Annotated in this window: 40 protein-coding genes, 1 tRNA gene and 1 pseudogene (1 of these 42 cut by a window edge); 26 read left to right on the forward strand and 16 right to left on the reverse strand. The window is 71.2% G+C overall.

Annotated features, from left to right (window positions below; all coding sequences use genetic code 11):
• The 15 genes in view from LJ657_RS29030 to LJ657_RS29100 are tightly spaced (at most 54 nt apart) and all read left to right on the forward strand, a layout consistent with a single transcriptional unit that may run on beyond the window.
• Window positions 1-395: the 3' portion of an ATP-binding protein gene (locus LJ657_RS29030; RefSeq protein WP_372487983.1), read on the forward strand. 1,669 nt of this gene lie to the left of the window's left edge; 395 of the gene's 2,064 nt are visible here — the last part of the coding sequence; the start codon falls outside the window, past its left edge; it ends in the stop codon at window positions 393-395.
• Window positions 386-718: a hypothetical protein gene (locus LJ657_RS29035; protein WP_232651789.1), complete on the forward strand. Its 333-nt coding sequence runs from the start codon at window positions 386-388 to the stop codon at window positions 716-718. Before LJ657_RS29030 ends, LJ657_RS29035 begins: the two co-directional genes overlap by 10 nt.
• On the forward strand, window positions 715-7,380 hold the full coding sequence (locus LJ657_RS29040) for an eCIS core domain-containing protein (RefSeq protein WP_232651790.1): 6,666 nt from the start codon (window positions 715-717) through the stop codon (window positions 7,378-7,380). The genes LJ657_RS29035 and LJ657_RS29040 overlap by 4 nt, the downstream gene beginning before the upstream one ends.
• The gene (locus LJ657_RS29045) at window positions 7,377-8,105 is read left to right on the forward strand and encodes a hypothetical protein (protein ID WP_232651791.1); all 729 of its coding nucleotides are present in this window, start codon (window positions 7,377-7,379) and stop codon (window positions 8,103-8,105) included. Before LJ657_RS29040 ends, LJ657_RS29045 begins: the two co-directional genes overlap by 4 nt.
• Window positions 8,102-8,788, forward strand: coding sequence for a hypothetical protein (locus LJ657_RS29050; RefSeq protein ID WP_232651792.1), 687 nt, complete (start codon window positions 8,102-8,104; stop codon window positions 8,786-8,788). Before LJ657_RS29045 ends, LJ657_RS29050 begins: the two co-directional genes overlap by 4 nt.
• A 10-nt stretch (window positions 8,789-8,798) precedes the next feature.
• Window positions 8,799-9,152 carry a LysM peptidoglycan-binding domain-containing protein gene (locus tag LJ657_RS29055; protein ID WP_232651793.1) on the forward strand — a complete coding sequence of 118 codons (354 nt, stop codon included), beginning with the start codon at window positions 8,799-8,801 and terminating at the stop codon, window positions 9,150-9,152.
• Window positions 9,153-9,192: 40 nt separating this feature from the next.
• Complete coding sequence (locus LJ657_RS29060; RefSeq protein WP_269787077.1) at window positions 9,193-10,284, forward strand: hypothetical protein; 1,092 nt, start codon at window positions 9,193-9,195, stop codon at window positions 10,282-10,284.
• Between the two features lie 27 nt (window positions 10,285-10,311).
• Window positions 10,312-10,851 carry a phage baseplate assembly protein V gene (locus LJ657_RS29065; RefSeq protein WP_232651795.1) on the forward strand — a complete coding sequence of 180 codons (540 nt, stop codon included), beginning with the start codon at window positions 10,312-10,314 and terminating at the stop codon, window positions 10,849-10,851.
• A 21-nt stretch (window positions 10,852-10,872) separates the two neighbouring features.
• On the forward strand, window positions 10,873-11,208 hold the full coding sequence (locus LJ657_RS29070; RefSeq protein ID WP_232651796.1) for a hypothetical protein: 336 nt from the start codon (window positions 10,873-10,875) through the stop codon (window positions 11,206-11,208).
• Complete coding sequence (locus LJ657_RS29075; RefSeq protein WP_232651797.1) at window positions 11,205-11,594, forward strand: GPW/gp25 family protein; 390 nt, start codon at window positions 11,205-11,207, stop codon at window positions 11,592-11,594. Before LJ657_RS29070 ends, LJ657_RS29075 begins: the two co-directional genes overlap by 4 nt.
• A complete protein-coding gene (locus LJ657_RS29080; RefSeq protein ID WP_232651798.1) occupies window positions 11,591-14,701 on the forward strand; it encodes a putative baseplate assembly protein in 3,111 nt (1,036 codons plus the stop codon). The genes LJ657_RS29075 and LJ657_RS29080 overlap by 4 nt, the downstream gene beginning before the upstream one ends.
• Window positions 14,698-18,519 carry a putative baseplate assembly protein gene (locus tag LJ657_RS29085; RefSeq protein WP_232651799.1) on the forward strand — a complete coding sequence of 1,274 codons (3,822 nt, stop codon included), beginning with the start codon at window positions 14,698-14,700 and terminating at the stop codon, window positions 18,517-18,519. The genes LJ657_RS29080 and LJ657_RS29085 overlap by 4 nt, the downstream gene beginning before the upstream one ends.
• Window positions 18,519-20,666, forward strand: a complete 2,148-nt coding sequence (locus LJ657_RS29090) for a hypothetical protein (RefSeq protein ID WP_232651800.1) — start codon at window positions 18,519-18,521, stop codon at window positions 20,664-20,666. Before LJ657_RS29085 ends, LJ657_RS29090 begins: the two co-directional genes overlap by 1 nt.
• A 54-nt stretch (window positions 20,667-20,720) precedes the next feature.
• Entirely contained in the window at window positions 20,721-22,277 is a 1,557-nt protein-coding gene (locus LJ657_RS29095) for a DUF6519 domain-containing protein (RefSeq protein WP_232651801.1), read from the forward strand.
• Window positions 22,277-23,170 (forward strand): peptidoglycan-binding protein, encoded by an 894-nt coding sequence (locus LJ657_RS29100; RefSeq protein ID WP_232651802.1) that lies wholly within the window; start codon window positions 22,277-22,279, stop codon window positions 23,168-23,170. The genes LJ657_RS29095 and LJ657_RS29100 overlap by 1 nt, the downstream gene beginning before the upstream one ends.
• Before the next feature lie 34 nt (window positions 23,171-23,204).
• On the opposite strand, the gene LJ657_RS29105 is transcribed toward LJ657_RS29100, so the two are convergent.
• The 3 genes from LJ657_RS29105 to LJ657_RS29115 form a co-directional block, all read right to left on the reverse strand.
• Complete coding sequence (locus LJ657_RS29105) at window positions 23,205-24,575, reverse strand: M1 family metallopeptidase (RefSeq protein WP_232651803.1); 1,371 nt, start codon at window positions 24,573-24,575, stop codon at window positions 23,205-23,207.
• A gap of 74 nt (window positions 24,576-24,649) precedes the next feature.
• On the reverse strand, window positions 24,650-28,516 hold the full coding sequence (locus LJ657_RS29110) for a Pls/PosA family non-ribosomal peptide synthetase (protein ID WP_232651804.1): 3,867 nt from the start codon (window positions 28,514-28,516) through the stop codon (window positions 24,650-24,652).
• 300 nt (window positions 28,517-28,816) lie between these two features.
• Window positions 28,817-28,904 (reverse strand) — tRNA-Leu (locus LJ657_RS29115).
• Between the two features lie 187 nt (window positions 28,905-29,091).
• Between LJ657_RS29115 and LJ657_RS29120 the strand changes: the two genes are divergently transcribed.
• The 3 genes from LJ657_RS29120 (at window position 29,092) to LJ657_RS29130 (ending at window position 31,704) form a co-directional block, all read left to right on the forward strand.
• Window positions 29,092-30,417, forward strand: coding sequence for a M20/M25/M40 family metallo-hydrolase (locus LJ657_RS29120; protein ID WP_232651805.1), 1,326 nt, complete (start codon window positions 29,092-29,094; stop codon window positions 30,415-30,417).
• Between the two features lie 138 nt (window positions 30,418-30,555).
• The gene (gene chpH, locus LJ657_RS29125) at window positions 30,556-30,789 is read left to right on the forward strand and encodes a chaplin ChpH (protein ID WP_232651806.1); all 234 of its coding nucleotides are present in this window, start codon (window positions 30,556-30,558) and stop codon (window positions 30,787-30,789) included.
• Between the two features lie 141 nt (window positions 30,790-30,930).
• Entirely contained in the window at window positions 30,931-31,704 is a 774-nt protein-coding gene (locus tag LJ657_RS29130) for a chaplin (protein ID WP_232651807.1), read from the forward strand.
• Between the two features lie 114 nt (window positions 31,705-31,818).
• Here LJ657_RS29130 and LJ657_RS29135 read toward each other — a convergent pair whose 3' ends face one another.
• The gene (locus LJ657_RS29135) at window positions 31,819-32,007 is read right to left on the reverse strand and encodes a DUF5703 family protein (RefSeq protein ID WP_005485166.1); all 189 of its coding nucleotides are present in this window, start codon (window positions 32,005-32,007) and stop codon (window positions 31,819-31,821) included.
• 47 nt (window positions 32,008-32,054) lie between these two features.
• Here LJ657_RS29135 and LJ657_RS29140 point away from each other — a divergent pair, with 47 nt between their 5' ends.
• A complete protein-coding gene (locus tag LJ657_RS29140; protein ID WP_232651808.1) occupies window positions 32,055-32,765 on the forward strand; it encodes a hypothetical protein in 711 nt (236 codons plus the stop codon).
• A gap of 168 nt (window positions 32,766-32,933) precedes the next feature.
• Here the strand turns inward: LJ657_RS29140 and LJ657_RS29145 are convergent, their stop codons facing one another.
• Both LJ657_RS29145 and LJ657_RS29150 read right to left on the reverse strand, forming a co-directional pair.
• Window positions 32,934-35,285 (reverse strand): helix-hairpin-helix domain-containing protein, encoded by a 2,352-nt coding sequence (locus LJ657_RS29145; RefSeq protein ID WP_232651809.1) that lies wholly within the window; start codon window positions 35,283-35,285, stop codon window positions 32,934-32,936.
• Window positions 35,282-36,268 carry an aldo/keto reductase gene (locus LJ657_RS29150; RefSeq protein WP_232651810.1) on the reverse strand — a complete coding sequence of 329 codons (987 nt, stop codon included), beginning with the start codon at window positions 36,266-36,268 and terminating at the stop codon, window positions 35,282-35,284. The genes LJ657_RS29145 and LJ657_RS29150 overlap by 4 nt, the downstream gene beginning before the upstream one ends.
• A gap of 112 nt (window positions 36,269-36,380) precedes the next feature.
• Between LJ657_RS29150 and LJ657_RS29155 the strand changes: the two genes are divergently transcribed.
• Window positions 36,381-37,436 (forward strand): LLM class F420-dependent oxidoreductase, encoded by a 1,056-nt coding sequence (locus tag LJ657_RS29155; RefSeq protein ID WP_232651811.1) that lies wholly within the window; start codon window positions 36,381-36,383, stop codon window positions 37,434-37,436.
• A 263-nt stretch (window positions 37,437-37,699) separates the two neighbouring features.
• The gene (locus LJ657_RS29160; protein ID WP_232651812.1) at window positions 37,700-38,488 is read left to right on the forward strand and encodes a ferritin-like domain-containing protein; all 789 of its coding nucleotides are present in this window, start codon (window positions 37,700-37,702) and stop codon (window positions 38,486-38,488) included.
• Between the two features lie 13 nt (window positions 38,489-38,501).
• On the opposite strand, the gene corA is transcribed toward LJ657_RS29160, so the two are convergent.
• Window positions 38,502-39,500, reverse strand: coding sequence for a magnesium/cobalt transporter CorA (corA, locus tag LJ657_RS29165; RefSeq protein WP_232651813.1), 999 nt, complete (start codon window positions 39,498-39,500; stop codon window positions 38,502-38,504).
• A 62-nt stretch (window positions 39,501-39,562) separates the two neighbouring features.
• Here corA and LJ657_RS29170 point away from each other — a divergent pair, with 62 nt between their 5' ends.
• The 4 genes from LJ657_RS29170 to mshC all read left to right on the forward strand — a co-directional run bounded on the left by LJ657_RS29170 (window position 39,563) and on the right by mshC (window position 43,171).
• Window positions 39,563-40,249, forward strand: a complete 687-nt coding sequence (locus LJ657_RS29170; protein ID WP_232651814.1) for a histidine phosphatase family protein — start codon at window positions 39,563-39,565, stop codon at window positions 40,247-40,249.
• A 110-nt stretch (window positions 40,250-40,359) separates the two neighbouring features.
• Window positions 40,360-40,950 (forward strand): DUF3090 domain-containing protein, encoded by a 591-nt coding sequence (locus LJ657_RS29175; protein WP_232651815.1) that lies wholly within the window; start codon window positions 40,360-40,362, stop codon window positions 40,948-40,950.
• Window positions 40,914-41,744 (forward strand): SCO1664 family protein, encoded by an 831-nt coding sequence (locus tag LJ657_RS29180; protein ID WP_232651816.1) that lies wholly within the window; start codon window positions 40,914-40,916, stop codon window positions 41,742-41,744. The genes LJ657_RS29175 and LJ657_RS29180 overlap by 37 nt, the downstream gene beginning before the upstream one ends.
• 197 nt (window positions 41,745-41,941) lie before the next feature.
• Window positions 41,942-43,171, forward strand: a complete 1,230-nt coding sequence (gene mshC, locus LJ657_RS29185; RefSeq protein ID WP_232651817.1) for a cysteine--1-D-myo-inosityl 2-amino-2-deoxy-alpha-D-glucopyranoside ligase — start codon at window positions 41,942-41,944, stop codon at window positions 43,169-43,171.
• An 84-nt stretch (window positions 43,172-43,255) separates the two neighbouring features.
• On the opposite strand, the gene LJ657_RS29190 is transcribed toward mshC, so the two are convergent.
• From LJ657_RS29190 to LJ657_RS29230, 9 genes and pseudogenes are all read right to left on the reverse strand, one after another.
• On the reverse strand, window positions 43,256-43,855 hold the full coding sequence (locus tag LJ657_RS29190; RefSeq protein ID WP_232651818.1) for a hypothetical protein: 600 nt from the start codon (window positions 43,853-43,855) through the stop codon (window positions 43,256-43,258).
• Between the two features lie 34 nt (window positions 43,856-43,889).
• On the reverse strand, window positions 43,890-45,611 hold the full coding sequence (locus LJ657_RS29195) for a S8 family peptidase (RefSeq protein ID WP_232651819.1): 1,722 nt from the start codon (window positions 45,609-45,611) through the stop codon (window positions 43,890-43,892).
• Window positions 45,612-45,867: 256 nt separating this feature from the next.
• On the reverse strand, window positions 45,868-46,848 hold the full coding sequence (locus LJ657_RS29200; protein ID WP_232651820.1) for a PAC2 family protein: 981 nt from the start codon (window positions 46,846-46,848) through the stop codon (window positions 45,868-45,870).
• A 165-nt stretch (window positions 46,849-47,013) separates the two neighbouring features.
• Complete coding sequence (locus LJ657_RS29205; RefSeq protein ID WP_232651821.1) at window positions 47,014-47,685, reverse strand: FadR/GntR family transcriptional regulator; 672 nt, start codon at window positions 47,683-47,685, stop codon at window positions 47,014-47,016.
• A gap of 98 nt (window positions 47,686-47,783) precedes the next feature.
• A pseudogene (locus LJ657_RS29210) lies at window positions 47,784-48,181 on the reverse strand (hypothetical protein); the annotation flags it as partial.
• A gap of 254 nt (window positions 48,182-48,435) precedes the next feature.
• Complete coding sequence (locus LJ657_RS29215) at window positions 48,436-50,052, reverse strand: glycerol-3-phosphate dehydrogenase/oxidase (protein ID WP_232651822.1); 1,617 nt, start codon at window positions 50,050-50,052, stop codon at window positions 48,436-48,438.
• Window positions 50,053-50,103: 51 nt separating this feature from the next.
• On the reverse strand, window positions 50,104-51,645 hold the full coding sequence (gene glpK, locus LJ657_RS29220) for a glycerol kinase GlpK (protein WP_232651823.1): 1,542 nt from the start codon (window positions 51,643-51,645) through the stop codon (window positions 50,104-50,106).
• A gap of 96 nt (window positions 51,646-51,741) precedes the next feature.
• A complete protein-coding gene (locus LJ657_RS29225) occupies window positions 51,742-52,536 on the reverse strand; it encodes an MIP/aquaporin family protein (RefSeq protein ID WP_232651824.1) in 795 nt (264 codons plus the stop codon).
• A gap of 376 nt (window positions 52,537-52,912) precedes the next feature.
• Window positions 52,913-53,677, reverse strand: a complete 765-nt coding sequence (locus tag LJ657_RS29230) for an IclR family transcriptional regulator (protein WP_232651825.1) — start codon at window positions 53,675-53,677, stop codon at window positions 52,913-52,915.
• Window positions 53,678-53,971: 294 nt separating this feature from the next.
• Here LJ657_RS29230 and LJ657_RS29235 point away from each other — a divergent pair.
• Window positions 53,972-55,933: homocysteine S-methyltransferase family protein (locus LJ657_RS29235; RefSeq protein WP_232651826.1), on the forward strand; the 1,962-nt coding region annotated here is incomplete at its 3' end.

Genomic DNA, 55,933 nt, shown 5'->3' on the forward strand with positions numbered 1-55,933 from the left:
ACGCCAACCTGGAGGTCAGCTATCTGCTGATGCGGATGGAGGCCTACCGCGGCCTTGCCGTCCTCACCACCAACATGAAGAACGCCCTCGACACGGCGTTCCTGCGGCGCATCCGCTTCGTCGTCGACTTCCCCTTCCCCGCCGAACACGAGCGGGCCGAGATCTGGCGGCGCGTGCTGCCCCCGCAGGCCCCGGTGAAGGACATCGACCCCGCGCTGCTCGCCCAACTCACCGTCGCCGGCGGCTCGATCCGCAACATCGCCCTGTCCGGGGCCTTCCTCGCCGCCGAGGAGGGCGACCGGCTGCAGATGCGGCACATGCTCGCCGCGGCCGGCACCGAGTACCTGAAGCTTGAGCGCTCGCTGACGCCCACGGAGGTCCGCGGATGGGTGTGAACTCCTCGCCGGACCTCTCCCGGGGCCCTGCCCGCGACCTTTCGAGGGACCGCGAACCCTCGGCGATCCGCGTCGAGATCGGGGAACTGGTGCTGGACGGCTTCCGGGCGGACCCGGAACGCGTCTCGGCCGCCTTCGAGAGCGAACTGAGCCGGCTGGTGCGCGAGCACGGGGTGCCGCTGGCCGCGAACGGTGCGCTGACCGTCGGCGCGCTGACCGGGCTGGCTCCCCTGCCCGCCGGGCTGTCCGCGCGGCGCCTCGGCCAGGAGCTGGCGCGTGCCGTGCACGAGGGGCTGAGCGGGCACGGGGAGGCGAGCCGATGAGTTCCCAGACCCAGGACACCCAGGCGGAGCAGGCGGCCGAGCAGCGCCGCCGCAAGCGTAGGGAACGGGCCGCCAAGACCCGTGCACCGGAGCCGAAGAACATCGTCAGCGGCGCCGGCCAGCCCCTCGATCCGGGACTGCGCCGGGAGCTGGAGGAACAGCTCGGCCACGACCTGAGCCGGGTACGGCTGCACACCGGCCGGGACGCCGGACAGCTCACCGAACTGCTGGGCGCGGACGCCGTGGCCGTCGGCCAGGACATCCTCTTCCGCGAGGGCGCCTTCCGGCCCGGCACCGACGAGGGCCGGCGGCTGCTCACCCACGAACTCCAGCACACGGTGCAGAACCCGCACGGCCTCGGCGCCCTGCGGGCCGGGCGCGAGCCGGGCGCCGTGAGCCTTCCGCAGCAGGCGATCGAACGGGAGGCGGAGGCGGCTGTACGGGACGAGGCGGCTCTGCCCGTCCAGGAAGGGCAGGCCACCCCCGGCTGGCTGCGTTACGCCACCGTGGACGCCGACCGGATGCGCGCCGAGGCCATCGACCCGGCGACCCTCGTCGACCGGCTGGCCAACTCCCTCGTACGTTCCCTGCGCGGCGACCCCGAGGACCTGTCCAAGCGCACCCGCCGCCAACTGGCCGGACTGCCCGCCGAGTTGCTCGACGGCGTCCTCGACCGGCTCGAAGGCCGGCTGCTCGGCCCGGAGCACGACCGGGTACTGGACTTCGTCGACGACATCGAGGCGTACGACGACTTCGCCGAAGACCGCGTGGATCGCGACGCGCACGAGGCTCCCGAGGTCGAGCCGGACACGGCCGACGACATGCGCACCGAGCGGGAGAGCGCACAGCGCCGGGCCCAGGAGGACCGGGCGGACCAGGACCGCCCGGCCGACGCGACCGGTCCGGAGAAGGAGCGGGCCGAGCGCGAGGGCGCACCCGGAAGCACCCCGCTGAACGGCGGCACCAGGGAGCAGCAACAGGGCGAGACGCAGGACCGAGCCCTGCGCGAGCGGGCCGAGTCCGACGCCCGGGACCGGCGGCAGTCGGCGGCCGAGGCGCGCGGGGACGGGGCGCGCGCGGGCGGGGCTCCGGCGGCCGGGGTGCGGGACGAGACCCCGGCGCGAGGCACGTCGGCCACCGCCGGGCAGCAGGCGCACAACACGCAGGCCGCCGCTCCGCAGGGGCCGTCGGCCGCCGGGCAGCAGGAGACGTCCCAGGACGCGGGAAACGGCGGGCAGCAGGAGGCATCCCAGAACGCCGAGGACGGCGGGCAGGCGCAGGAACAGGCAGCCGACCAGGGCGGGCAGTACCAGCAGCAGGACGCGCAGCAGGGTGCCGCCGGTGAGCAGGGCGTCCCCGTCGCGGGCGCGGAGGAGTCCGCCGCGCGGAACCGGCCCGGTGCCGCCGACCAGTTCGCCGCGGGCCGGCAGATCCCCCAGGCGGACAAGCGGGGCGCGGACCGGCCGACGGGTTCGCCCGCGCCCGGCACGGACATCCCGCTGCCCACGCCGTCGAGCAGCCTGGACGGCGTACGCAACCAGGACCTCGACGGAGTGCAGGAGACGGCCCGCGACGAGGGCGCGCTCTCCGACAGCACCTCGGAGGTGGAGGTCGGCGGCGCCGAACCCAGCGCCTGGGACATCAACCTCCAGCCGGAGGACTTCCTGCCGCAGCAGGACCCCGATGTCTCCGGGGTGCCGACGGCCGACCAGGGAGAGGCAGCCGGCGCGTCCCTGCCCGACTTCCCGGCGCCGCCGCCGACCAAGGCCGACCAGGTACAGGCGGAGCGCGACGCGGAGGACGCCGAGGACGCGGCGGCTCAGGCGGACGTCGAGGACAACACCGTCGAAGCACCGGCCACCGAGCCCGCGCCCTCGGTCTCGCCCGAGTCCGTGGGCGGGCCGGGTGACACCCTGCTCTCCGGTCTGGAGCCGGAGGAGAAGGCCACCGGGCTTCCGGACGTCGGTGCCGTCTCGAAGGATCCGAAGAGCGGCGACGATCCGAAAGCCGGTCCCGTCGCCGCGCAGGCCACGGTGCAACGGGCCCCCGGTGCCCGGCAGACGGGCGGACCGGACGGCGGCGGAGCCGTGCAGGAGGGCGCGGCCAAGCAGGAGAAGGGCACCCCGGCCGCGGGTGAGCAGGCCACCACCGCTCAGGAGAAGGGCTCGCAGCAGGCGGCGGGTGGTACGGCCGCGGCGCCGCAGACCGCTTCCGCGGCCTCCGCCTCCGGCTCCGCGCCGGGCGGTACGGCCGAGCGCACGCAAGCCGTCGACGAGGCACCGGCCGCGCGTGACTCGCAGGTCACGGGGGGCTCCAACGCGGACCGGCCCGGCAGTTCCACCAGCGGCGCGCAGAGCGCCGCGTCGCCCGGGGCGGGCGGCTCGACGTCCGGCACGTCGGCCGTGAGCACGGCCACGCGGCCTGCCACCGCACCGCCGACGGGCCAGGCGGCCCGGCCCGCGACCACGTCGGCGAAGGCCGCCGACTCCACGGCCACGGCGCAGGCGGCCGAGGACGCGATCGGTGCCGCGCCGCAACCGGACCGGGCGTCGGGCAGCGCCCCGGCGGCATCCGCCGCGAGTGCGCCACGGGCCGGCGGCGTCGCCAGCAAGGCCGTCGGCAAGGGGAAGAAGGACTCGGCGCCTGCCCCGAACCTCTCCCAGGTCTCGCCCGAGGCGGGCCTGAGCACGGCCGCCACGCTGAAGCCGTATCAGGCCTACCAGGCCATGGGCGGAGTGAACGGTGCGGTGGACCGCAGCGTGGGCGACGAGCACAAGCAACTCGCCGCCGCACCGCCCTCCATGCAGCGGCCGGCGGGCGCGCCGCAGACCCTGGAAGGCAAGCCGAAGACCGACGCACCCGCCCAGTACTCGCAGGACCCGGCCCAGAAGTCGCAGGCTCCCCAGCAGGAGAACGCGCAGGTCACGGGTGCGAAGGAGCCCGAGGGGCAGATCGAGGCGGAGAAGGCCGAGCCGCCGGACGGCTGGCAGACCTTCAAGATGGCGCTGGGTTTCGGCCTCGGCTGGCTCGCCTCGAAGCTCGGCTTCCACGTCGACAAGCAGGAACTGGCCGCCAAGTTCGCCGGGCTGCCCACCAAGGACGAGGCCCTCAAGCAGGCCCAGGCGGGCAACGCCCCCGGCGTCCAGATGCAGGGCGCGGCGCAGCAGACGTCCGACGAACAGGGCGGCGCCGTCGACGCGAAGGGCCAGGAGACGCTCGACACGGCACGTGACGACTCCGGCCGTTCGATGGGCGAGAACCAGGTCTACCCCGACGCCCCGCAGGAGGAGCTGAAGGGGAACGTCCCCGGCGCCGAGGCCGCGCCCGGCGCGATGCCGGAGGGGGCGCCCACGGGTGCCGTACCCGCGAACGCGGCCTCCGCGGTGGCCGAGCACGACAAGGGGCCCGAGTTCCAGGCCGCGTTCAGCCGGGGCCAGAAGGGCATGTCCGACAGCCGCCAGACCAAGGACAAGGGCTTCCGCGACTCACAGCAGAAGAACCAGCAGCAGGTCGGCGGCGAGATCGACAAGAACACCCGGGACCAGGCGGGCCAGCGGTCGAAGGCCCTCGACGAGGTCACGGCACAGCGCGAGGGCTGGCGCAAGGACCAGGACCAGGCCCTGAAGACACTGGGCGACAAGAAGAACGACCGCACGGACAAGGTCCGCAAGGACGTCCAGGACCGCGAGAAGAAGACCGACGACGACGTCACCCAGCAGAAGACCGACAGCGACAAGCAGATCAAGGACAAGGGCGACCAGGCCGAGTCGGACGCCAAGAGCAAGGCGGACAGTGCGGCCCAGGACTCGGGCAACTGGCTCAGCAAGGCCTTCGACTGGATCAAACAGAAGGTCATCGAGATCAAGAACGCGATCGTCCAGGTCATCCGGGACGCTCGTGACGCGGTCGTCAACTTCATCAAGAACTTCAAGGACACCGTCGAGCGCTGGATCAACGAGGCCCGGGCGTTCATCGTCGACACGATCAAGAGTCTGATCGATGATCTGATCGAGTTCGCCGTGGAGATGGTCAAGGCGATCATCGAACTGGCCCAGCGCATACGGAAGTTCGTCACCGACCTGATCGCGCAGGCGATCGCCCTCGTCACCCGGCTCGCGGCGCAGCTCAAGCAGATCGTCACCGACCTGCTCAACCAGCTCGCCAAGATGCTCAGCGACATCCTGAACATCCTGAAGAAGATGCTCATGGACGTCATCAAGTCGGTCATCGACGCGGTCAAGACGATCCTGCAGTACGCCTCCCAACTCCTGGGCGCGCTCGGCGAGTTCATGATGATCGCGATCGACTTCCTGGACGACCCGGGCGGCTGGCTGAGCGGCGCGAAGAACTCGGCGGTCGACGGCGCGGAGCACTACATGTTCCGCGAGGTCCAGACGGCGGTCAAACAGTGGTTCCAGGAGAAGATCCAGCAGATCCTCGGCATCCCGCAGATGATCATCGACAAGCTGGTCAAGGGTGGCTTCTCCCTCGAACGGATCGTGAAGGAGACCTGGGACGCGGTCGTGCCCCAACTCCCGTTCATCATCGGCGAGATCATCATCACGAAGGTCATCGCGAAGCTGATCCCCGGTGCGGGCTGGGTGATGGCCGTCATCGACGCGATCCGCACGGCGATCGGCGCGCTCGGACAGATCCTGACCGCGATGGGCGCGGTCCTGTCCTGGCTGCGCGCGGTCCGCCAGGGCGGCGCGGGCCTCCTGTTCGCCAAGGCGGTCGCGGCCGGCATCGTCGCCCTGCTCGAACTCGCCTACCAGTATCTGCTGAACGCCATCGGCAAGTACGTCGCCAAGGTGGGCCGCAGGCTGAAGGGCATCGCGGGCAAGCTTGTCGGCCGCGGCGGGCGAGAAGGCGAGGGTCCGGGCCGCCGCCCATCCGCCGGAGCGGAGGACGAGGGCGCCCCCAAGGACACGGCGGCCCCCGCCAGAAAGCCGACCACCGGCGCCACGGACACCCCGACCCGTCCGAAGCCGGCCGAGCCGACGGGCACCACCCGCTCGAAGGACCGTCCCGCCGACAGTCCCTCCAGCGAGCCGGACACCCGCCCCACCCCGACGGCGAAACCCAAGCCGAAGCCGGAGCCCGGCCCGAAGCCTGAGCCGGAACCGAAGCCGAAGACCTCCGACAAACCGAAGGATTCAGCCCCGGACAAGCCGAAGGACGAGACTCAGCGCCCGAGGGAGACGGGGGAGACACCGGGCACGAACAAGCCGAAAGGTGCGGAGCCCGGCAGGCCCAAGGAGGGCGAGCCGAACAAGCCCAAGGAGGGCGAGCCGAGCAAGCCCAAGGAGGAAGCGCCGGCCAAGCCCAAGGGTGACGGCAAGGAGGCCCCGCCGAGGCGGCCCGGCGACAAGGCTGAGGACCCGAAGAGGCCGAGGAACGGCAAGGACGAGGACCCGAAGCGGCCAAAGCGTGACGAGGACGATCCGAAGAAGCCGAAGAACGACAAGGACAACGACCCGAAGCGACCCAAGCATGACAAGGACGACAAGCCGCACAAGCCGAAGCCGGACGAGCGCGAGCCCCACCACCCCAGGAACAAGCCGGACAAGGAGGGCCCCGGCCGTCCCAAGTCCGAGCGGGACAAGGACAAGCAGAAGAAGAAAGAGGACGCGGACAAGGAGGAGCGACTGCGGAAGATCGCGGCCCGAGTCCGGCGGATCGTCAAGGAAAGGGCGAAGAAGGGGGTGCCCGACCCCTCCTTCCGCACGCTGCTGGAGGGTTTGCGGGCTTGGTTCAGGCTGACGAGTCTGGAGGGCGTGGGAGAGCCGCACATCAAGACCAAGGCGACGCTCAACCCGGTCGATCCGGATGTCGTGGACTTGTATCAGACCCGCCCGGAAGGATCCGGTTCGCCCATCGACTGGGATTCTCCTCAACACGATGTCCCGAAGCCGAAGCCGAGGATTCCGAACTTCACGGACAACAGGCTTGCCACGAGTTTCACGGCCGAGTACCTGAACAAGTCCAGCAAGGGAACTATCTCCACCACGGCCGCCCCGCATCAGCCGATCGGCTGGGACTATGCCAAGAGCATCAATGACGACCGCAGCGACAGCTGGGTGAGGATGCACCTCCTCCCGGAGAGCATCGGCGGCAAGGCCAAGGGATCCAACCTTGTGCCAGCAAGCGGCCCGGCGGTCAATACTCCATTCGCGAACGATGTGGAGAAGGGGGCCCGCGACTCTCTGCAGGACGGTCGCGAAGAAATGATCTGGTATCGCGTCGAGGTGCGGTTCCATGAACCGCCGAAGGCGCCCACCAGGGGTTTCCCGAGCTTCATCAAGGCGACCTGGGCCGGATACTACGAAGACCGCCGGGAGCAGCGTTGGGAACGGAAACGCAGGCCTGCCTGGAAGTCGCAGCAAGCGACGCCGGAGCCGCCCGACGCGTCGCAGAAGCTTAGGATCAACTCTGACGACGTCGGCCGGGTAAAACGTCGTCTGAAGGAAACGCCGGAGTTCGCCCGGGTGATTGTCAATAACCGCCAGTATCGCAATTTTGCGGACATAGAGAAGGCCTTCCAGAAGCACGAGAAGGGTAAGCAGGAAGTGCAGAAGTTCAAAGATCTCGACGCGCGGCTCAAGAAGATCTCCGATCTGATCGACATCGGTGTGATTGTCTTCACCAAGGACTCGGCATGAACGTGACGGTCGGCGACGCGACTCCCCAGGAGGCGCGCTACCTGCGAATGCTGAACGAACTCCATGACGCTGAGGGTATCGAGGTCTCGGACGAGACAGTCGAGATAGACGATGAAGAGCGCCACTCGCTGGGTGTGCCCATGGCGCGGCGTGCTGAAGAGTTTCTTCTCATGGCGCAGAGTGATGCTCAGTGGGATGGCTTTGTCATCGACCCGCAGATCGCTGAACGCGGGCTTCGGTTCTTTGAGATCGGCAGCTATTGGAGGTGTGCCAAGCCCCTTCCCAAGGTCTCTGGGGAATTCTTCCTGCGAACGTTCTTCGATGTGTTGGTCTCCTCGCCACCCAAACTCGCCTGGAAAGGCACTCCGGAGGGCGAGCGAGTTCTGTACAGTCAGTTCCGGGTGATCGACAGTCATCCGAAATCCGGCTCCGGTCTGCTCGCCGCAGTGAGAATCCAGACGGACACGACGCCGCTTGAGATCTGGGTGTGGGACGCGCGTCTTGGGGCCAAGAAAATGGATCTCGACTACTGCGGCTATTTGGACGCCCTGCTGCTCACCAAAGGTGCCTACGGCTGGCAGTACCTGTTCACCGACGTCTCCCTGGCGGACGACCTCTTCCGTAATGTCACGGCGAACCTCACAGACGCACTCGAAATCCTTCCGCGACTGTTCCCGGACGGCGACTACGCGTCACTGGTGAGCCGTCTGGAGGCCCGCCTGTGACCCGCTACGCCGACATCCCCAAACCCATCCGCTCCGGAATAGTCGTCGTCGCCCCCGACACCGGCACCCCCCAGCGCATCATCGTCCTGCAGTTCAACCCGGACACCCTGGAGCGCAGTATCGCTCCCCAGTCCGCCGGGGACAGCAGTGACACGGGCAGCGGTGGCACCGGGAGTGGGGACCGGAACGAGGCGCTTCGGCTGAAGGGTCCCGCGCAGGAGACCTGGAAATTCACCGCCGAGATCGATGCCACCGACCAGTTGGAGATCGCCGCGCCCGACGGGATCCACCCCCAGCTGGCCACGCTCGAAATGCTCGTGCAGCCCACCACCGCCCAGTTGCGCGCAGCGAGCCGGCTCGCGGCGAACGGGGTCATCGAGATCAGCCCGATCGAGATGCCGCTCACGCTGTTCACGTGGGGCAGCAAGCGGGTCATGCCCGTGCGGCTGACCGAACTCTCCGTCAACGAGTCCGCCTTCGACGTGAATCTCAATCCGATTCGGGCCTCGCTGAGCATGGGGATGAAGATCCTCACGGTCAGTGATCTGCCCGCCGGGCATCGCGGTGCCGATCTGTACATGGCCCACCTCGCGCAGAAGGAACGGCTCGCTGCATCCGCGCGCGGCGGGAGTCTCGGGTCCCTCGGGCTGCCCGGGGCGGACGTACTGAGCGGCAGGGGCTGAGGAACACACCATGGCTGACATCGAGTCCTACGAGAGCGCCCTCGGTTCCATACCTGGCGCCCACCCCTACCCCCGGACCAGCCGCTACCACGACGCCGAGATCGGTATCCACCGCCAGGACGACGGCACCGAAGTCCGCTACGCCAAACGCCGGTTGCTGCCACCGCTCGACGCCCAGGAGACACAGGAACACGTCGTGGGCTCCGGTGAGCGGCCCGATCTGCTGGCCCAGCGCTACTTCGGCGACCCCGGTCAGTGGTGGCGCATCGCCGACGCCAACCCCGTACTCGATCCACGGGAGCTGACGGACGAGGCCGGACGGATCATCGACGTCCCCGAGCCCGGAGGACACCGGCGTGTCTGAACAACGCGTGTTGCAGGGGCCCGTCCACATCACGCTCCTCATGGGGCCGAAGCTGGTCAAGCCCGTACCGGCCGAGGTGGCAGAGGCGCTGCTGTCCGCGCAGATCACCGCCACGGCGGGGGAGCGCAGCGGGTTCCAGCTCGCCTTCGACCTCACCAAGAACGGCATCATCAACCAGCGGTTGCTGCCCGAGGGGTTCTTCGATCCGAAGACCCGCCTCGTCATCACCGTCAGCGTCCGGGGAACGCAGGACGTCCTCTTCGACGGGCTCGTCGTGCGCCAGGAGGTCGGGACGAGCAACCAGCCCGGCCACTCCACCCTCACCGTCACCGGCGAGGACCTCACCCTCCTGATGGACCTGGAGGAACGCACCGCGCGCTACCCCAACCTGCCGCCCTCGCAGCGGGCGCTCGCGATCCTGCAGCGCTACTCCGACTACGGCATCCGCCCCGACGTCTACGCCGAGAAGATCGCCCAGCCGCCGCACCAGGATCTGCGGGTGCACTACCAGACCGGCACCGACCTCCAGTACCTCACCGACCTCGCCCGCGCCAACGGCTACACCTTCTACCTCGAACCCGGCCCCAACCCCGGCCAGTCCTCCGCCCGTTGGGGGCCGGAGATTCGCCTCGGCATCCGTCAGCACGCCCTCAACGTCAACATGGACGCCAACACGACCGTGGATCAGTTGACCTTTGCGTATGACGGGACAGCGCGAGAAGAGCCGCAGGCCCGTTGGCAGGACCCCGGGACCCGCGTGTCCACGCTGCTGCCCCAGCCGCCGATCAGTCCCCTGCGCCCGCCCCTCGGGCGCCGGCCCACCCCGGCACTCAAACGCAGGACCCTCTCCGGCACCGCCAAGCAGCAGCGCGAGCAGGCCGAGGCGGAACTCCTCGCCCGGGCTGCCGTGTCGGCGGACGTCGTCTCCGGGTCCGGGTCCCTCGACGTCAACCGGCACGGCTACATCCTGCAGCCCCGCCAACTGGTCGGTGTGCGCGGCTCGGGGCGGGCGTACGACGGCGACTACTACGTCAAGTCCGTCACGCACAACCTGCGGCCGGGCTCCTTCCAGCAGAACTTCACCCTCTCCAGGGAGGGGCTGGAAGCCCGCGAAGACCGCGTCCGCCCGTAACACCTCATCACTCAGGAGCAGTTCAGCATGGCGGCAGCAGCGAACAACCGCTACCTCGGCAAGTTCCGCGGCCGGGTCGTCGACAACAACGACCCGCTGAGGATCGGCCGCATCACCGTCGAGGTGCCCGATGTGCTCGGCGACGAGCCGTCCACCTGGGCGCTGCCCTGTCTGCCGTTCACCGGACCCCAGTCGGGACAGTTCGTGGTGCCGCCGCCCGGCTCCGGAGTGTGGGTGGAGTTCGAGCAGGGAGACCCCAGTTTCCCTGTGTGGACCGGGTGTTGGTACGGAGCTGCCGAGGAACTGCCGCCCGACGCGCGCCGCGAACTGCAGGCGAACTCGCCGAACAAGCCGTTCGTCGTGCAGACACCGGGCGCGCACAAGATCGTCATGAACGACACCGCCGGGGCCGAGCAGGGGATTCTGCTGCAGGCCCAGGGCGGTGCCTACATCCGCATCACCAAGGAGACCGTGATCATCGCCAACGGCGCCGGCGCCGAGATCCTGCTGCAGGGCGATCACGTGACCATCAACCAGGGCCAGTTGACCGTTCAGTCGAAGCGTTAGCAACACGGGGGAGAAGAGAAGTTGTCCGGGAGTCTGCTCGACGCGAGCGCCGTGATCGGCTGCCCGCACGGCGGCCGTGTCACCGCCGCCACCACACCTTCCGGCGGCGTACGCATCGGGGGCGCCGCCGTCGCCACGGGCCGGCACACCTACGTCGTCACCGGCTGCCCGCACTGCGTCGCCGGGGTGCCCTCGCCGTGCGTGTCCGTCCGCTGGACCGACGGTCACAGCGGTGTGACCGTCGACGGCGCGCCCGTGCTGCTCGACACCTCCGCAGCCCAGTGCTTCAGCGCGGCCTTCGTGCCGCAGGGACCGCCCGTGGTCCAGGCCGCACAGCGAAAGGTCACCGTCCGATGAGCCGCGTCACGCGCCAACACCCGCGCACCGACATCGCGTTCCCCTTCCACGCTGACCGCCGCGGCCGCACCGCACACGCCGGCCACGCCGCGCACGTCCACGACCTGATCGAACAGCTGCTGTTCACCAGCCCGGGGGAGCGTGTCATGCGCCCGGACTTCGGCTGCGGCCTCCTCGACCTGGTGTTCGCGCCGAACAGCCCCGAGCTGGTCAGCACCCTCGAACTCTCGGTGCAGGCCTCGCTCCAGCGCTGGCTCGGCGACCTCATCGACGTCGTGGCCCTGGACGTCGTCAGCGACGAGAACGCCGTACGCGTCCACCTGTCGTACGTCCTGCGGGCCACCGGAGCCCGGACCGACGACGTCTTCGAAGGGAGGGCGGCATGAGCACGGGTACGACCACCTCCCGCCGCGCCAAGGTAAGAGCCGCGCAGCTGAACGGAGTCGACGCGGTGGAGGTCGGTGACGACGGGCTGCTGCTCACCGTCACCTTCCTCGGCAAGGCCCCGCACGGCCTCGGCCCCGAGAACGTCCGCATCGACGGCGGCCGCCGCATCACCGGCATCACCGCCGTCGACGTCAGCGTCGAGCGCGAGGAGGACCCCGAGCTCGACGACCGGCTCTACGTCACCCTCGACCGGGCCGGCGACACCTCGCGGTACGTCTTCGCGCTCGTCGAGACCGACCCGTACGGCCGTCCCGGGACGGAACCCTTCCGGGGCTTCGACCAGCGCTACCACCGCGCGTCCTTCTCCTTCCGGCCCGACTGCCCGACCCCCTTCGACTGCAAGGACGACGAGCCGGAACCGGGCGGCTTCCCCGCCGCACCCGTCGTCGACTACACCGCCCGCGACTACGAGACGATCCGCAAGCTGCTCCTGGACCGGCTCGCGCTCACCACGCCCGAGTGGGTCGAGCGCAACCCCGCGGACCTGGGCGTCACGCTCGTCGAACTGCTCGCGTACACGGGTGACCAGATCAGCTACCAGCAGGACGCGGTGGCCACCGAGGCCTACCTCGACACCGCGCGCCGCCGGGTCTCCGTACGGCGGCACGTCCGGCTCATCGACTACGCGATGCACGACGGCTGCACCGCACGGGCCTACGTCACCGTGAAGACCGCCGGCGACACCACGCTCGCGCCGGGCACCTTCCGGTTCGCCTCCGTCGACGTCCGCGCCGTCGACCCGCACGACCGGCCCGAACCGGGCACGGTGATCGACGAGGACGACCTCGGCGACCTGGACGAGCGCGGCTCGGTGGAGGTCTTCGAACCGGTCGCCGCCGACCCGTTGGAGCTCAGGGTCGCCCACAACGCGATCCGCCTGTGGACCTGGGGCGGCGAGGTGTGCGCGTTGCCGAAGGGCGCCACCTCCGCCACCCTGCGCGACGAGTGGGACGACCCCGAGACCTGCCGCGACCGTCAACTGGACCTGCGACCGGGCGACGTGCTGGTCCTGGAGGAGGTGAAGGGCCCGCGCACCGGCACCCCGGGCGACCAGGACCCGAGCCACCGGCAGGCCGTACGCCTCGCCTCCGTCACCCCGGGCGTCGACCGCATCGAGGACCAGCCGGTCCTGGAGGTCACCTGGGCCGCCGAGGACGCCCTCCGCTTCCCGTTCTGCCTCAGCACGCGCGGCGGCCGCGACTGCCTGCCCGTCGAGGACGTGACCCTGGCCCGTGGCAACGTCGTCCTCGTCGACCACGGCCGCACCCTCAGCGGACTCCCGCAGACCGCCACCGTGCCGCCCGAGCCGGCCGTCGTCGCCCCCTGCGACCCGCCCGCCGGCTGCTACGACCGCGAGGAGGGCAACGCCCCGGCCCGGCTGATCAACTCCCTCACGGACCGGACGGAGAACGCGGAAGCCCTCGTACCCGACGACGTCCGGGAACTCTTCGAGGTGGTCGGCGAGGCGGCGGCCGTACGCGCCGGAATCGGTCTGGAGCGCGCCGGGCAGCGGCACGAGCGGGTGGTGCCCGGCACGGCGTACGCCCAGGCCGCCGCACTGCGCACCCTGCTCGCGCAGTCCGTCTACCCGGGCATCGTGCCGCGCTTCCGGCCCGTCCTCGGACGCACGCCCGTCGTGCAGGCGGTGCCCTTCCCCGACGCGCGGGCCGTGGCCGCCGGGCAGGCCGCGCGGATCGCCGCGATCCCGGGAGCGGTCCGGCAGCGGCTCGTCGAGCTGTGGCGCAGCGCCCGTGACCGCGACGGGCTCGCGGACGAGGAGATCGACGAACTCACCGTCATCTACGGGCTGAAGGTCATCGAGCGGTTCGAGCTGCGCACCCATCCCGTCCGTGCTCTGCGTGAACTCCTGCACAGGAACGACGAGTTGCTCGACACGAAGCTGCGGCGCGTGGCGATCCTGGCGTCCCGGGCCCGTGCCGGGACGGTCCTCGACGGGCACATCGCCTGGGAGATCGCCCACAGCTGGGGCCCGGCGTACGCGGCCGGACTGCACCCCGACGAGCCGGTGCTGCGCGGCTCCGCGACCGCCGCGCTCGCCCAGGACCCGCGTCGCGCCCTGCCCGCCGTGCGCGTCGAGGACGGCGACCTGACCTGGCTGCCCCAGCGCGATCTGCTGCACAGCGGTCCCCGTGACCGGCACTTCGTCGGCGAGCTGGAGGACGACGGCCGCCTCGCCCTGCGCTTCGGCGACGGGCGGCACGGCGCGAAGCCGGTGCCGGGCGCCCGTCTCGCCCTGCACCACCGGCTCGGCGGCGGCATCGCCGGCAACGTCGGCGCGGAGGCCATCAACCACCTGGTCATCCAGAGCGACTGCGCCCGGCCGCCGGCCGCCGTGGTCCGCAACCCGCTGCCCGCCACGGGCGGCGCCGAGCCCGAACCGGTCGAGCAGGCACGCCAGTTGGCCCCGCTCGACCTGCGCCGCACCCGACTGCGCGCGGTCACCGCCGAGGACTACGCCGACCTCGCCGCCCAGCTGCCGGGCGTGCAGCGCGCCGCCGCCGAGATCCGCTGGACCGGCAGCGTCCAGGAGGCCCACATCGCGATCGACGCGTACGGCAGCGCCGACCCGTCGGCCGAACTGCTCGCCCAGGTCGAGCAGTCCCTGGAGGCCTACCGGCGCATCGGCCACGACCTCGTGGTCGGCCCCGCGCGCCTGGTGGCGCTCGACGTCGCGCTGACCGTGTGCGCCGAACCCGGCCACCAGCACGGGCAGATCCTCGCCGAGCTGTATCGCGTGCTCGGCAGCGGCCGTCTGGCCGGCGGACGGCTCGGGTTCTTCCATCCGGACGCGCTGACCTTCGGCGAACCCGTGCGGCTCAGCCGGCTGGTCGCCGTCGCGGCGGCCGTACCGGGTGTCGAGAGCGTCCGGGTCACCCGGCTGCGGCGGCTGTTCGAACAGGACCGAGGAGAGAGGGAGGACGGCGTGCTGCGGCTCGGCCCGCTGGAGATCGCCACCTGCGACAACGATCCGGACCGGCCGGAGAACGGCCGGCTGGCGATATCCCTGGGAGGTGCGGTCCGATGACTGCCACCGACGACTGCACCTGCGGCTGCGGCGGCCACGACGAGCGCCTCGCACCGGCCCCGCCGCACAACCCGCCGGGGCGCACCGCCCTCGACTACCGTGTCGGGGAGTACGGCTCGTTCCTGGCCGCCCTGCTCGACCGGCTCGCCTCACCGGCGTACCCGGCCCTGGAAGGGCTCACGGTCCGCACCCCGGACGACCCGGCGATCGGGCTGCTCGACGCCGCCGCCGTCCTCGGGGACCTGCTCACCTTCCACTCGGAGCGGATCGCCGACGAGGCGTACATCCGCACGGCGAACGAGCACCGCTCGCTGGTGCTGCTGGGCCGACTGGTGGGACACCGGCCGCGGCCGGGTGTCGCCGCCGCCACGCATCTCGCGTACACCCTCGAACGCGACCCGCGGGCCGAGACACTGCCCGTCGTGATCCCGCGGGGGGCGCGCGCCCACAGCGTGCCCGCCTCCGCCGACGAGGAGTCGCTGACCTTCGAGACGAGCCGGGACCTCAGCGCCCGCTGGGACCTCAATGAGCTGAAGGTGCGCAGGCGTCGTCCGTCCTTGGTGACGCCCGACGATCTCGAGCGGCGCCCCGAGCTCTTTGTCGAAGGCACGGCGAACTCCCTGCAGACCGGGGACCAGCTGCTCTTCGTCTTCGGTGAACAGGCGGGTGGGGAGCGGAAGTTGATTCCGGTCGCTGGTGTGCGGGTCGACCGGGACGAGGACGTCACGGCCATCTCGCTGCCGGAGTCGGCGCCGCCCACGTTGAAGGAACTCGTCGACGAGGTGCGGCGCTGGGTTGCCGAGCCCTCCGTCCCCGGTGAGCCCGGCGATGAGCCGCCGACGCCCGAGGTACCGAATCCGCGGCCCGTCAGCCGCATGATCGAGGACTTCGAGGGTCAGGTTCTGGCTCCGCTGCGGGTGGCTCTGGACGGGGTGAAGACGCCGGAGAGTCTTGCCGCCGTGCTCGCGGAGCCCGTTGCCCGGCTCGGCGAGGCGCAGGTGTTGGCGGAGCCTTGGGAGGATGTGGCTGCGTGGTTCGAGCAGTTGCAGGCAGTGCTCGACGAATTCCGCCGCCGGGCACTCGAGTTGGCGCCTGCGCAGAGTGTCACGGACGGTGTTCGGGCGACTGCCGCGCCGTCCGGGCCGGTCGCGCCCACGCGGCGGGAGCCACAGATTCAACACAGCCCCGCGCCCCTTGAGGGCGATCCACGTGCCGTCGCTTTCCATGCACTGGCGGCTGTCCTCCCGGCCCTGCGTGCCCAGCGCCCAGCCGTGTCCGGCGGTGCGGGCGTCCAGCAGCCCGGTACCGACACCGCTCGGCTGCTCGCGGCCCTCAATCCTGCCCTCGGCAGTCTGTACCCGGCGTGGCGCCGGACCGCCTCCACCACCACGGCCCGGCTTCTGCGCGCCCTGCTCGCCATGCGTGTCACCGCCGCCCCCTTCGGTGCCACTGCCCCGCTCAAGCCTGTTCAGGACGACAAGGGGCGGGTCATCCGGTCCGCCGACTGGCCGCTGACGGGGGCTGTGCTGACCGGCATGCGGATCGTTTACGACACCGCGGGCAGGGCGCCGGTCCGGGCGGAGTTCCAGTACGTCGAGGGGAACAGTTCCGATCAGCGGGCCGTGACGCTGCCGCTCGCCCAGCAGGTCAGCTTCGCGCTCGGGCCGGGCATGGTCGATCTGTCGACCCGGGCCGTCCACGACCGTGATCTGAGCTGGCTCACCCGTCGCCCCGCCGATTCGCAGGAGCCCGGTGTCACCGTCCGCCTCCGGGACGGACTGCCGCAGCGGACCCTGTTCGTGTCCCGGCCGGACGAGGACGGTCTGATCCACGTCGGCGTCAACAACGGCACCGCGCAGGAGATCTCCCTGCGGCCCGGTGCCACCGAGCAGTTCACGCACGGCGAGTACGAGGTGAGCCTGCGCTACACGACAGGCAGCACCGAGCCGAACGTCGAGGTCGTCATCGCCAGCAAGCCGGCGCCCGTCAACCGCCGTGTGCTGCAGCTCGACAGCGTGCACACGAGCATCACCGTCGGCAGCTGGGTCGCCGTCCAGCGGCCCGCGAAGGGCGCCCAGGACGGCATACCCGGCGACCCCGGGCTCGCGTTCGTCACCACCCAGGTCGTGGCGGCGCGGACGGCGGCGTACTCCAACTACGGCATCACCGGCCGCGGCACCGAACTCACCCTCGCCGACCCGTGGCTGGACGAGTTCGACGTGCTGCTGTCGCACATCCGCGACACCACCGTGTACGCCGGGGGCGAGCCGCTGCGCCTGGCGGACGAGCCGCTCGGTGAGGACGTGCACGGCAACGAGATCGAGCTCGCCGAGCTGTACGACGGACTGCGTCCCGGGCGTCTGCTCGTCGTCACCGGTGAGCGCGGTGACATCCCCGGGACGACCGGGGTGACCGCGACCGAGGTCGTCACGATCGCCGCCGCCGATGCCGCCGTGGACCCGCAGCTGCCCGGCGACCGCGTCCACACCCGCCTGACCCTGACCACCGATCTCCTCCACCGCTACCGTCGCGAGACGGTCCGCATCCTGGGGAACGTCGTCGAGGCCACCCATGGCGAGAGCCGGGAGGAGGCCATCGGCAGCGGCGACTCGGACCGCGTGGGCCAGACGTTCGCGCTCTGGCAGTCCCCGCTGACCTGGCTCGCCGACGACAACCCTCTCGGCGCCACCCCGGTGCTGGAGGTCCGGGTCGACGGTGTCCGCTGGCACGAGGTGGACAGCCTGGCCGGACGCGGCCCGCGCGACCGGGTCTACATCACCGGCACCGCCTCCGACGGCCGCACCACGGTCACCTTCGGCGACGGCGTCCACGGCGCCCGGCTGCCCAGCGGCCACGAGAACGTCCACGCCCGCTACCGCTTCGGCACCGGCAAGGCGGCCAACGTCCCGGCGCAGCGGATCACCCAGCCCCTCACCCGCCCACTCGGCGTCACCGCGGTCACCAACCCGCGCCCGGCGACGGGCGGTGCGGACGCCGACGGTCCCGGCCTGACCCGCCGTACGATCCCCCTCGCCGTCTCCGCCCTCGACCGGCTCGTCTCACCGGCCGACTACGAGGACTTCGCCCGCTCCCGGGCCGGCATCGGCCGGGCCGCCGCGCGTGAACTCTTCGACGGGCGGCGGCGCGTACTGCACGTGACGGTCGCGGGTACGGATGACGTGCTGCTCGACGGGGACAGTCAGGAAACAGACACCCTGCGCGCCCTGCGCGGGGCCCTCACCGAGTACGGCGACGGCAACCTGGCCGTCCGGGTGGACGTCCGCGAACTGGTCCTGCTGCTCGTCGCGGCCAAGGTGAAGGTGGCCCCCGACCACGCCTGGGAGTACGTCGAACCCCTGCTGCGGGCCGCGCTGCTGCGGCGACTCGGCTACGAAGGACGGGAGTTGGGGCAGCCCGCCCGGCTCTCCGACCTCCTCGCCACGGCGCACGCCGTGCCCGGCGTCGACTACGTGGACGTGGACGTCTTCACCGGCGTCCCCGCCTCCGCCACCCCCGGGGAACTCGCCGCGCTGCTCACCGGCCCCGGGGCACCCCGGTCGAGCGTGCCCGCGCACCCGGCGACGTACGACGAGAAGATCCACACCGTCCGTGACGAGCACGGCGAGACCCTGTCGTCCGTCTGCGCCCGCTACGGCATCCCGCTCGCCGAACTGCTGCGCCTCAACCCCGACATCACCGACACCCGGCGCCTGGTGAAGGGCCGGAAGGTGTACGTCTTCCGCGGCATCCGCCCCGCCCAGCTGGCCCTGCTCTCCCCGCGGGCCGCGGACACCCTCATCCTCACGGAGGTCAAGTGATGGCCGCGCATTCGGCGGAAGCCCAGTTCGACACGGCCGCCCCGGCGACCTCGCGCGAGCCCGACGGTCTCGCGGCCCTGCTGCCCCGCTGGCACCTCCTGCGCGACGCCGAGGAGGGCGAGCCGCTGCGTGCCCTGCTCGCGGTGATCGCCGAGCAGCTCGACCGGGTCCGCGACGGCGTCGAGCAGGGCTACGAGGACCTGTTCGTGGAGACGGCGGCGCCCTGGGTGCTGCCGTACCTGGGCGACCTGGTCGGCTACCGCACCCTGCCCGGTTATGAGCGCGTCCTCACCACCGGTCTGCACGACGGCGGCCGGGACGCCCTCGCCGAGGCCGTCGCCCCTCGTGCGGACGTGGCGGCCACCGTCGCCAACCGGCGCCGCAAGGGCACGCTGCACCTGCTGGAGGAGATCTCCGAGCAGGTCGCCGACCATCCGGCCCGGGCCGTCGAGCTGTCGCGGCTCGTCGCCGCCAACCAGTCGGTGAAGCTGTACCGGGACACCGGCCGTGGCCGCCTCCTCGACCTCCGGGACGGCTCGGCACTGGCCCTCCAGGGCGGTCCCTTCGACACCACGGCCCGCACGGTCGACGTCCGCCGCGCCAACTCCCCGCGCAGGCAAGGTGGTTGGAGCCCGGCGGGAGTCGCCCTCTTCGTCTGGAGGCTCAAGGCGTACTCGCTGACGTCCTCCCCGGCGTACTGCATCGACCGCGCCCGCAACCTGTACACCTTCTCGATCCTCGGCAACGACAGCCCCCTCGTCACCAAGCCGGTCCCGGAGCCGTCGCCGACGCACATCGCCACCGTCGACAACGTCCCGGCCTTCATCACCCGCCGTCTGCTCCACGACAGGCTGCTGGACTACTACGGCCCCGGCAAGAGCTTCGTCATCCGGCGGGACGGCGAGGACAAGCCCGTACCGCCGTCCGACATCGTGGTCGCCGACCTGTCCGACTGGCGTTACCGGCCGGGGCGCGGGCAGATCGCCGTCGACCCGGAGCTCGGGCGGATCGCGTTCGGGTCGCGGTCGGCGCCTCGGCAGGGTGTGTGGGTGGACCACCACTACGCGTACGGGGCCGACATGGGCGGCGGCGAGTACCAGCGGCCCGACCGCGTGGACCGGCCCGACGCGACCTTCTACCGGGTCGGCCCCGGGCAGCCGTACCGCCAGATCATGGACGCCTACCGGGCCTGGCAGCACGACCGCCGGGCCGGCCGCACCGGCCCCGACGGCATCATCGAGATCACCCACAGCGGCGCCTCCCAGGAGCAACTGGACTTCGACCTCGACCCCGGCGACCGGCTGGAGCTGCGTGCCGCCGAGGGCACCCGGCCGGTGATCCGGCTGCTCGACTGGTACAGCAACCGGCCCGACGCCCTCAACGTCCGTGCCGTACAGGAGGACTGCGCTCCGCACGAGCGGCCGCGGATCGTTCTCGACGGGCTGCTCGTCGCCGGGCGCGGCATCAACGTCACCGGGCCGATGGGCGCGGTCGTCGTACGGCACAGCACCCTCGTGCCCGGCTGGTCGCTGGAGCCCCGGTGCGAGCCGCACTCGCCCGAGGAACCCAGCATCGTCCTGGACCGCACCACCGCCTGCCTCCAGATCGAGCACAGCATCCTCGGCACCATCGAGGTCATCGGCGACGAGGTGAGCGAGGACCCCCTCGACATCCACCTGAGCGACAGCATCCTGGACGCCACCGGCCACGACCGCGAGGCCCTGTCCGCCCCGGACTGCCGTCTCGCCCACGCGGTGCTGCACGTGCACCGCACGACCGTCATCGGCGAAGTCCACACCCACGCGGTGGAGATCGCCGAGAACTCGGTCTTCACCGGCAGGCTGCAGGTGGCCCGGCGTGGCATCGGCTGCCTGCGGTACTCGGCCGTCCCCGCCGGCTCGCGCACCCCACGACGCCATCGCTGCACCGACGTACGGCCGTTGTTCGCCTCGGTGCGCTACGGGACGCCCTGGTACGGGCAGTTGGCCGACCGGTGCCCCGAGGAGATCCGGCGCGGCGCGGACGACGGCGCCGAGCTGGGCGCCTTCCACGACCTGTACCGGCCGCAGCGCGAGGACGGACTGCGCGCCCGGCTCGCGGAGTACACGCCCGCGGGCACCGACGCCGGGATCTTCTTCGTGACCTGAGCAGTGCCGCCGTACGACACACCCGCAGAATCCTGAACCAGGGGGACCCCCTTCATGCACGCTGATCTCTCCCGACTCACCTTCCGCCCGGAGCGGCACTACTCCGCGGTCGTCGCCCAGCAGGGCCGCGTCCAGCTCGACGCCGACGCCAACGAGCAGGCCGCGATCCAGCTGTACCAGGCCCGTACGCTCGCCGCCGACCTGATCGGCCGCCACGGCGGGCCGCGCGACGCGGCGGGCCGCGACATCGCAGGCTTCTACATCGACTACGTGGGCGGCAAGTACGACATCGACACCCTCCTCATCCGCGGCGGCCGCTACTACGTCGAAGGCATCCTGGTCGACGCGACCAGGCCCGCGCCCGGAGTCCCCGTGCCCGACGAGGACGCGCACGACGAGGACACGCCGACACCCCCCGACCGGTGGACGTACTGGGACCAGCCCGACGCCTTCCGCGACCCGGAACGCGACCGGCTGCCTTCGCCCGCCCAGACGCCGTTCGTGGTCTACCTGAACGTATGGGAGCGTTCGGTCACCGCCGCCGAGGACCCCGCGCTGCGCGAGGTCGCCCTGGGTGCCGCGATGCCGGACACCGCGGCCCGGGTGAAGGTGGTCTGGCAGGTGCTGCCGCTCTCCCTCGCCGAGCTGGCGATCGACACCACCGACCTGTCGAAGGACGTCGTCCGCGCGGCCTTCGACAACTGGGCGAAGAAGCAGTCCCTGTCCTCGGGCCGCCTGGCCGCCCGCAGCGAGCGGCCCGACCACGCCGACGAGGACCCGTGCCTGGTCAGGCCCGACGCCCGCTACCGCGGAACGGAGAACCAGCTCTACCGCGTCGAGGTGCACGCCGGGGGCGACGCGAAGGACGCCACCTTCAAGTGGTCCCGCGAGAACGGCTCCGTCGTCTTTCCGGTCGACGAACTCGACGGCACCTGGGTGCAGTTGGCGTCCCTCGGGTACGACGACAAGCTGGACCTGGACGTGGGCGACCACGTCGAGGTCATCGACACGGCGTACTCCTCCCGTCTGGAAGCCCTGCCCCTGCTGCGGGTCGAGGAACTGGACCTGCCGGGCCGCCGGGTCCGGCTGTCCGCCGAGCCCGAGCCGGGTGTAGGACGGCGGCCCGAGCTCAACCCGTTCCTGCGCCGCTGGGACCACCGCGAAGGGCCGAGGCACAAGGGCCGTACGGCGGCGCTGAAGGGCGGAGCCGTCCCCGTCACGGAGGGGGAGTGGCTGCCCCTGGAGGACGGCGTCGAGGTGTACTTCGCCAAGGGCGGCGGCTACCGCACCGGCGACCACTGGCTGATCCCGGCCCGCACCGCCACCGGCAGCGTCGAATGGCCCACCGACCCGGCGCGCCGCCCGCTCCTCCAGGGGCCCGCCGGCATCACCCGCCACCTCGCCCCGCTCGCCCTGGTCAAGGGCGAGGAGGGCGCCGTCGACCTGCGCTTCGGCTTCCGCCCGCTGGCCGGCACCATCCCCCCCGCGGACGAGGCGGCCCTCGCCGCGGAGGCACAGGCACGCCGTGAGGAACAGGCGGCCGAGGACCCCTCGCACGGAAGGTCGCAGACGACCGCGGAAGCGGAAGCCGCAGTGGACGGAGGCGTGTGATGGCCACACCCATGACGGCATCCAAATTCCTGGAGATCCTGCGTGCGGAGGGCCTGACGGTCCACGAGGTGGGCAACTGGCGCACCCACAACCGCAATACGAAGGGCCCCTGGGGCCCGGTGAACGGAGTGGTCATCCACCACACCGCCACCTCTGGCACCGACAGCTCCGTGAACCTCTGCTACAACGGCTACACCGCCCTGCCCGGCCCCCTCTGCCACGGCGTCATCGACAAGCAGGGCGAGATTCACCTCGTCGGCTACGGCCGCGCCAACCACGCGGGCCTCGGCGACCACGACGTGCTGCGCGCCGTCGTCAACGAGTCGAAGCTGCCGCACGACAACGAGGCCGACACCGACGGCAACCGGCACTTCTACGGCTTCGAGTGCATCAACCTCGGCGACGGCAGGGACCCTTGGCCCGAGGCCCAGAAGGAGGCCATCGAGAAGGTGTCCGCCGCGATCTGCCGTCACCACGGCTGGAGCGCCGCGTCGGTCATCGGCCACAAGGAGTGGCAGCCGGGCAAGGTGGACCCGCGCGGCTTCACCATGGACGGCATGCGCAGACGGATCGCCGAGCGGCTGGCCGGCCGGGGCGGCGGTGGCGGCTCGGAGCCCGATCCGAAGCCCGCCCCGTCCAAGCCCTCGTACGCACCCTTCCCGGGCGCCGGCTTCTTCCACGACGGACAGAAGTCCCCGGTGATCACGGCCATGGGCAGGCGCCTGGTGGCCGAGGGCTGCAATCACTACGAGGACGGGCCCGGCCCCGAGTGGACCGACGCCGACCGCGAGTCCTACCGGGCCTGGCAGCGCAAGCTCGGCTTCAAGGGCAGGGACGCGGACGGCATCCCGGGCAAGGTCAGCTGGGACCAGCTGAAGGTGCCCGCGACCTGAGAGGCCCGGTCACCCGTCCTGCGGGCCCGCCCGGCTACGCCGACCCGGCGTTGGTGGGCGGGTGCGCCGGACGTGCCGGGATCTGTGCGGGCAGCGGAGGCAGCGCCGTGCCGTACACCCAGGCGGCGAACAGGTCGTCCAGCGGCTCGTCGGCGAACCGGTTGACATGGGCCGTGAACGTCGCCGTCGTCACGGCGCCGCCCCGGTGCAGCCCCGCCCAGCCGCGCAGCATCCGGAAGAAGGCGTCGTCGCCCATCGCGCAGCGCACCGCGTGCACGCTCAGGCCGCCGCGCTCGTACAGCCGGTCGTCGAACATCGACTTCCGGCCGGGGTCGGCCAGCCGGAGGTCCTGCGGCTGCGAGGACAGCACCCGGTGTGCGGCAGCGGCGAGTTGCTGCGCGCTGCGCCCGCCCGACCGCTCGGACCACAGCCATTCGGCGTACTTGGCGAGGCCCTCGTTCAGCCATATGTGCCGCCAGTCCGCTATGGACACGCTGTTGCCGAACCACTGGTGCGCCAGCTCGTGCGCGACCAGCCGCTCCGAACCCCGCGCCCCGTCCACGTGGTTGGCGCCGAACAGCGACAACCCCTGTGCCTCGACGGGGACATCCAGTTCCTCGTCGGTCACGACGACCGCGTACTCGTCGAAGGGGTAGGGACCGAACAGCTCCTGGAACAGTTCCATCATCTGGGGCTGCCGGGCGAAGTCCCGCGAGAACTCCGGGAGCAGATGCGCCGGGATGTGCCCGTGCTGCGGCACTCCGCCCGGCCCCGGGTCACCCAGGAGCACCGTCTGGTACTTGCCGATGGCCAGCCCCACCAGATAGCTCGACGTGGGCGCGGACTGCTCGTACACCCAGGTCGTCGTGGACGCCTTCGTCGTACGGGTCAGCAGCCGGCCGCCCGCCACCACCGCGTACGCGGACGGCGTGGTGACCGAGATCTGGTACGCGGCCTTGTCGGCGGGCCGGTCGTTGCACGGGTACCAGGACGGTGACCCGATCGGCTGGCTCGCCACCAGCGCTCCGTCCTCCAGCTCCTCCCAGCCGAGCCCGCCCCAGGGGCTGGGGACCGGCTTGGGGTTGCCCGACCAGTGCACCTCGACCGTGAACGCCGCACCGGCCCGGACCGGCTTGGCCGGACGGATGCGCAGCCGGCCGCCGCGGTGCGTGTAGTGCGCCTGGCGGCCGTCGACCCGGACCCGGCCGATCTTGAACTCCGAGAGGTTGAGGGTGAATTCGGTCAGCGGTGACCGGCCCGCGATGGCGTTGATCCGGGCCGCCCCCGCCAGGCGGTTCGGGCCCGGGCGGTAGTCCAGCGTGAGCTCGTACCGGTGCACCCGGTAACGGGCGTCACCGTGCTCCGGGAAGTACGGGTCCGAACCCGCCGTCTGCTGAACCGCCACTGCCGTTTCTGCTCCCTGCGCTGCGCTGCCACTCCTCGCCGGTACACCGCTCACCGACTCCGAGTGGCCCGCGCTCAGGGACGCCATGCCTCGATCGGGTTGCCCAGCCAACGGGTGTCGTCCGGGACGGACTCCGCGGCCATGACGAGCGACGCGGGACCCAGAGTGGTGCGGGCCCCGATCGTGCTGCCGGGCAGCACGATCCCGCCAGGGCCCAGCGTGGCGCCCTCACGGAGTACAACAGTATCCGTCCGCAAGATCCGGTCGTGGAAGAGGTGCGTCTGCAGGACGCACCCGCGGTTCACGGTGGCCGCGTCCTCCAGGGTCACCAGGTCGGTCTCGGGCAGCCAGTAGCTCTCCACCCAGACCCCCTTGCCGATCTTGGCGCCCAGACCGCGCAGCCACGCGGTCATCAGCGGCGTCCCGGGCACCGAACCGGCCAGCCAGGGCACGGCCACGACCTCGACGAAGGTGTCCGCGAGCTCGTTGCGCCACACGAAGCCGCTCCACAGCGGGTGCTCACCGGCGCGGTGCCGCCCGACGAGCAGCCACTTGGCGACGAACGACACGACAGCGGCCGCGGCACCCGTCCCGAGCAGCACCAGACCGGACAGCAGCGGGGCCCAGGGTCCGAGCAGGCACAGCGCCGCCACGGTCAGGACGGCCAGCGCCGCCGAGCAGAACACCGGCACGATCCGGAACAGCTCCACGAGCCCGCGCGCCCACAGCAGCCGCGCCGGCGGGTCGTACGTCAGGCTCTGGTCGCCCGTCTCGGCGCTGCGCGGCAGCTTCACCGGCGGCAGCCCCAGGTACGAGCTGCCCTTCTTCGCCTTCTTCGGCGTCGCCGACAGCACGCCCACCAGCCCGCCGTCCGGCACGCTCCGCCCCGGCGCGGTCATCCCGGAGTTCCCGAGGAAGGCCCGCCGCCCGATCTCCGCGCGCCCGATCCGCATCCAGCCGCCACCGAGCTCGTACGGCGCGGTCAGCGTGTCGTCGGCCAGGAACGCGCCCTCACCGACCGTCGTCAGGCTGGGCAGGGCGAGCACGGTGGACACCTCGGCGCCCCGCCCGATCCGCATCCCGAGCAGCCGCAGCCACACCGGCGTGACCAGCCCGGCGTACAGCGGGAACAGCGTCTCGCGGGAGCGGTCCATCAGCTGCGTGACCGTCCAGGCCTGCCAGCCGATCCGGCTGTGCGTGGGATGGGTGCCCTCGCGCAGGCCCAGACTCAGCAGCCGTACGGCGACGAGGATCAGCAGCGCGTACGCCAGCCCGAACGCCAGCGTGGCCGGGACGAGGGCGAGCGCGGCACCGCGCAGGGGCGCGTCCGCGTCGATGAAGGCGTACGCCACGAGGAACGCGGCCCCGCCCGCCAGCAGCGGCAGCGCGGACAGTACAAGGCCGGTCAGGCCGTACATCACGCGCCAGTACGTGCCGCGCTGCGGGCGCTCCTTGGGCCAGTTCCGCTTGGCCTTGCCGAGCTTGACCGCGGGCGCGCCCGCCCAGCGCTGGCCGGTGGGGATCTGACCGGTGACGGCCGAGCCGGGGGCCACCTCGGCCCGCTTGCCGACGCGGGCGCCCGGGAAGAGCATGCTGCGGGTGCCGACGGTGGCGTGCGCCCCCACCTTGACCTGGCCGATCTCCAGCCGGTCACCGTCCAGCCACCAGCCGGACAGGTCGACCTCGGACTCGACTGCGGCGCCCCGGCCCAGCTTGAGCAGGCCGGTGACCGGCGGCAGCGAGTGCAGGTCGACGTCCTGGCCGATCTTGGCGCCCAGCGCCCGCGCGTACCGCTCCAGCCAGGAGCCGGTCAGCGAGGTCGCCCCGCTGAACTCGGCCAGCCGCTCGGCGGTCCACAGGCGCAGGTGGACGCTGCCGCCGCGTGGATAGCGGCCGGGCTCCACGTTCCGCAGCAGCAGTCGCGCGCCGCCCGCGGCGATCGCGAGCCGCCCGGGCGGGCTGAAGAGCAGCAGGGCACCGGTCGCGATCAGCCACCAGGGGGCGGTCGGCAGCCAGGAGTAGGCGGGCAGCAGGTTCCCGGCCGTGGCCAGGGCCACCGTCCAGCGCAGGCCGAGCAGGGTGAACAGCGGCACGAGCAGCAGCAGCTGGATCACCTTGGCGCGGGTCGGCACCGGGGTGATCGTGCGGCTGCCACCGTCGTCCTGGACCGACTTCTCCAGGTGGCGGGCCAGCTTGCGCAGGGTGGGCTGCTGGTAGATGTCGAGGACGGCGGCGCTCGGGTAGCGGGTGCGCAGCTTCGTCGTCAGCTGGGCGGCGGCCAGGCTGCTGCCGCCGATCGCGAAGAAGTCGTCGCGGGCACTGGTGACCGGGATGCCGAGGACCTCCGTCCACTGCTCGGCCAGCCATGCCTCGGTGCCGTAGAGCGGCTCGGCCGGACCGCCGGTCTCCAGGCCCTCCAGGGGCCAGGGCAGCGCGTTGCGGTCGACCTTGCCGCTGGTCCGGGTCGGCAGGTCCGCGACCGGCGCGAGCAGCGGCACCAGCGCGGCGGGCAGCTCGGCACGCAGCTTCCCGACGGCGGCCGCGTGGTCCCAGCCGTCCTGGGTGACGACATAGCCGACGAGGAGCTGGTTGCCGCTGCGCGCGGTACGCACCGCGGCGGCCGCACCCGCGACACCGGGCAGCGCCTGCAGTGCGGCGTCCACCTCGCCCAGCTCGATGCGGCGCCCGCCGAGCTTGATCTGCTCGTCGGCCCGCCCGAGGAAGACCAGCCCCTGCGGCTCGGCCTTGACCAGGTCACCGCTGCGGTAGGCCCGCTCCCAGCCCAGGGACTCCAGCGGCGCGTACTTCTCCGCGTCCTTCTCGGCGTCGAGATACCGCGCGAGTCCGACCCCGCCGATCACCAGCTGACCGCTGCCGCCCATCGGCACGGGCTCCCCGGCCTCGTCGACGACGGCCAGCTCCCAGCCGTCGAGCGGCAGCCCGATGCGGATCGGCTCCTCGCCGGACATGAGCGAGGCGCAGGCCACGACGGTCGCCTCGGTCGGCCCGTAGGTGTTCCAGACCTCGCGCCCCTCCGTCACCAGCCGCTGCACCAGCTCGGGCGGACAGGCCTCCCCGCCGAAGATCAGCAGACGGACGTCGTTGAGGGTCTCGGGCTCCCACAGCGCGGCGAGCGTCGGGACCGTGGAGACCACGGTGATCTCCTGCTCGACCAGCCAGGGCCCCAGGTCGGCGCCGCTGCGGACCTGCGCGCGGGGCACCGGCACCAGACAGGCGCCATAGCGCCACGCAAGCCACATCTCCTCGCAGGACGCGTCGAAGGCGACCGACAGACCCGCCATGACCCTGTCACCAGGGCCGATGGGGTCGTCGGTGAGGAACAGCGCGGCCTCGGCGTCCACGAACGCGGCGGCGCTGCGGTGACCGACCGCGACGCCCTTGGGCTTCCCGGTGGAACCGGACGTGAAGATGATCCACGCGTCGTGCTCGACACCCGGCCGGGCCGCCGGGACGTCGCTGCGCCCGGTGACGGTCAGCTCGTGCCCGGCGCCGACGACCGCCCGGACGTCCGCCTCCCCGAACACCAACTCGGCCCGCTCGTCCGGGTCCTCGGCGTCCACGGGGACATAGGCGGCCCCGGCGGCGAGAACGGCCAGGATCGCGACGTACAGGTCATTGGTTCCGGAGGGGACCCGGACGCCCACCCGGTCGCCGAGGCCGACCCCGGCCGCGGCGAGGCGCCGGCGCAGCTGCTCCACCTCGCCGGCCAGCGCACGATAGGTGAGACGGGCCGTGCCGTCGTCCAGGGCGAGCTCGTCCGGGTACGACCGCACGGAGGCGTCGAAGACGTCGACGAGCGTGCGCGGGGAGGCCGCCTGACCTCCGGAGAAACGGGCGGTGTCGCCGAACTGCTGGTGGATCTCTGCGCTGAGCTCATCGTCGAGCAGGCCGAGAGCATTGCTCTCGTCTATGGCTGCCATCCGGTCCTCGCGTCTCGATCCCGGAAGCCTCCGGGGCGCTGGCGGGCCCGCAGGTCTGCCTGGGGTTGTCCGGGTCCAGCTCCGTAACAAGCCGGAAATTTTAGTACGACGCTAGGTTCGGGACGGCTGATCGGCCATCCGGGAGGGCTGTCCGGGGGCTGTCGGAACGATCAAACCCTCGGTGACCTGGGGTTTTCACTGCGGAGAGACATGCCCCACACTGTGGGTGAGGAGGGGCTCCGCAGACGCGAAAATCCCGGCCGCTGACTTGAGCGGCCGGGACTTCGGCTGGTTTCCAGCTGGTGTCCGAGGGGGGACTTGAACCCCCACGCCCGATAAAGGGCACTAGCACCTCAAGCTAGCGCGTCTGCCATTCCGCCACCCGGACAAGGTGTCTGTCGTGCGGGGTTTCCCCCGCGGCGACGAAGGAAACATTACCAGGCTTTCGAGAGGTCCCCGGTCACCCCCCGTGCGGCGTGAACGGCGTGTGACGGGCCGGGTCCGGTCTTGGGGAGCGGCCGGGCGGAGAGGGAGGATGTGGGGAACCACCAGCAGTGACAGCGGGAGGAAGCAGCGTGAGCGAGACGGACACGGCCAGGGGCGTCACCGGCGAGGACGAGGTCGTGGACCTCTGCCGCGAGCTGATCCAGATCGACACCAGCAACTACGGCGACCACTCGGGGCCGGGTGAGCGCGAGGCCGCCGAGTACGTCGCCGAGAAGCTCGCCGAGGTGGGTCTCGAATCGAAGATCTTCGAGTCGCACCCGGGCCGGGCCTCCACGGTCGCCCGGATCGAGGGCGAGGACCCGTCACGGCCCGCGCTGCTCATCCACGGCCACCTCGACGTCGTACCGGCCAACGCCGACGACTGGACCCACCACCCCTTCTCCGGCGAGGTCACCGACGGCTGCGTGTGGGGGCGCGGGGCCGTCGACATGAAGGACATGGACGCGATGACCCTGGCGGTCGTGCGCGACCGGCTGCGCAGCGGGCGACGGCCCCCGCGCGACATCGTCCTCGCCTTCCTCGCCGACGAGGAGGCGGGCGGCAAGTTCGGCGCCCGGCACCTCGTCGAGAAGCACCCCGGTCTCTTCGAGGGCGTCACCGAGGCGATCAGTGAAGTCGGCGGCTTCTCCTTCACGGTCAGCGAGCAGCGGCGGCTGTATCTGATCCAGACGGCCGAGAAGGGCATGCACTGGATGAAGCTGACCGTGGCCGGTACCGCCGGGCACGGGTCGATGATCCACCGGGACAACGCGATCACCGAGCTGTCGGAGGCCGTAGCGCGGCTCGGGCGGCACAAGTTCCCGGTACGGGTGACGAAGACCACCCGGGCCTTCCTCGACGAACTCGGCGACGCGCTCGGCACCGAGCTGGACCCGGAGGACATGGAAGGCACCCTGGCCAGGCTCGGAGGTATCGCCAAGCTCATCGGCGCGACCCTGAGCAACACCGCCAACCCCACACAGCTGGGCGCCGGTTACAAGGTCAACGTCATCCCGGGCGAGGCCACCGCACACGTCGACGGGCGCTTCCTGCCCGGGTTCGAGGAGGAGTTCCTCGCTGACCTGGACAAGATCCTCGGGCCTCAGGTGAAGCGCGAGGACGTGCACTCGGACAAGGCCGTCGAGACCACCTTCGACGGGGCGCTGGTGGACGCCATGCAGTCCGCGCTGGTGGCCGAGGACCCGGCCGCCAAGGCGATCCCGTACATGCTCTCCGGAGGCACGGACGCCAAGTCCTTCGACGAACTGGGTATCCGCGGCTTCGGCTTCGCCCCGCTCAAGCTGCCGCCGGAGCTGGACTTCGCCGGCATGTTCCACGGTGTCGACGAGCGGGTGCCGGTCGACGGCCTGAAGTTCGGCGCGCGTGTGCTGGACCGCTTCATCGACGCCTCGTGACCTTCGTAATCGGCCGCGTGTACGGAGCGGGACCGAGAAGGGTGAATGCGACCATCAGCTCGTAGCTCCATTACTTCCTCCTCGTTACAGGTAATGCGATCAGCAACACGAGATCGCTTTTGCCAACAAGGAGGAATAATGCTCAAGAAGGTCGTCGCTGCTGCGGCTGCCACTGGTGGTCTGGTTCTCGCGGGTGCGGGCCTGGCCGTCGCCGACGCCGGTGCTCAGGGTGCCGCGGTGCACTCCCCGGGTATCGTTTCCGGCAACGTCGTTCAGGTGCCCGTTCACGTCCCCGTGAACGTCTGCGGCAACACGATCTCCGTGATCGGGCTGCTGAACCCCGCCTTCGGCAACACCTGCATCAACAAGTGACGTCGACCCGCTGAGGGTCGTCAAGCCCGTCGGCTCCGGAGCGCGCGCCATGCGTTCCGGAGCCGACCGGCCTTTTCGCGAATTTCCACGCGAGATGTCGCGAGATACCAGGTCAGGAATGAAGGCAGGGAGAATTCAGCAATGCGACAGGTCACCCGCAAGGGCCTGATGACCGTGATGGCGGCGACCGGCGTGCTCGCCGCGGCGGGCGGTTACGCCCACGCCGACTCGGGCGCGAACGGCTCCACTTCGGACTCGCCCGGCGTACTGTCCGGCAACACGGTGCAGGCGCCGGTGCATGTGCCGGTGAACGTCTGCGGCAACACGGTCAACGTCGTCGGACTCCTCAACCCGGCGAGCGGCAACGAGTGCGGCAACGAGGGCGGCGGCAGCTCGTCCGGCGGGCACGGCGGTTCCGGTGGCGGAGCCCAGGCCGGCGGACACGCCAGCCACTCGCCCGGCATCGGCTCGGGCAACACCGTCCAGGCGCCGATCGACGTGCCGGTCAACGTCTGCGGCAACAGCGTCAACATCGTCGGTATCGGCAACGCCGTCGAGGACAACGAGTGCACCAACGGCGGTTCCGGCGGCGGGCACCCGGGCCACCCCGGACACCCGGGTCATCCCGGGCACCCGGGCCATCCCGGACACCCGGGTCACCCCGGACACCCCGGTAACCCGGGCCAGCCCGGACACCCCGGCACCCCGAGCACGCCGCCCGGTGCGGGCGGCAAGACGCCGGGTGGCTCCTCGCACACCAACCACCCGGGCACCCAGACGGTCACCCAGCCGCAGGGCGCCGCACAGCTCGCGCACACCGGCAGTGACCTGCCGATCGGCGTCGTGCTCCCAGTGGGCGCGGGGGCGCTGCTGGCGGGTGCGGTCATGTACCGCAAGGCGCGCGCTTCGGTCTGAACCGGCGCATCTCCACGCCGAGCACCGCAAGCTTCCCCTACGGCGCGCAGAACGGAGCGGGCCCCGCGTCGGCGGGGCCCGCTCCGTTTCCGTCGTCTCCGTCGTCGCCTCAGCTCACCATGTGGCCCGCACCTGGCGGATGATCCGCCGGCGCAACCGCACCCGGCGGCTGCCGTCACGCAGCAGGCTCAGACGGTCCAACTCCCAGTGTCCGTACTCGGCATGGTCCGTCAGCAGGCGTGTGGCGTCCTTGCGGGAAACCCCGCGCGGTACGTACACGTCGACAAATTCGTATTCCGGCATCGCATCTATTGTGCGGGCTGGGGCCCGGTACGGATAGCGTCTGCACTATGTCTGATGCTGCGCAGCCCACCGCTGCCGAGGTACGAGCCGCCGCCGAGGCGGTCAAGACCGCGCTCGACCGCCACCTGGCCGCGGTCGAACGCAGGTCCGGGGAGGACGACCCGGCCGTCTACGAGGCGTTCAACGAGCTGGCCGCGGCCGCCGAGACGTACGACGAATTGCTCTACGACCGCTACGACGAGGTCACGCCCTTCGAGATCCCCGGTGCGGAGGACACGCTGCCGCCGTACACGGGACCCGAGGAGCCGAACGCGCTGAGCGTGCTGATCCGCCGTGACTACGCCGTGGCGGAGCCGCACCGGCTGCTGGCGCAGGCGCAGCGGGTGGAGGCCGCGGACGACGACGGGCGGGGAGCGGAGGCCTCCGCGACCGTGCACGGGGCGCTGGGTGTCCTGTTCGGCGAGTTCGAACCGGACGAGATCGCCTCGCGGCACAAGGAGTTCGGGCTCGAAGAGGGCGACTCCACGCTCTGGGTGACGGCCGCGGACGAACCGGCAGAGCCCGGCGAGTGGCTGGAGGCGCCGTTCGAGCAGATCGATCCGCAGCGGGTGGTCTGCCGTTTCGACGTCAGCGCGGTCTTCGACGACGAGGTCGACGACGGCCGCCTCGCGGGCGTGGACGACGACGACCTCGAGGACGACCTCGACCCGGACCTGGACGGCGACGAGGACCTGGAGCCACTGGACGCGGACCGCTAAGCGCGGGGCTGGACCGGGCCGATACGGCGGCGGCGTTCACGGAGATCATTCGTGAACGCCGCCGCCGTTCGGGTGCGTGGCCGGTACGGTCGGGGTCTGGCTGCGAGCCGGCCTGTGGCTGGTCGGGCAGTTCCCTGCGCCCCTGGGTGGGGCCGCCGTGCCCCTTGGTCAGCCCGTGGCCGCCGGCTGTGTGGTGAGCAGTGCCGGCAGACGCGTCGTGCGGGGCTTTGCCGGGACCTCGGCCACGGCCCGGGGGAGTGCCTGGTCCACGCCGTGGACGACGGAGAGGTGTCGGTCCGCCCTGCCGAACGCCGTGTAGATCCACGGCCGGCTGAGGGACTGCGCGGCGTCCCCGGGCAGTACCACGACCACCGCGGGCCATCGGTTGCCCACCGCCTGGTGAGCGGTCAGCGCCCACCCGTGGCGCACGGACTGCTCCACCCGCTCCTTCGGTACGACGACGGCGGTGCCCTCGCACGACAGGTGCAGCCCGGCGGCGTCGGCCGTCACGACCCTGCCCGGTGCCGTACGGCCAGGGGCGGGGGAGTAGGCGATCCGGTCGCCGGGGTCGAAGCCGCCGAAGCGGCCCGGGCCGGGGTTGAGGCGCTCCTTCAGCGCCGCGTTGAGCGCGCGGGTGCCGGCCGCTCCGCCGTGGCCCGGGGTGATCACCACGGTCTGCTCGGGCGGCACGCCGATCGCCCGCGGCACCGAGTCGGCGACGAGCTGAACGGTCCGGTGGACCGCCTCGCCCGCATCCCGCACCGGGACGATCACGACCTCCTTGCCGGGGGCCTCGACCTGGTTGAGCTCGCCGATGCCGATACCGGACACCAGCTCGCCCAGGGGGCCGCCATCCGGCCGCCGGGACGCGATCCGGGGGCAGACCCGCGCTGACAGCAGATCGGCGAACACCCGCCCGGGCCCGGCCGACCACAGCACCCCCGGGTCCCCGGCCAGCACCAGCCGGGCACCGTCGGGCAACGACTCGACGAGCAGCGCCCCCGTCTCGACGTCCAGTTGGGGCGCGTCGAGCACGACGAGAAGGTCCAGATCCAGCGCCCCGTCCACGTCCCGCCCGGGCCCCTCGTCACCGGAGAGAAGCCCGGCGACGGTGACGACGCCGCAGGCACCGTCCTCCCGCCCTCCCGCCGCATGACTGCCGGGCAGAGCGCTCGCCGCGGTGTCATCAGGCACGGCCCCGCTCGCCGTGCTGTCGCCCGGCGCGGTCCCGTTCCCTGTGGTGCTTCCCGGCGTGCTGCCGGTGGGCGGGCCGCTGCTTGCCCCGGTGCGGTCCGCAGCGGCGGGAGCCGCCGTGTTGCCGCCCGGCGCAGGCGCGCTCCCTTCAGGGGCTGCCTGCGCAGTTCCGCCCGGGCGCCCAGTCCACAGCGCTGCGAAGCGGTCGCGGCCCGCAGGGCTGTGTGTGGCGGCCCAGGCGCGCAGGCCGAGGGCGGCGGCTGTCCGCAGCAGTGCCGCCGGTTCGGCCAGGGAGGCTTCGCCGCCGGTGTGCAGCACCAGGCCGTGGCCCGCCACGGCGCGGATGAGTTCGGCGGTGGAGTCCTGCGCGGAGGCGGCGGCGCTCTCCCAGGTATCGGCCGAACCGTCCTCCTTCGGCACCGAGTTGATCAGGCGGGTCAGTCCGTCGGCGAGGCTCTCCTCCGCGAGCGTGTACCGCTCCAGGCCGACCAGGATCCGGACCGGACGCTCCTCGGCCTCCTCGCCGTCCGCGGCCGGCTCCGGCGCGGCCGGGTCGAGGGCGTCCTGGAAGACCAGGGCCTCGCCGTCCGCGACGGCGCTCTGCACGGCCGCGTCGGCGTCGGGCACGCCCCGCTGGGCCAGCGCCGCGATGAGCGCGGGCATCTCCAGCGCCGTGTGCCCGGCGAGCGCCGCCTGCTCCAGCAGCCACCCCGTCAGCGCCCGGCCCCGCCGCTCGTCGTCCGGACCGCACTCCGCGCCGAGCAGCGCCCGCGCGAAGCCGTCGGCCTGCTCGGGACGCACACCGCCGACGCGCAACAACAGCCAGGGATCCGCCCGCAGGACCCCGTCCGCGCCCTCGCCGAGGGCGGCGGCGACCTGCGGTGCGAGCGCGTCCGGCGCGCCGCCGTCGGTCAGCACGCGCCGTACCGCGTCGACGGCCTCCGGGGCGGGACCGGCGGGCGCGGCAGCGGGCGTCGGCTGCGGACGCCGTACCGGCTCGGCGGCGGGGCGGCGCGGAGCGGACTCGCTGAACACGGGGGCCACGGGCTTCTCGCCGCTCTCCACGGCACGGACGGCGGCCAGCAGATCGGCGGCCGTCCCGCTGAGCTTCGCGCCGCTCGCGATCGGCCCCGCCCTCTCGGCCCTGCGTCGCTCGATCCGCTCCCGCTCCAGCCGCTGAGCTGCCAACTCGGCCTCGGCCTCGGACAGTTGAGCGGCCGACTCGCCGTCACCGGAGGTGGCGCCGTCATCGCTCTTCTCCGCGGCGCCCGGCGTCCCCGGCTCGGCGTTCTCTGCGTCCTCGGTGGGCTCGGGCTCCGTGCTCACAGCGTGCTCCAGTCGTGATCGGGATAGCGGTGCACGGGCGCCGACACGTCGTCGAGCGCCCGGCAGATCTCGTCAGGAAGACTAAGGGCCTCCACTGACAATGCCGCCGTGAGCTGCTGGGAGTTGCGCGCACCGACGATGGGGGCGGCCACACCGGGCCGGTCGCGGATCCAGGCGAGGGCGACCTGCAGGGGCGTCACCGCGAGCCCGTCCGCCGCGGTCTGCACGGCGTCCACGATGCGGCTCGCCGTGTCGTCGAGGTACGGCGCGACGAAGGGCGCCAGGTGGTCCGAGGCGCCGCGCGAGTCGGACGGCACGGCCTCGCCCCGGTACTTGCCCGTCAGGACCCCACGCCCCAGAGGCGAGGACGGCAGCAGACCGATGCCCAGGTCCAGCGCGGCCGGCAGCACCTCGCGCTCGACGCCGCGCTGCAGCAGCGAGTACTCCATCTGCGTGCTCGCCAGCCGGGTCCGTGTCCCGGGAGCCGCCAGCTGCCACGTCGCCGCCTTGGCGAGCTGCCAGCCGCAGAAGTTGGAGACGCCCGCATAGCGGGCACGGCCGCTGCTGACCGCCAGGTCGAGGGCCTGGAGGGTCTCCTCGAGCGGGGTGTACGGGTCGAAGGCGTGGATGTGCCAGACGTCGACGTAGTCCGTGCCGAGCCGGACCAGCGAGGCGTCCAGCGCGGAGAGCAGGTGCCCGCGCGAACCGTCCACCCGCCGGTCCGGGTCCGGCACGCTGCCCGCCTTGGTCGAGATCACCAGGTCCCGGCGCGGAACCAGACCTTCTATGAGGCGTCCGAGCAGGTACTCGGCCTCTCCGTCGCCGTACACGTCCGCGGTGTCGACAAGGCTTCCGCCGGCCTCCCAGAACGTCTTCAGGAGGTCCGCGGCGTCGTGCTCGTCGGTGCCCCTGCCCCAGGTGAGGGTGCCGAGTCCGATGCGGGACACACGAAGGCCGGTCCGGCCGAGATACCTCTGCTCCATGAACGCCGAGATTACTGGCCTGAACCTTCGGCGTGGGTGCCTGTGGACAACCAGTTTCCGCACGCTAGGGTCTGCCCGACAGGGACGTTACTGATCGGTAAGGGGAATCGGCATGCAGCTCGGGATCAACCTCGGCTACTGGGGTGCCGGAATGGACGCGGACAACCTGGAGGTCGCGAAGGAGGCCGACCGGCTCGGGTACGCCGTGTGCTGGGCCGCCGAGGCCTACGGTTCGGACGCGGCCACCGTGCTCAGCTGGGTCGCCGCCCAGACCGAGCGGATCGACGTCGGCTCGGCCATCTTCCAGATCCCGGCCCGCCAGCCCGCGATGACCGCGATGACCGCCGCCACCCTCGACTCGCTCTCCGGCGGTCGCTTCCGCCTCGGCCTCGGCGTCTCCGGCCCGCAGGTCTCCGAGGGCTGGTACGGCGTCAAGTTCGACAAACCGCTGGCACGCACGCGTGAGTATGTCGAGATCGTGCGCAAGGCGATGACGCGCGAGCGGCTGTCGTTCGAGGGCGAGCACTGGACGCTGCCGCTGCCCGGCGGCCCGGGCAAGCCGCTCAAGCTGACCGTGCACCCCGAGCGCGAGCACATCCCGCTGTACATCGCGGCCATCGGCCCGAAGAACCTCGAGCAGACCGGTGAGATCGCCGACGGCGCCCTCCTGATCTTCCCCTCGGCGGAGCACCTCGAGGAGACCACCATCAAGTACGTGCGCGCGGGGCGCGAGAAGGCGGGCAAGACCCTCGACGGCTTCGACGTCTGCCCGACGCTCCCCCTCTCCGTCGGCGAGGACAAGGACGTGGCCACCCTCGCCGACGCCTTCCGTCCGTACACCGCGCTGTACGTCGGCGGCATGGGCAGCGCCAAGCAGAACTTCTACAACCAGCTCGCCCAGCGCATGGGGTTCGAGGCGGCGGCCGCCGAGGTCCAGGAGAAGTACCTGTCCGGCGACAAGCAGGGCGCCGCGGCCGCGATCCCGCACGACCTGATCGACAAGACGGCGCTGCTCGGTTCCGTGGACCGCATCGCGGACCGGATGAAGGAGTACGCGGCGGCCGGAGTCACCACCCTGAGCCTCAACCCGGCCGGCTTCACGCTGGAGGAGCGGATCGCCTCGCTCCGCGCGGGCACCGAAGCCCTGGAGCGCGCCGGACTGGCGTAACCCACCGGCCGGGCGGCGGGGGAGAGGTTTCTGCGGCCGTGGTGGGGGCTCGGGGGTCTTCCCCGCCACGGCCGTCACGGGGAACAACGCGCCCGGGCGCGCGCGGTTACGCCTCCGATGTGACCCTTTGGGTCCTCCTTTTGGCGGAGTTGTCCGACACAGCTGTTGCAGCACCTCTTGCGCCGCATTTGACTCGTTCTTTGCGGAACCTCCGGGATCCGGCGGGGACCGGCAGAACAGAGACCGGCAGAGAGGGGCCCACGATGCTTTCGGCCAGGAGCCTTTTCCAGGAGATTCTCGACGACGACGAGTCGTTCGCCCTGTTCTGCTCCATCGCGGCCAGCGGTGAGTCCCAGGGCGGCTGGGAGAACGGACGGATCGCCGCACTCGTACCCGCCGGCGAACGCGCACTCGCCCCCAAGATCACCCGGCACGGCGCCGACGAGGACAAACACGGGCGGATCTTCAACGCCCTGATGAAGAAGCGCGGTCTCGAACCCGTCCCCGTACCGCCCGAGACCGACTACACGATGCTCCTGGAGAAGCACGGCATCGGCCTCCCCCACGAGAAGCTCAAGAGCGAACAACAGCTCACCGTGCAGGACATCGTCACCTACCTCTCCCACAGCCGCGTCACCGAGCAGCGCGCCTCGGAGCAGATGGAACTGCTGCGCCGGTACTTCGCCGACCACCCCGACATCGGCCGCGCGGTAGGGATGATCTCCGACGACGAGGACAACCACCTGGCCTACTGCCACGAGGAGTTGCTGCGCCTCGCGCACGCCGGACACGGGCGCGCCATCCAGCGCACGCTGCGGGAGTGCGCGCTCGCGGAGATCCGCGTCTACCGGGACGTCAGCCTCGCGGTCATGGACCACATGGGGCGCATCCTCGGCTGGCCGAGGACCAAGTCGGCGCTGCTCGCCGCCGGTATCCACGCCGTCTACGCGTACGAGCGGTTCGCGGGCTGGCGGCGCATGGTCAGCCTGAGGATGCCCGAGCGGCGCGACGCACTGGGCGGACCCGCCACGACGGCGCCCGGGTTCGCCTGAGCCAGGGCGGGCCCTACAGCCATCCCCGGTGCTTGAAGAGGCGGTACAGCAGCACCTCCAGGGCGGCCATCGCCAGGATCACCGCCGGGTACGACACCGACCAGTGCAGCTCCGGCATGTGGTCGAAGTTCATGCCGTAGATCCCCGCGATCATCGTGGGGACCGCCGCCATGGCCGCCCACGCGGAGATCTTCCGCATGTCGTCGTTCTGCCGCACGCTCATCTGCGCGAGATGCGCCGAGAGCACGTCCGAGACCAGCCGGTCCAGGCCCTCCACCGACTCGTTCACGCGCGTGAGGTGGTCGCTGACGTCCCGGAAGAAGGGCTGCGCCTTCTCGTGCACGAAGGGCACCCGGGCGCTGAAGACGCCGCCTCCCGCCAGCCGGGCCAGCGGCTGCGCCAGCGGGCCCGTGGCCCGGCGGAACTCCAGGATCTGCCGCTTGAAGGCGTAGATGCGGGACGCCGTGTGGCGCGAGCCCCCGCCGGTCGGCGAGAACACCTCCGCCTCCAGCTCCTCCAGGTCGGTGCCGAGCTCGCCGGCCACGTCCACGTAGTGGTCGACCACGGCGTCGGCGATCGAGTACAGCACCGCCGTGGGGCCGTGCCGGAGCATCTCGGGCTCCTCCTCCAGCCGGTGCCGCACGGCCGCGAGCGGCGCCTCCTCGCCGTGCCGCACGGTCACCACGAACGAGTCGCCGATGAAGACCATGACCTCGCCGGAGGTGACGATGTCGCTCTTCGCCTCGTATCCGACCGGCTTGAGGACCATGAACAGCGAGTCGTCGTACACCTCCAGCTTGGGGCGCTGATGCGCGTTCAGGGCGTCCTCGACGGCCAGTGGGTGCAGCCCGAACTCCGCCGAGACCCGGTCGAACTCCTTCTCCGTCGGCTCGTACAAGCCGATCCAGACGAAGGCGTCACCCCCACGACGGCACTGCGCCAGGGCGTGCGAGAAGTCCGCGGGGCCCTCCGTCCGGCGCCCGTCCCGGTAGATGGCGCAGTCGACGATCACGGAGCGTATTCTCCCGCCGTCCGCCCCTGAATGCACCCTTGCGTGCGCCTACCCTTGGCCGCATGCCCACGCTGATCCTGGTCCGGCACGGACGTTCCACCGCCAACACCGAGGGGGTGCTCGCCGGCTGGACGCCCGGTGTCGCTCTCGACGAGCGCGGCGCCGCGCAGGCCGCCGAACTGCCCGGGAGGCTCGCCGGGCTGCCGATCTCCGAGGTCGTCAGCAGCCCGCTGCAGCGCTGCCAGGAGACGGTCCGGCCGCTGTTGGACGCCCGCCCCGAACTGACCGCGCACACCGACGAGCGCATCGGGGAGGCCCACTACGGCGACTGGTCCGGCCGCAAGCTCGCCGAGCTCAAGGACGAGCCGCTGATGGAGGTCGTGCAGGCGCACCCGTCGGCCGCCGCGTTCCCCGGCGGCGAATCGATGCGCGCGATGCAGACCCGCGCGGCCGAGGCCGTACGAGAATGGAACGCGCGCGTGGAGCGTGACCACGGCCCCGGCGCCGTCTACGTCATGTGCTCGCACGGCGACATCATCAAGTCGCTCGTCGCAGAGGCACTCGGACTTCATCTCGACCTGTTCCAGAGGATTTCCGTTGAACCGTGTTCCATCACCGCGATCCGTTACACACGTCTGAGGCCGTTTCTCGTACGGCTCGGTGACACCGGTGATTTCGCGTCGCTGGCGCCCCGCGAGGAACCCCCGGCCGACGACGCCACGGTCGGGGGTGGTGCGGGCGCACCGTGATCGTCGGGCGCAGTAGGGTGAAGCGGTCGCAGTAGCGCCGCACCCGTCCGCACCAGCAGCCCGTGCGGTCACCCGGTCCGATGCCGATCCACGATTCCAGGAGACAGGACGTGTCCCGTCAGGTGTTCCTCTACGACCCCCCGGACCGCTTCGTGGCCGGTACGGTCGGTATGCCCGGACGCCGTACGTTCTTCCTCCAGGCCACCGCGGGCCCCCGCGTGACCAGCGTGGCCCTGGAGAAGACCCAGGTCGCCGCCCTTGCCGAGCGCATGGACGAACTGCTCGACGAGGTCGTACGGCGCAGTGGCGGCAGCGCCGCCGTCCCGGCCGTGCCGCCCTCCGATATCTCCGACACCGACCCGCTGGACACCCCGGTCGAGGAGGAGTTCCGGGTCGGCACCATGGCGCTCGCCTGGGACGGCGAGGAACAGCGCATGATCGTCGAGGCGCAGGCCCTCGTGGAGCTCGACGCCGACTCCGAGGAGGACCTCGCCGAGGCGGAGGAGCGCCTGCTCCAGGACGAGGAGAACGGGCCCCCGATGCTGCGGGTCCGGCTGACCGGCGCGCAGGCACGGGCCTTCGCCAAGCGCGCCCTCGACGTCGTCAACGCCGGGCGGCCGCCGTGCCCGCTGTGCAGCCTCCCGCTCGACCCGGAAGGACACGTATGTCCGCGCCAGAACGGATACCGCCGCGGAGCGTGACGTCCGACGAGCCGCTCGCCGACCTGCTCACGCACGGCGAGCTCACCGTGCGCGGCCGTATCCGCGAGGCGTCCAACGCGGCGCTGTACTGCACGATCTCCCACGACGGCCGGGAAGCGGCCTGCATCTACAAGCCCGTCGCCGGCGAGCGGCCCCTGTGGGACTTCCCCGACGGCAACCTCGCCCGCCGCGAGGTGGCCGCCTACGAGGTCTCCGAGGCCACCGGCTGGGGGCTCGTCCCACCAACCGTGCTTCGGGAGGGGCCGTACGGCGAGGGGATGGTCCAGCTGTGGATGGAGGTGAGCCCCGAGGCCGAGCTGCTGGCGCTGGTCGACGGTGAGGAGCCGGAGCCCGGCTGGAAGGCGATCGGCTTCGCCGAGGTCGGCGAAGGGAAGACGGCGCTGCTGGTGCACGCCGACGACGGGCGGCTGCGACGGCTCGCCGTGCTCGACGCCGTGATCAACAACGCCGACCGCAAGGGCGGCCACCTGCTGCCCACGGCCGACGGCCGGCTGTACGCGATCGACCACGGGGTGACCTTCAACACCGAGAACAAGCTCAGGACGCTGCTGTGGGGGTGGGCGGGGGAGCCGCTGGACCCGGAGGCGGTCGACGTCCTCAAGGCCCTCCAGGAAGCCCTGGCCGCACAAGGAGCGCTGGCCACGCGGCTGGCGGCACTGATCACGGACGCCGAACTCGACGCCACGCGCGCACGGGTCGCCGTACTCCTGGAATCGGGCAAGCACCCGGAGCCGAGCGGCGAGTGGCCTGCGATCCCCTGGCCGCCGGTGTAGCAACACACCGGGCTGGTACCGCGCCCCCCAAGGGGCGCGGGGCTGTATCGATATGCGGCTCCGCCGTGTGGGCGCGACCAGCCACGGCCGGCCTGCAGTCTCATAACCGCCGATCCAGCGGAGCGCAAGGGCGCCTTACCGGCCATCCGGCCCGGTCCGGTTCGTATGCGGAACTTCCGTCCGGTTAGGCTCATGACATGCATGCCTGGCCCGCTTCCGAGGTCCCCGCCCTGCCTGGTCAGGGCCGCGACCTGAGGATCCACGACACCGCGACCGGCGGTCTGGTCTCCCTCGACCCCGGTCCCGTCGCCCGTATCTACGTCTGCGGCATCACGCCGTACGACGCGACCCACATGGGTCACGCGGCGACCTACAACGCGTTCGACCTCGTTCAGCGCGTGTGGCTCGACACCAAGCGGCAGGTTCAGTACGTCCAGAACGTCACCGACGTGGACGATCCGCTGCTCGAGCGGGCGCACCGTGACGGCGTCGACTGGGTCGCCCTCGCCGAGCAGGAGACGGCCCTCTTCCGCGAGGACATGACCGCCCTGCGGATGCTGCCGCCGCAGCACTACATAGGCGCCGTCGAGGCGATACCCGGCATCGTGCCGCTCGTCGAGCGGCTGCGGGACGCGGGCGCCGCCTACGAACTCGACGGCGACGTCTACTTCTCCGTCGAGTCCGACCCCAACTTCGGCAAGGTGTCCGGCCTCGACGCGGCCGCCATGCGGCTGCTGTCCGCCGAGCGCGGCGGCGACCCGGACCGTCCGGGCAAGAAGAACCCCCTCGACCCGATGCTGTGGATGGCGGCCCGTGAGGGCGAGCCCAGCTGGGACGGTGCTTCGCTCGGCCGTGGCCGGCCCGGCTGGCACATCGAGTGCGTCGCCATCGCCCTGGACCACCTCGGCATGACCTTCGACGTCCAGGGCGGCGGCTCCGACCTGGCCTTCCCGCACCACGAGATGGGCGCCTCGCACGCCCAGGTGCTGACCGGCGAGTTCCCCATGGCCAAGGCGTACGTCCACGCCGGCATGGTCGCCCTCGACGGCGAGAAGATGTCCAAGTCCAAGGGCAACCTGGTCTTCGTGTCCAGGCTGCGGCGCGACGGGGTGGACCCGGCGGCTATCCGGCTGGCGCTGCTCGCCCACCACTACCGCTCCGACTGGGAGTGGACCGACCAGGTCCTCCAGGACGCCGTGTCCCGGCTCGGGCGCTGGCGTGCCGCCGTGTCCCGGCCCGACGGACCGCCCGCCGAGGCGCTGGTCGAGGAGATCCGCGAGGCCCTCGCGAACGACCTGGACGCCCCGGCCGCACTCGCCGCGGTCGACCGCTGGGCCGCACTGCAGGACGCCGACGGCGGTACGGACATCGGCGCACCCGGTGTCGTCTCGCGGGCCGTGGACGCGCTGCTGGGCGTCGCCCTGTAGCCGCAGCCGCAGCCGCCACGTCACAGCACGGGAAAGGGGCGCTTCCTCCGTGGAGGAAGCGCCCCTCGTGTCATCCGGCGCCGGTCAGATCCTGCGCACCTGGATGCTGCGCAGGACGTTCGGAGAGCCCGAGTCCCAGATGCCGACCACCTGGTGGCCGAAGGCGAATGCCTCCTGGACCTGGTCATGGGTCTGGGGGTTCGGGTTGGCGAAGATCCTGAACTGGCCCTGGATGCGCAGGGCGATCAGGCTGGGCTGGCCCGGCAGGGGCTGCACGACGTCGATGTAGCCGTCCGCGATGCCGGCCTGCAGCACCTGCTGCTGGACCTGCTGCTGAACGTGCTGCACGGCGACCTGGGCGATCTGGTGGAGCTGCTGCTGCACCTGCTGCTCGTGCTGCTGCACCTGCTGCTCGTGCTGTTGCTGCTGACCGTAGCCCTGGTGCTGGCCGAGCTGCTGGAGCAACTGCTGGAAGGGCTGCTGCTGACCGAGCTGCTGGAGCTGTTCCAGCGAGCCCACGCCCATGCCCATGCCCATACCCATGCCCGTACCCATGGGCTGCTGCTGGCCGTAGCCCTGCTGCTGTCCGAACGGCTGCTGCTGGTACTGCTGGTAGGGCGACGTGCTGGGGAACTGCTGGCCCTGCTGTTGTCCCGGTTGGCTCATCTGCGGGGTGGTGCTCATGCGGGTGTCACCTTCCCTTGATGGTTGGGATTCGTCAGCCCGTGACGACCAGGCCGACGATCTCGTCGTCCGAGAACCACACTCGGACGTCGGGCCGTCCCCCCGCGAAGGCGGAGTGCACCGCCTGGCGGACTTCCGGGGACGGGTGGTTGAGGTTCCGCCAGGCGCCGGCCACGAACAGCCTCAGCCTGGGCGGGAGTTCACGGGGATACGGCAGCAGCTCGTCCCAGTACCGTTCGGCCTGGCCCGAGCCGACCGCCTGCGGCAGCAGACGGGTGACCGCCGCCTTGATGTCGGGCCGGTTGCCGATGCGCTGCGAGGCGGGCCGGCCCGGAGCGTCCTGCTGCGGGGAACCCGTGGCCCGCAGCACGGAACGCGCACGCTCCGGGGACATCGGTTGCTGGGCGGCCGCCTTGAGCATCCCTTGCAGCGCGGCCAGCGCGCCCACCACCACCGGGGAGGCGGAGGAGGTCCCGGAGAACGTGTCCGTGTACCAGGCGATCTCCTCGGGCCCGCCCTGCAGATCGCCGGGCTTGTCCCAGAAGCCGCCGGTGGTCGTGACCTCGCGTCCCCAGCCCTGGGCGTCCAGCCGGGCGCCGTAGTTGGAGAACGCGAGCCTGGAGCGGTCCGGGCCGTGGTCGCGGCCGTGCGTGCCGGGCGGCGGTGCGCCCGCGCCGACCAGGACGGCACCGGAGGACTGGTTGGAGGGGTTGAACGGGTTGCGCCACCACTCGGGGAAGTCGTCCGGGCGGCGCTCGTAGACCGCGTCGTCCAGCGACTCCCCGCCGTTGCCGGCCGCCTCCACGACGAGGACGCCCTTGGCGGTGGCGTACCGGATGGCCGCGTAGTCGTCCGGCCACCACTCGATCGCGACATAGCCGCGCTGGTCGTCGCGCTCGGCGTACTCGAACCGCGGTCCGGGGCGGTGCAGTTCGATCAGTACGACGTCGCCGGGGCCGAGCCGGTCGGCCGCCGCGTGGATCGCGGCCGCCGTGCCGATGCCCTGGAAGGACGCGGCCGCGGTCACCGCCTCGGGCACGATGCCGTTGACCCCGAACTCGTTTCGGTCGCCGCCGATCACGCCGATCACGGCCGTGCCGTGGTTACGCCAGGCGAGATCGGTCAGCGGGGTGCCGACCACGACGCCGGCCAGCTTGGCGGCCAGGTCCTCATGGCCCAACTGCCAGGCGCCCTCGACATCGATGACCGTCACCCCCTGACCCGACCCACCAGGGCGCTGCCAGGCCCAGTGGGCGTCTATCCCCTCCGGCGCGGGGCGCAGATAGCCCTGCCTGCTGCTGAAGTCGGGGGTGACCGGCGCCCCTTCCTTCAGCCGGCCGCTCTCCTCGGCCAGGGACGCAGGTACGGCACCGGGCTTGATGTACGCCGTCTCGACACCCGGCAGCGCGGCGATCCGCGAGCGCAGCTCCTCGGCGCGGCTCTCGCCGCCGCGCACCCGGTAGAACATCGCGAGGTCGGGCACGTTGCCGTCGCTCGGGGCGGCGGACTGCTGCAGTCGCTCCTCGCTTCCGAACAGCGGCTCTAGGACCAGCTGTTCATCGCTGAGGAACATGTTGAGAGCGGAGACGTCGGCTCCCGTTGCCGAGCGGACACCCTCGGCCTGGGCACGCAACCGGGCCTCGGGACGGGCAACGACGATCAGTTCCCGCTCGGCTCCTCGATAGGTGAATCCCGCTCCGTCGGGCCCCGGCCCGGACGTTCCCGGCCCTTGCGCCGGCTGTACCTGGTCGCTCATCGGTACCGCTCCCTTCGGTCCGTGCGGGTGCGCCATCGCTGCACAACCAACCACGCCCTCGGCGGTCCGTCCACCCCGTCTTCACCAACTCGGTTTGAAAACAAGTTGAATTGGGTAGCGTGTGCAATCCGTCCTGAAACAGTGGTCACGTAGCAAACCGGCCAAAGACTGCGGAGTTGCCAGTCATGGGATGGGGTTCCAGAACGCAAAGAGGGCGGTGCGCAAGCTGCGCACCGCCCTCACCCGGTCGACCAGGCTATTCCTCCGACGACTCCTCGTCGTCCCCGCCCGCCTTCGGTGGCTTCGGCGGCTTCGTACGGCCGCTGGGGTTGTCCCGCAGGTACGAGGTGCTGTCGCTGCCGTCCGCGGTCGCGTGTCCGCCGCTCGACGGACCTCCGCCGTCCCGGCGCCGCAGGTAGCGCTCGAACTCGCGGGCGATCGCCTCGCCCGACGCCTCCGGCAGCTCCGCGGTGTCCCGGGCCTCCTCCAGCGTCTGGACGTACTCCGCGACCTCGCTGTCCTCGGCGGCCAGCTGGTCCACGCCGACCTGCCAGGCGCGCGCGTCCTCGGGCAGTTCGCCCAGCGGGATGCGCACGTCGATCAGGTCCTCCAGACGGTTGAGCAGGGCCAGCGTCGCCTTCGGGTTGGGCGGCTGCGACACGTAGTGCGGCACGGCCGCCCACAGCGACACCGCCGGCACGCCCGCGTGCGTACAGGCCTCCTGCAGGACGCCGACGATGCCCGTCGGGCCCTCGTACTTGGTCTCCTCCAGGTCCATGCGCTGCGCCAGGTCCGAGTCGGACGTGGTGCCGCTGATCGGGACCGGCCGGGTGTGCGGGGTGTCGCCCAGCAGGGCGCCCAGCACCACCACCAGTTCCACACCCAGTTCGTGCGCGAAGCCCAGCAGCTCGTTGCAGAACGAGCGCCACCGCATCGACGGTTCGATACCTCGGACAAGTACGAGATCACGCGGCTTCTCGCCGCCGACCCGGACCACCGACAACCTTGTCGTCGGCCACGTGATCTTGCGCACGCCGCCGTCCATCCACACCGTGGGGCGGTTCACCTGGAAGTCGTAGTAGTCCTCGGCGTCCAGCGCCGCGAACACCTCGCCCTTCCACTCCCTGTCCAGATGCGCGACCGCGGTGGAGGCGGCGTCGCCGGCATCGTTCCAGCCCTCGAACGCGGCCACCATGACCGGGTCGATCAGCTCGGGAACCCCCTCGAGCTCGATCACCCAGGCCTCCTTCCGACGTGCCCTCGCTTGACCACCCAACCTTACGGCGTGCGGCGGGGGCGCCCGCAGCCCCCTTGCACGGGGGAGTGAACGGATCACTGCCCCGTCCGGGGCCCTCGGACACCCATGATCACCAGAGCTGGGCCCCCCGCGCCCGACGCCCGCTCAGAGCGTGGAGCGAAGCCACTGCTCCACGCTCGCGACGTGCACCGTCGCCCAGGACCGCGCGGCCTCCGCGTCCCGGTCGCGCAGGGCGGCCAGGATCGCGCGGTGTTCGTGCAGGGTGCGGCTGACCGCGTCCTCCTGGGTGAGACCGCGCCAGATGCGGGCCCGGGTGGTCGGCCCCGACAGGCCGTCCAGCAGCGAGCAGAGCACCGAATTGCCGGAACTCTGCACGATGCCCCGGTGGAAGTCCAGGTCACAGGCGACCAGCTCCTCCACCGACGGAGCATTCCCCAGCTTCTCCAACTGGGCCGAGAGAGCGTCCAGTTGCTGCTCGCTGATCCTGGAGGCGGCCATCGCCGTGGCGGCCGGCTCCAGGATGCGGCGCACCGCCAGGAACTCCAGCACGGTGTCGTCGCGGTGGAAGTCGACGACGAAGCTCAGCGCCTCCAGCAGCAGCTGCGGGTCCAGACTGGTCACATACGTACCGTCGCCCTGCCGCACGTCCAGGATCCGGATCAGCGACAGGGCGCGCACTGCCTCCCGCAGGGAGTTGCGGGACAGCCCCAGCTCGGCGGCCAGCTCGCTCTCCTTCGGCAGCCGGTCGCCGGGGCGCAGCGCGCCGGAGACGATCATTCCCTTGATCTTCTCGATCGCCTCGTCGGTGACTGCCATGGGCGGCCTCCCTGTCGTTCAGATCTGTCGTTCAGACATCCGATGTCTTAGGTCATTATGGGGGTTCAGCGAGCTGATCGGGGAGCCGAATGCTCAGCTCAGGGGCGTTCGGCGCGTACGAGGCCCGCGGGGCGGGGGTACCGGTGGTGCGCGTAGTCACCCGGCAGCCGGCCGGAAGCCACTTCCAGACCCCCCCCGCTCCGTCACCTGCGCCGTCACCAGCCACCCCGGCGCCACATCGAACACCGGGTTGTGGCCCCGCGACTCGACGGGCGCCGTCCGTATACCGCATACCGCCCCACTCCAACACCTCGGCCTCGCCGTGGAGTTCGATGTGGATGTCGTCGCCGGTCCTGGTGGCCAGATCGAGCGTGGTCGTGGGGGCCGCCACCAGGAAGGGGATGCCGGCGTCGGCGCAGGCCAGGGCGACACCCACGGTGCCGACCTTGTTCGCGGTGTCGCCGTTCGCGGCGATGCGGTCCGCGCCGACGATCGCGCACCGCCCGCCAGCCGAGCCCCGACGCGCCGCCGTCGTCCACGGCGAACGCCTCGCGCAGCGCGCGAGATTCTCGGGACTGGCCTGATCACTGTTCACGCGCCCATGAAAGCACCCGGTACCGACAACCGAGCATGCGAAAAGGGGCGGCTCCGTCGGCGCGGAGTCGCCCCTCTCGCGGATCCGGCCCCCTAGGGGAAAGGGGCCGTTCCCCGATCGTGCCGGCCCTGGTCAGGGAAGGGGCCGACGCGAGGTCACTTCTTGTCGAGCAGGTCCTGCACCTTGGCGCGGACGTCGTCCGTGGCCAGACCGCGGATCGTCAGCGTCGTACGGCGGCGCAGCACGTCGTCCTGCGTCTCGGCCCACTCGTTGTCGCGGGCGTACACCACCTGCGCCCAGATCTCCGGGGCGTCCGGGTGGACGCGCTCGGCCAGCTCCGGGTTCTCGTTGGCGAGACGGGCGATGTCGAAGGACAGCGACCCGTAGTGCGTCGCCAGGTGCCTCGCCGTGTCGGCGGCCATACGCGGGCCGGGCGCCGGGTTGTCGACCAGCAGTCGGTGCGCGACCGCACGCGGGTTGGCGACACCCGGCAGCGGCAGCTTCTTCGGCAGCGAGGAGATGGGCTCGAAGTCGTCACCCAGCGGAGCGCCCGGCAGCGCCTCCAGCTTCTGCATCACCGTACGGCCGATGTGCCGGAAGGTGGTCCACTTGCCGCCCGCGACGGACAGCATGCCGCCCCTGCCCTCGGTCACCACGGTCTCGCGCTTGGCCTTCGCCGTGTCACCGGGGCCGCCCGGCAGCACCCGCAGACCCGCGAAGGAGTACGTGATCAGGTCACGGCTCAGCTGCTGGTCCCGGACCGAGAACGCGGCCTCGTCCAGGATCTGGGATATGTCCTTCTCGGTGACCGAGACGTCCGCCGGGTCGCCCTCGAACTCCTCGTCGGTCGTACCGAGAAGCAGCATGTCCTCCCAGGGGAGGGCGAAGGTGATGCGGTACTTGTCGATCGGGGTGGCCAGCGCGGCCTTCCACGGGGAGGTCCGCTTCAGGACCAGATGCGCGCCCTTCGACAGACGGATCGACGGCGCGGCATTCGGGTCCTCCATGCGACGCAGGTGATCGACCCACGGGCCGGTCGCGTTCAGCACCAGTCGGGCGTTGACACCGAACTCGTCACCCGTCGTACGGTCCTTCAGGTCGGCGCCGGTCACCCGGCCCTTGGTGAACCGGAGCCCGGTCACCTCGGCGTGGTTCAGGACGACGGCGCCTGCCTCGACGGCCGCGCGGACCGTCATCAGCGCCATACGCGCGTCGTTCATCTGGTCGTCGCCGTAGACGGCGACGGCCTTGAGGTTGTCGGTGCGCAGTTCGGGCACGTCCTGCGCCGCCTTCGCGGGGGACAGGAGGTGGCCGACGCCGTCACCGAACGCGGAGAGCGCGGAGTAGGCGAAGACGCCCGCCCCGAGCTTCGCAGCGCCGTGCGGCCCGCCCTTGTACACGGGGAGGTAGAACGTGAGCGGGTTCGCCAGGTGGGGGGCCACCTGACGGGACACCGCACGGCGCTCGAAGTGGTTCTCCGCCACCAGCTTCACCGCGCCGGTCTGCAGATAGCGCAGACCGCCGTGGAGCAGCTTGGAGGAGGCGGAAGAGGTGGCGCCGGCGAAGTCGCCGGCGTCGACCAGCGCCACCCTGAGGCCGGACTGCGCGGCGTGCCAGGCGGTGGAGATGCCCAGGATGCCGCCGCCGATCACGAGGAGGTCGTACGACGCCTTGGCGAGTTGCTCCCGGGTCTCGGCCCGGCTCGGGTTGGAGCCGGAGGCCGGGCGCGTACCCAGGGCAGGCACGGACTGCAGGGTGGACTGACTGGTCATTTCGGGTTCTTACTCCTCATCAGAGCGTGCGAGAGCCGTCAGGAGCTCTCGTCAGCTCTCGTCGTCCTCGAGCCAGCCCATGGTCCGCTCGACGGCCTTGAGCCAGCTCTTGTACTCACGGTCGCGCTTCTCCGCGGCCATGTTGGGGGTCCACTCGGCGGCCCGGCGCCAGTTCGCGCGCAGGTCGTCGGTGCTGGTCCAGAAGCCGACGGCGAGCCCGGCGGCGTAGGCGGCGCCGAGGCAGGTCGTCTCGGCGACCATGGGGCGCACCACGGGGGCGTCCACGAAGTCCGAGAGGGTCTGCATCAGCAGGTTGTTGGAGGTCATGCCGCCGTCGACCTTGATCGCCGCGAGCTCGACGCCGGAGTCCTTGGTCATGGCGTCGGTGATCTCACGGGTCTGCCAGGCAGTGGCCTCCAGGACGGCGCGCGCGAGGTGCGCCTTGGTGACGTACCGGGTCAGACCGGCGATCACACCGCGGGCGTCGGAGCGCCAGTACGGGGCGAACAGACCGGAGAAGGCCGGCACGAAGTACGCGCCGCCGTTGTCCTCGACCGTGAGCGCGAGGGTCTCGATCTCGGCGGCGGTGGAGATCAGGCCCATCTGGTCGCGCATCCACTGCACCAGCGAACCGGTGACCGCGATCGAGCCCTCCAGGGCGTAGACCGCCTTCTCGTCGCCGATGCGGTAGCCGACCGTGGTCAGCAGGCCGTTGTACGAGTTGACCGGCTTCTCACCGGTGTTCATCAGCAGGAAGGTGCCGGTGCCGTACGTCGACTTGGCCTCGCCCTCGGAGAAACAGGTCTGGCCGAACAGGGCCGCCTGCTGGTCGCCGAGCGCGGAGGCGACGGGAATACCGCCGAGGATGTCGCCGAGCTTGCCGCCCGTGACCTCGCCGTAGACCTCGGCGGAGGAACGGATCTCCGGCAGCATGGCCAGCGGGACGCCGATCGACTCGGCGATCTTCTCGTCCCACTCCATGGTGTGCAGGTTCATCAGCATGGTGCGGGAGGCGTTGGTCACGTCGGTGACGTGGTGGCCGCCGTCGACACCACCGGTCAGGTTCCAGATGACCCAGCTGTCCATGGTGCCGAAGAGGATGTCGCCACGCTCGGCGCGCTCCCGCAGACCCTCGACGTTGTCGAGCAGCCAGCGGGCCTTGGGGCCGGCGAAGTAGGAGGCGAGGGGAAGACCGGTCTCGCGGCGGAAGCGGTCCTGGCCGACGTTGCGGCCGAGCTCCTTGCACAGGGCGTCGGTGCGGGTGTCCTGCCAGACGATGGCGTTGTGGACGGGCTCACCGGTGTTCTTGTCCCAGAGCAGTGTGGTCTCGCGCTGGTTGGTGATGCCGATGGCCTTGATGTCGTCACGGGTGATGCCGGCCTTCTGGATGGCCCCGGCGACGACTTCCTGGACGTTGGTCCAGATCTCGTTGGCGTTGTGCTCGACCCAGCCCGGCTTCGGGAAGATCTGCTCGTGCTCCTTCTGGTCGACGGAGACGATGCGTCCGTCGCGGTCGAAGACGATGCAGCGCGAAGAGGTGGTGCCCTGGTCGATCGCGGCGATGAAGGGGCCGGCGGTGTGGGCGTCGGTCACGGTGTGCTCCTGGAGTTCCTTGGATAGGGGGCTGTCTGTACGGCGCGGTGCTGGTTAAGTGCGGTGCAGCCTGATGGTGTTGAAGGCCTGGTGCTCTTAAGCAAAAGCGACGTTGTAGATGCCTGCAGCGATCGCGCCGCCGATCAGCGGACCGACCACCGGGATCCAGGCGTAGCGCCAGTCGGAACCACCCTTGTTGGGCAGGGGCAGCAGGGCGTGCACAAGACGCGGACCGAGGTCACGGGCCGGGTTGATCGCGTAGCCGGTCGGGCCGCCGAGCGACAGACCGATCGAGACGACCACGAGCGCGGTGATCAGGGCGCCCAGGGTGCCGAGACCCTTGCCGCTGTCGTTGAGGCCCTGCGTGAGGACGGCGAGGACCAGCACGATGGTGCCGATGATCTCCGTCGCGAGGTTCTGCACCACGTTCCGGATCTCCGGACCGGTGGAGAAGATGCCCAGGACCGGGCCGGCGCCCTTCTCCTGGGCCTCGACGGCCTTGGCCGCCGTGGCCTGCGCACCCGGGCCGCCGACGATCTCCTTGTCGGTGAGGTGCGCGTGGAACTGACCGTAGTAGGCGACCCAGACCAGGGTCGCGCCGATCGCGGCGCCGAGGAGCTGTCCGGCCCAGTAGACCGGGACGTTGCTCCAGTCGCCGCTCTTGATCGCGAGTGCGAGCGTCACGGCGGGGTTCAGGTGTGCGCCGGAGAGCGGCGCCGACGTGTAGACCGCCGTGAGTACCGCGAAGCCCCACCCGAAGGTGATGGCCAGCCAGCCGGCGTTACGGGCCTTGGAGGCCTTCAGCGTCACGGCGGCGCAGACGCCGCCGCCGAGCAGGATGAGTATGGCGGTACCGATGGTCTCGCCGATGAAGATGTCGGAGCTGGACACCCGCGACTCCTTTGTCCTTCGTCCAGGGGACCGAACCCCGGGTCCCTCCGGGAGTTCGAGCTGCCCTCGGGGGTGAGAGCGAATACCGGCCCTTGGCGTTGTCACACTCTAGCGCGTATTGCCGGTAGGTGTTCGACAATGTCGACCGATGGACGGGAGTCTTGCTCCGGCGTCAGGTGTGCGTCAAGGGCTGTGATGGCGAAAATGCGATCGTTACCGATTGCTGTGAGCTGTCGATCTTGCAGGTCAGATGCGTACGGACGGGTAACAAGCACCCGGCGTACCGACCGGGCGGTCCGCCGGGTCGCCTCCGGGCACGACAGAGGCCGGGACGCCGCCCGCCGTCCCGGCCTTCACCCGCGTCCCGCTGTGCCTCTCAGAACCGCCCGGCGCCCAGGTCCCGCGACACCGCACGGGCGCAGTCCCGCACCGCGGCGATCAGCTCCGGGCGCAGCTCGCCGTCGCGGCACAGCCGCTCCACCGCGCCGGTGATGCCCACCGCGCCCACCGGCATCCGCCGCCGGTCGTGGATGGGTGCGGCGACGGACGCGACGCCCTCCCAGGTCTCCTCCACGTCGGCCGCGTAGCCGCGCGCCCTGGACATGTCGAGGATGTGCTCGAAGTCCTCCAGTCCGTACACGGTGCGGTCGGTGAAGGGCTTGCGGTCGGCCTCGATCGCCTCGCTGTGCGCGACCGGGTCGTACGCCGACAGGACCTTGCCCAGAGCCGTGGAGTGCAGGGGCTGCATGGCCCCGATCTCCAGCACTTGACGGCTGTCGTCGGGCCGGAAGACATGGTGCACGATCAGTACGCCCTGCTGGTGCAGGACGCCCAGATACACGCTCTCCCCGCTTGACCTGGCCAGGTCGTCCGTCCACACCAGGGCGCGCGCCCGCAGCTCGTGCACGTCGAGATAGGTGGTGCCCAGGCGCAGCAGCTCGGCGCCCAGCTGATAGCGCCCGGAGGCGTCGTCCTGCTCGACGAAACCCTCCTGCTGGAGGGTGCGCAGAATCCCGTGGGCGGTGCCCTTGGCGAGGCCCAGTGACGAGGCGATGTCCGAGAGGCCGAGCCGTCGCTCGCCGCCCGCGAGCAGCCGCAGCATCGCGGCCGCCCGTTCGAGCGACTGGATGTTCCGTGCCATCGCCGTACTGCCTCCGTCCCCTTCGACCGTCGACGAGCGACGTCGCTGCCGCCGTTCGGCAATGTCGAACACTACCGGTCGATGCCGACCTCCCGCTAATGGTCGGTCCGCATCCGTCGGGTTCTGTTGTGTCACTGGTATCCCGGGAGTGACCTGTCCGTCACTCTCGTCCGTCTCGTGGACGCCCCTGACCATCCCCGGCCGCCCCCGGTTACCCTGGCGTGGTGCGCCCACCGCGGAGAGTTCGCGGACCGCGCAAAGCCGACAGCCGTCGCACCCAAGGGAGCCCCTTAAATGGCCTCGTCGCCACTGACCCCTTCCGCCGACAGCCGGACCCGTGTGTCCGCGCTCCGTGAGGCGCTCGCCACCCGTGTGGTGGTCGCCGACGGAGCGATGGGCACGATGCTGCAGGCGCAGGACCCCACGCTCGACGACTTCCAGCAGCTTGAGGGCTGCAACGAAGTCCTCAACGTGACCCGCCCCGACATCGTCCGCTCGGTGCACGCCGAGTACTTCGACGCAGGCGTCGACTGCGTGGAGACCAACACCTTCGGTGCCAACCTCACCGCCCTCGGCGAGTACGACATCCCCGAGCGCGTCGCCGAACTGTCCGAGTCCGGCGCCCGTATCGCCCGTGAGACGGCGGACGAGTTCGCCGCGCGCGACGGCCGGCAGCGCTGGGTGCTGGGTTCGATGGGTCCCGGTACCAAGCTGCCCACCCTCGGTCACACCACCTTCACCGCCATCCGCGACGCCTACCAGCAGAACGCCGAGGGCCTGCTCGCCGGCGGCGCCGACGCGCTGCTGGTGGAGACCACCCAGGACCTGCTGCAGACCAAGGCCTCCGTCCTGGCCGCCCGCCGGGCGATGGAGACGGCCGGGTACGAGGTCCCGCTGATCGTGTCGGTGACGGTGGAGACGACCGGCACCATGCTGCTCGGCTCGGAGATCGGCGCCGCGCTCACCGCGCTGGAGCCGCTCGGTATCGACATGATCGGCCTGAACTGCGCGACCGGCCCGGCCGAGATGAGCGAGCACCTGCGCTACCTGGCCCGCCACTCCCGCATCCAGCTCTCCTGCATGCCCAACGCGGGCCTCCCGGTCCTCGGCAAGGACGGCGCCCACTACCCGCTCACGGCGCCGGAGCTCGCCGACGCGCAGGAGACCTTCGTGCGCGAGTACGGCCTCTCCCTGATCGGCGGCTGCTGCGGCACCACGCCCGAGCATCTGCGCCAGGTCGTCGAGCGGGTGCGCGGCCTCGCCCCGGGTGAGCGGGATCCGCGGCCGGAGCCGGGTGCGGCCTCCCTCTACCAGACGGTGCCGTTCCGTCAGGACACCGCGTATCTGGCGATCGGCGAGCGCACCAACGCCAACGGATCGAAGAAGTTCCGCGAGGCGATGCTGGCGGGGCGCTGGGACGACTGTGTGGAGATGGCCCGCGAGCAGATCCGTGAGGGCGCGCACATGCTGGATTTGTGCGTGGACTACGTCGGCCGGGACGGCGTGGCGGACATGGAGGAGCTGGCCGGCCGCTTCGCCACCGCCTCCACCCTGCCGATCGTGCTGGACTCCACCGAGGTCCCCGTCATCCGGGCCGGGCTGGAGAAGCTGGGCGGGCGTGCGGTCATCAACTCCGTCAACTACGAGGACGGCGACGGCCCCGAGTCCCGCTTCGCGAAGGTCACCAAGCTCGCCCGGGAGCACGGCGCCGCGCTGATCGCGCTGACCATCGACGAGGAGGGCCAGGCCCGCACCCCGCAGCACAAGGTCGCCATCGCCGAGCGGCTGATCGACGACCTGACCGGCAACTGGGGCATCCACGAGTCGGACATCCTCATCGACACCCTGACCTTCACCATCTGTACGGGTCAGGAGGAGTCCCGGGGGGACGGCATCGCCACCATCGAGGCGATCCGCGAGCTCAAGCGCCGCCACCCGGACGTGCAGACCACGCTGGGCCTGTCCAACATCTCCTTCGGCCTGAACCCGGCCGCCCGCATCCTGCTCAACTCCGTCTTCCTCGACGAGTGCGTCAAGGCGGGCCTGGACTCGGCGATCGTGCACGCCTCGAAGATCCTGCCGATCGCCCGGTTCAGCGAGGAAGAGGTCCAAACGGCCCTCGACCTCATCCACGACCGGCGCGCCGAGGGCTACGACCCGCTGCAGAAGCTGATGGCGCTGTTCGAGGGCGCCACCGCGAAGTCGCTGAAGGCGGGCAAGGCGGAGGAGCTGGCCGCCCTGCCGCTGGAGGAGCGG

Origin of the sequence: Streptomyces guryensis, from assembly GCF_021261325.1 — a bacterium.
Lineage (GTDB): Bacteria > Actinomycetota > Actinomycetes > Streptomycetales > Streptomycetaceae > Streptomyces > Streptomyces guryensis.

Coding starts and splice junctions, on each gene's coding strand:
- LJ657_RS29035 (WP_232651789.1), top strand. CDS start 386: ATGGGTGTGAACTCCTCGCCGGACCTCTCCCGGGGCCCTGCCCGCGAC.
- LJ657_RS29040 (WP_232651790.1), top strand. CDS start 715: ATGAGTTCCCAGACCCAGGACACCCAGGCGGAGCAGGCGGCCGAGCAG.
- LJ657_RS29045 (WP_232651791.1), top strand. CDS start 7,377: ATGAACGTGACGGTCGGCGACGCGACTCCCCAGGAGGCGCGCTACCTG.
- LJ657_RS29055 (WP_232651793.1), top strand. CDS start 8,799: ATGGCTGACATCGAGTCCTACGAGAGCGCCCTCGGTTCCATACCTGGC.
- LJ657_RS29060 (WP_269787077.1), top strand. CDS start 9,193: ATGGGGCCGAAGCTGGTCAAGCCCGTACCGGCCGAGGTGGCAGAGGCG.
- LJ657_RS29065 (WP_232651795.1), top strand. CDS start 10,312: ATGGCGGCAGCAGCGAACAACCGCTACCTCGGCAAGTTCCGCGGCCGG.
- LJ657_RS29075 (WP_232651797.1), top strand. CDS start 11,205: ATGAGCCGCGTCACGCGCCAACACCCGCGCACCGACATCGCGTTCCCC.
- LJ657_RS29080 (WP_232651798.1), top strand. CDS start 11,591: ATGAGCACGGGTACGACCACCTCCCGCCGCGCCAAGGTAAGAGCCGCG.
- LJ657_RS29085 (WP_232651799.1), top strand. CDS start 14,698: ATGACTGCCACCGACGACTGCACCTGCGGCTGCGGCGGCCACGACGAG.
- LJ657_RS29090 (WP_232651800.1), top strand. CDS start 18,519: ATGGCCGCGCATTCGGCGGAAGCCCAGTTCGACACGGCCGCCCCGGCG.
- LJ657_RS29095 (WP_232651801.1), top strand. CDS start 20,721: ATGCACGCTGATCTCTCCCGACTCACCTTCCGCCCGGAGCGGCACTAC.
- LJ657_RS29100 (WP_232651802.1), top strand. CDS start 22,277: ATGGCCACACCCATGACGGCATCCAAATTCCTGGAGATCCTGCGTGCG.
- LJ657_RS29110 (WP_232651804.1), bottom strand. CDS start 28,516: ATGGCAGCCATAGACGAGAGCAATGCTCTCGGCCTGCTCGACGATGAG.
- chpH (WP_232651806.1), top strand. CDS start 30,556: ATGCTCAAGAAGGTCGTCGCTGCTGCGGCTGCCACTGGTGGTCTGGTT.
- LJ657_RS29130 (WP_232651807.1), top strand. CDS start 30,931: ATGCGACAGGTCACCCGCAAGGGCCTGATGACCGTGATGGCGGCGACC.
- LJ657_RS29135 (WP_005485166.1), bottom strand. CDS start 32,007: ATGCCGGAATACGAATTTGTCGACGTGTACGTACCGCGCGGGGTTTCC.
- LJ657_RS29140 (WP_232651808.1), top strand. CDS start 32,055: ATGTCTGATGCTGCGCAGCCCACCGCTGCCGAGGTACGAGCCGCCGCC.
- LJ657_RS29150 (WP_232651810.1), bottom strand. CDS start 36,268: ATGGAGCAGAGGTATCTCGGCCGGACCGGCCTTCGTGTGTCCCGCATC.
- LJ657_RS29155 (WP_232651811.1), top strand. CDS start 36,381: ATGCAGCTCGGGATCAACCTCGGCTACTGGGGTGCCGGAATGGACGCG.
- LJ657_RS29160 (WP_232651812.1), top strand. CDS start 37,700: ATGCTTTCGGCCAGGAGCCTTTTCCAGGAGATTCTCGACGACGACGAG.
- LJ657_RS29170 (WP_232651814.1), top strand. CDS start 39,563: ATGCCCACGCTGATCCTGGTCCGGCACGGACGTTCCACCGCCAACACC.
- LJ657_RS29180 (WP_232651816.1), top strand. CDS start 40,914: ATGTCCGCGCCAGAACGGATACCGCCGCGGAGCGTGACGTCCGACGAG.
- mshC (WP_232651817.1), top strand. CDS start 41,942: ATGCATGCCTGGCCCGCTTCCGAGGTCCCCGCCCTGCCTGGTCAGGGC.
- LJ657_RS29190 (WP_232651818.1), bottom strand. CDS start 43,855: ATGAGCACCACCCCGCAGATGAGCCAACCGGGACAACAGCAGGGCCAG.
- LJ657_RS29195 (WP_232651819.1), bottom strand. CDS start 45,611: ATGAGCGACCAGGTACAGCCGGCGCAAGGGCCGGGAACGTCCGGGCCG.
- LJ657_RS29205 (WP_232651821.1), bottom strand. CDS start 47,685: ATGGCAGTCACCGACGAGGCGATCGAGAAGATCAAGGGAATGATCGTC.
- LJ657_RS29215 (WP_232651822.1), bottom strand. CDS start 50,052: ATGACCAGTCAGTCCACCCTGCAGTCCGTGCCTGCCCTGGGTACGCGC.
- LJ657_RS29230 (WP_232651825.1), bottom strand. CDS start 53,677: ATGGCACGGAACATCCAGTCGCTCGAACGGGCGGCCGCGATGCTGCGG.